Here is a 54,564-nt window from a genome sequence, read left to right as displayed (position 1 = left end):
ACGTGCGCGTCCTCGACGTGCACGGACCGTTCGACGACGAGCAGTCCCCGCTCGGCCGCGCCGCCGAGCAGGCGACCGATGCCGTGAAGCAGGCGGCGGAGTCGACCGGCGAGGCCGTCAAGCAGGCCGCCGAGACCACCGCGGACGCCACCAAGCGCGCCGCGACGGCCACGGCGGACGCGACGAAGCAGGCAGCGTCGGCCACGGCGGACGCGACGAAGCAGGCTGCCGACGCCACCGCCGACACCACCAAGCGTGCCGTCGACGCCGCCGCAGAGACGGGCGAGCGTCTGCGTGACGCCGCCTCGGAGTCGCTCGCCCGGGCATCCGAGCAGGCCGCCGACGCGGCATCGTCCGCGAAGGACGCCGCCGAGCAGGCCCGCGACGTCGTCGTCGACGCGGCCGGCACGACCCGCGACCGGGCCTCCGACGCTGCCGATGCCGCGGCGGACGCGGCCGACGACGCAGCCGTCGCCGCCGATGCGGCAGCGGATGCCGCCGCGGCTCCCCGTCACCGGGACCAGCCGTGACCACCGCCTGGTCCGGAGGGCGCCGGTCCCGCGACCGGCGTCCCCGACCCCGCGGCGTCTGGATCGCCGGCGGCATCGGGGTCTTCCTCGTGCTCGCGGTCGCGGTCGGCGGCTTCCTGCCGCTGGTCGGGTTCCTCGGCGGGGTCACCGCAACGACCGCCGGCCTCGTACCGTTCCCGTTCGTCCGCGTCACCCTGATCGCCGTCCTCGGCGCGGTCGTGGTGCTCGCCCTGCTCCTGCTCGCCCTGACCCGTCGGCACACCGCGACCGCGACGACCGCCGTCGTGCTCGCCGTCCTGGTGAGCGTGGCCGTCACCCTGGTCCCCGTCGTCCTGGTCGCCGTCGGCTCCGCCGACCGCGCCGGCGACGTCTGGCCGATCGTCACCGAGCTCTGGACCCGCTTCACCGGCTGACGTCGTGCACACGGTCCCGGCCTGGAGGCCCGCCCCACCCGACCCGGTCGGCCCACCCGGGTGGTCCCGGAGTCCACTGCCCGTCCGCTAGCCTCGCGACGTGAAGCGTCTCTCCCCCGGCCAGCGCTGGGTCATCGGTCTCGGCGCGTTCGCGCTCGTCTGTCTCGTCGTCGGCGTCATCGGGCTGGTGGTCGGGGTCACGAACCGGTACGGGTGCCTCTCCGACTCCGAGGTCTGGCCGCAGTCCCGCTGCCTCGGCGACGACTCCGGGATCTACTGGGGCAGCGCCCTCGGCATCATCGGGCTGCTGCACCTCGGCCTGACCGGCCTGGCCGGTGCACTCGTCTGGACGTCGACCCCGACGGTCGCTCCGCGTCCCGTCGAGCGTCCGACGCCGCGCCCCGGCGAGACGCACCGGGTCTTCTCGTACGGCACGCTCCAGCAGCCGCTCGTGCAGGAGTCGCTGTTCGGCGACCACGTCCCCACCACCCCGGACTCCCTGCCCGGCTGGCGGCTCGACTGGGTGACGATCACCGACCCGGACGTCGTCCGGACGAGCGGCTCCGACCGGCACCCGATCCTCCGCCGCGGCTCCGCCGGCGACGTCGTCGAGGGTGTGGCCCTGACGCTCGGGTACGAGTGGCAGCTCCGCGCGGTCGACGGCTACGAGGTCGCCGACTACCAGCGCATCCGGGTCACGCTGGCCTCGGGCTCGACGGCCTGGGTCTACGTGGCGGCCGACGAGGCCTGAGCCGCGGCGCGCAGCCGTTCGAGCCCCTCGTCGATCGACACCGACGGGGTCCACCGCAGGTCGCTCCGGGTCCGCCGCTGGTCGAACCAGTGCGCCGTCGAGAGCTGTTCGGCCAGGAACCGGGTCATCGGCGGTTCGTCCTCGCCCGGTCGGACGCGCCAGACGGCCTCGACCACGGAGCCCGCGGCCCGCGCGACCGCTGCCGGCACGTGCCACTGCGGCGGTCGGACGCCCGACGCCGTGCAGATGCCGGCGAGCAGGTCGGCGACCGGTCGGGGCTCACCGTTCGTGACGACGTAGGCGTTGCCGTGGACGCCGTCGTCCGTGACGTGCTCGAGCGCCGCGACCATGGCCGTCGCGGCGTTGTCGATGTAGAGCGTGTCGATGAGCGCCGCGCCGGAGTCGAGCAGCGGGAGCCGTCCGGCTCGAGCCCGCTCGACGATCCGGCCGACGAGCTGCGTGTCGCCCGGACCCCACACCAGGTGCGGCCGGACCGCTACGACGGCGAAGTCCGGGGCGTCGGCGTCGAGTGCCAGCAGCTCCGCCGCGGCCTTGGTGCGGGCGTAGTCGCCTCGGGCACGGGACGGCTCCGCCGGACCGGCGTCGGCCCCGACGAGCGACGAACCGGTGTGCGCGACCGACGGCGACGACACGAAGACGAAGCGCCCGACGCCGGCTGCACGGGCGGCCGCCAGCAGTGAGCGGGTGCCCTCGATGTTGACCCGGGCGAAGTCGGCCGGGTCCCCGGCGAGTGACACCTTCGCCGCCAGGTGCACGACGGCCTCGACCCCGTCGACCGCGCGGGCGATCGCGGCGTCGTCGGTCATCGTCCCGGCGAGGTCCTGCACCCCGGGCACTCCCGAAGGACGGCGCTGGAACGTCCGGACCTCGTGCCCGGCGTCCCGCACGGCTGCGGCGGTGGCCTGCCCGAGGAACCCGCTGGCCCCGGTGACCAGGACCTTCACGGGCGGACCATCCGTCCGCCGTCTCGAACCGTGGCGGGTCGGCGATTCGTGCTCACCGACACCTCACGCCCCCGACGGCCCGTGAGGTGTCGGTGACCGCGTGAGAACGCGCCGAACGCGCCGGTCACGGGCGGACCATCCGTCCGCCGGACAGCACCGAGCCGGCCCAGCGGGACAGCCGGGTGCGGTCGACCTTGGAGTTGTGGCGGATGTCGGTCGGCAGCACGGGCACGACGAGCACCGCGGCGAGGGGCACCCCGGCGGCGGCACGGACCGCGGCTGCGAGCTGCGGCGACGCAAGCCCCGGCCGGCGCACGGCAGGGTCGGTCTCGACGACGGCCACCACCTGCTGCGTGCCGACCGGACCGATGCCCGCGACCCCGGCACGTCCGACACCGTCGACGGCCTCGATCCGCTGCTCCGGCCCCACCGGCGTGACGACCCCGTCTGGAGTCACCAGCACGTGCTGCAGTCGGCCCTCGACCCAGATCCGTCCCGCGGCGTCCAGGTGCCCGACGTCCCCGGTGCGGTGCCCGCGCGGGTCGTCGATGCCGAGGCGCGAGACCCGGTCGGTGCGCCAGAGCCGGTCGTAGTGGTCGCGCACGTGGGGTGCCGCGACGACGATCTCTCCGGTGATCCCGGGCTCGTCCGTCAGGGCTCCGGTCGAGCGCCCGGAACCGTCGAGCGGCGCGATGCGGACGCGGACGTTCGCTGCCGGCACCCCGACGCAGATCCCCTCGTCGTCGGACCGGCCGGCGGCACGGACCCCGTCGAGGTCGACGTCGGTCATGAGCAGCCCCTCGGTCATGCCGTAGGGGGTGTGGGCGCTGGCGTTCGGCATCAGCTCGGTCGCCGCGGTCAGCAGCGCAGCCGAGACGGGAGCCCCGGCCGACAGGAACAGCCGCACGCCCTTCAGCGCCTGGCGGTCGGCGTCGGTGAGCTCCGACGCGGTCGCGACGACGTTCGCCAGGGCCGCGGGCGACAGGAACACCACGGTGGCGTCGGCCGCGGCGACCGAGGCCGCGACCGCCTTCGCCGTCAGGGTGCGCGGCGCGGTGACGTCCATGTCGGGCGCGACCGACCGGGCGCCGAGGGCCGGGCCGAGCAGCGCGAACGGCGCGAACCCGGCGACGAGGCCGGTGCCGACCCCGACGTCGTACTGGGTGGCCAGGGCGTCCCGGACGGCGCTGAGCTGCCCGTGCGTGTACACGACGCCCTTCGCCGGCCCGGTCGACCCCGAGGTGAAGAGCACGGCGGCGGGAGCGTCCGACGACGGGGCCGCCGGCAGCGCGGTGCCGTGGGCGAGACGGCGGGCACCACGTCGGGCGACGTCGACGAGCGTGTGCTCCACCCGCAGTGCCTTCCGTGCCGGTGCGGGCAGCGAGAGCGTCGCGATGCGTCGCCCCGGCCAGCCGAGGGCACGCGCGGCACCGAGCCCGGGCAGCGCGCCGATGATCCAGTCGGGTCGGGCTCCGCGGACCGCGCGGGTCAGGCCGCCGAGTCCGAGACCGGCGTCCGCGACGACGACGACCGCGCCGATCCGCACGCAGGCGTACAGGACAGCGGTCAGGTCGGCACCGGGGGTCACCAGGAGCGAGACACGGTCGCCGCTGCGGACGCCCAGGTCGTCGAGGCCTGCGGCGATCTCGTCCACCCGTCGGGCGAGCAGCCGCCACGTGATCGTGCGGGGGCCACCGGCTGCGGCCATCTCGACCAGCGCGGGTTCGTCACTGGCACGCAGTTCGTCGAGCCGTGCCCAGAGCGGCGGGGTCGCCGGTGCGGGCTGGCCCGGGTCCACGGCGTCGGACTGGAGGCCCGCGGGGGCCTGCGCAGGACCGCGGCCGTCCGGCAGGCGGTCACCGAGCCAGTCGAACACCGCGCCCGCCACGTCGGCGTCATCAGGCAGCAGATGCCCGGCGCCCTCGAACCGGTGGACGTCGGCGTGCGGCACACGTTCGGTCAGGTCGTCCAGGTAGCGCTCGAGGAACACCGGGTCGCGCGGACCCCAGAGCAGGAGCACCGGCACGTCGAGCGCGGCGACCCCGGCGGCGATGCGGTCGAGTTCGGGTGCGCTCCGGTGCCGGGCGTCGACGGGGATGTCCGCGACGAAGCCGCCGATGCCACCGCGACGGGCGGCACCGCGGTAGGGCGCCCGGTAGCCGTCGGCCGTGGCACGGTCGAGCTTCGGGTGCGCGATGGCCAGGGTGGTCTCGAGGAATGCCGGGGTCACGACCGTGGCGCGGCCGAGCATCCCCGGACCGAGGGCGAGCCGCAGCGGTGCCGGGATCGGGGCGTCGTCGGGCTGGTGCACGGCGGTGTTGCACGTCATCGCGGCGGCCAGGACGTCCGGGTGGTCGACCGCCCAACCGAGCGACACCACCCCACCCCAGTCGTGGCCGAGGGTGACGACCGGTCCGGTCAGCCCGAGTTCGTCGGTCAGGGCACCGAGGTCCGCGACGCGCTGCGCCAGTCCCCGCTCGACGCCGGTGCGCTCCGAGAAGCCCATGTCGAGCTGGTCGACGGCGACCACGCGCCAGGCCGGGCCGCCGGCCCGGGCGACCTCGAGCGAGGTGCGGAGCACCGACCGCCACAGGTACGACCAGGTCGGGTTGCCGTGCACGCAGAGGATCGTGCCGACCGGTTCCACGCCGAGCGCGGCCAGGGACCCGGCCGTGTCGAGGAGGTGCCACGTGCGCGCGGCGCGATCCGTTCCTCCCGGCCGCTCTGCAGACCACGCGGGGACCGTGACCAGACGCGACCACGCCGGGTCGAGGCCGGGCAGGGAGGGCGGCTGCGTCGCCGGAGCCGTGCTCGCGGCGACGCGGGGCAGCCGGGACCTCACCAGTGGAGTTCCATCATCGCCGTGTTGATGCCGGAACCGACGCCCCCCAGGAACACGCGGTCACCGCGACGGATACCACCGGATGCGACCTCGTCGGCCAGGGTGATCGGGATCGACGCGGGGCCGACGTTGCCGAACCGCTGGTACGTGGTGGGGACCTTGTCGCGCGGGATGCCGATCGCCTCGACGAAGGCGTTGGTGTGCACGTCGGAGACCTGGTGCAGCACGTAGCGGTCCATGTCGGCCCAGTCGAAGTGGGCGCGGGCCTCGGTCCAGGCGGCGACGACGAGCTCCATGCCGCCCTTGAGCAGCATCTTCGCGTCCGTGAACATGCCGTCGACGCTGCCCACGCACAGGTCGTACCACTGGGTCGCCGCGCGGGTGACGCCGCCGACGATCCGGTGTCCTTCGGGGTGCAGGTCCGCCGGGCCGAGCACGGCCGCCGCGGCACCGGACCCGAGGGTCAGGCTGGCGAACTCGCTCATGAAGTCCTTGCGGTTCCGGCCGCCCTGGTTCAGACGGTCGATGGTGTTGAGCTGCACCTGGTCGGCGTCCTCGCCGTCGACGACGAGCGCGTACTTGATCTGCCCGGAGTCGATCATGCCCGCGGCGACGCTCATGGCGTTGACGAACCCCAGGCAGGCGTTCGCGATGTCGAAGTTGATGGCGGACGACGGCAGCCCGAGACCGTGGTGCAGGCGGACGGCCACCGACGGCTCGAGGTGCGGGCGCGTCACCGAGGTGTTGATGAGCAGCCCGATCTCGTCCGGACGGACCCCAGCTTCGGCCATGGCACGGCGGCCGGCGTCGATCGCAGCGTCCTGGAAGGTCTGCCCCTCGCCCCAGTTGCGACGCTCGATGACCCCGGCGACGCGCTCGAGCAGCCCCATCGGCAGACGGAGTCGACGGAGGACCCCGCGGAGCTTGGCCTCGATGTCGGCCGAGGTCGTCACACGCTCCGCCGTGGTGGTCGCCACGGAGAGCAGTGAGACGTTCCGGTGCTTCGCCGTGGCGTTGCCGGGCTGCTCCGGTTCACTGCTCGATGCCTGGTCGACCGGCCGTTCCGTCATGATCGTCACCGACACATACTTCCGCATCTGGCCTGTGTGCGCGATCCGGATGCGCTGGACGGCTCCGGATCAGACGTCCTTCGGCAGCTTCCGCACCTTCGCGCGCCGCTTGCGGCGCTCCGGGATCATCGACCGCATTTCCTCGAGCTTGCCGAAGCAGAGCAGTCGGTCGCCCGGTTCGAGGGCGACGCCGCTGCGCGGGTTCGGGATGACGTTCGAGCCGCGGTGCAGGGTGAGGACCGTGATGTCGCGGTCCCAGAGCCCGGACTCCTTGATCGTCTTGCCGACCAGGTCGGCGTTCGTGTGCACGAGGAGCTCGGCGACGCCGTAGCCCGTCGAGACGGACAGCCGCTGGCGGACGTCGATCTCGGGGAACGCGACCTGGTTCGCGATGAAGTCGACGATCGCACCGGCGATGTCGAGGCCGGTGGCGCGCTCGACGCCCTCGAGCCCCGGTGAGGAGTTGACCTCCATGACGAGCGGCCCGTCGTTGCCCTCGAGCATGTCGACGCCGGCCACCTTGAGGCCCATGATCTGCGCCGAGCGCACGGCCACCGCCTCGTACTCGGGCGAGAGCGTGACCTTCTCGACGGTGCCGCCGCGGTGCACGTTGGAACGGAACTCGTCACCCGACGCGGTCCGGCGCATCGCCGCCACGACCCGGTCACCGACGACGAGGGCCCGGATGTCACGGCCGCGGCTCTCGGCGATGAACCGCTGGATCAGGACGTTCTGCTTCGTGGAGTGGAGGGTCTCGACGATCGACTCGGCCACCTTCGCCTCGGGTGCCAGGATCACGCCGATGCCCTGCGTGCCCTCGAGGAGCTTGATGACGACGGGCGCGCCACCGACCCGTTCGATCGCCCCGCGCACGTCGTTGCGGCCGGCCACGAAGGTCGTCGCCGGCATGCCGATGTCGTGCCGCGACAGGATCTGGTTGGCCCGCAGCTTGTCGCGCGAGTTCGTGATGCCGTTCGCCGTGTTCGGCGTGTAGACGTCCATCTGCTCGAACTGCCGCACGACGGCGGTGCCGTAGTACGTGATCGAGTTGCCGATGCGCGGCAGCACGGCGTCGTAGTCGCTCAGCAGCTTGCCGCGGTAGAGCAGGTCAGGATCGTCGCCGGACAGGTCGATCGCGAAGCGCAGGGTGTTGAGCACCTTGACCTCGTGACCGCGGTCGAGTGCCGCTGCGCGGAGGCGCTGGGTCGAGTACGCCTGGGGCGCGCGCGACAGGATGGCGAGTTTCATCGAGGGGTTCTCCGCTGGGTCGGATCGACGGCGACGCTCCATCAAAGCATGCGGACGTGGCCACGGAGCATGCGACAGGATGGGCACATGGCCCGAGCTCCGAAGTCCTCCGACAGCGGGCTCGTCGTCGCCGGGTGGCGGGAGTGGGCGGGACTGCCGGACCTCGGCGTGCCGTGGATCAAGGTGAAGCTCGACACCGGCGCCCGGAGCTCCGCGTTGCACGCCTTCGACCTCGAGGAACTGCCCGGCGAGCGGGTCCGGTTCTCGCTGCACCCCTGGCAGGACACCGATGCCGACGCCTCCACCATCGAGTGCGACGTGCACGACCGGCGCATCGTCCGCAGCTCGACCGGGCACACCCAGGAGCGCATCGTCGTCCGCACGCGGATCGCGTTGGCCGGGCAGGTCGTCGAGTCCGAGGTCACCTTGAGCAACCGTGACCAGATGGGGTTCCGGATGCTCGTCGGTCGCGAGGCACTCCGGCAGGGCTTCCTCGTCGATCCTGCACGGTCCTTCATGGCCGGGCGGGCTCCGAAGGAGATCCGGCGCCGCAACCGCGGTCGCGTCTGAGCGCGCCTGAGCGCTCCTGGTCACGCGGCACGGGCCGTTGCGGTGATCGGTCGACGGCCTGGAGGCGCGGTGCGGGGCCGCCACGGGCCTCCCGTCCGCCTCGACGCGCGTCTCGGGCGCGGGTCGGGTCAGCGGCCCAGGTGGCGGCCGAGGAAGGCGAGCTGCTGGGGCGCCAGGCGGCGCCAGTAGCCGTGCGTGTGGGCGCCGGGTTCGAAGCCCCCGGCCGGAGGCGTGTCGAAGCCGTCGACGTAGGCGTGCACCGCCGGCGCGAACCCGTCGCCGTTGCCGCAGTCGACGCGGACGGCAACCCCGTCGAGGGCGCGCTGCCGCCCGAGGACGGTGTTCGCGCGGAAGTCCGCGTCGTCGTCGAAGGCGCCGCGGGCGGTGTCGGCGGCCGACTTCCAGAGCGCGGGGCTGATGGCCGAGACGGCCCGGACGCGCGAGGCGCCGAGGACTCCACCGAGCCGGAGGGCCCCGAAGCCACCCATCGAGTAGCCGGTCAGGGCGAGGCGGTCCGTGTCGAAGCCGCGGCGGGCGATCAGGGGCAGGAACTCGTCGACGACCATCGCGGCGGGGTCGTCGCCGTCGGCACGCCGGTGCCAGTAGCGGTTGCCGCCGTCGATCGAGGCGATCGCGAACGGGGCTCCGCCGTCGGCGACGTGCGCTGCGAGGAACCGGTCGTAGCCCAGGCTCCGCCCGAAGAACGAGGTGTGGTCGTCGCCGTAGCCGTGCAGGGCGACCGCCACCGGCAAGGGGGTGTCGGACGCCGGTGCCGCGATCGTCCAGCCGACGGTGCGGCCCTTCCGCGCTGCCGACACGAAGGTGCCGGAGACGGTGGGGACGGGCTCGACGTCGGGGACCGTGCCGTCGGCGCCGTCCAGACCGAGGACCCGGTACAGGGTCGAGCGCCCGGGCAGCAGGCCGAGGTTGATCCCCTCGGCCACGGCTCCCGCGGCGACGACGCCCGTGCCACCGATCAGCAGGGAACGGCGGGTGATCGTGGCAGCACGCGATCGGGTCATGTGGTGGGCGCCGTTCCGTCTGGGGTGTGTTCCCGGATGAGGGACGCGGCGACGGACCGTGCCGTCGTCGTGTCGAGCGCGGGGTCGCGCAACCGCATCGCAAGGTAACCGGAGACGATGAGCAGCAGCTGGTCGGCGAGGACCTCGGCACGGGGGCCGACCACCGGCACCGCCTGTGCCACGAGCCGCCGGCGCAAGGTGGTGGTCTCGAGGTCCAGGACCTGCCGGACCTCGGCGGGGGCGTCGGCGTACTCGGCGGCGGTGCCGAGGAAGGCGCACCAACGGGAGCCCGTGGGCGTCGAGCGGTAGTCGTCGAGGGCGTCGAACACCGCCAGGAGTCGGCCCAGGTCGTCCCGTTCGGCGGCGACCGCACGGTCCCAGGTGGCGATCCAGTCCTCGTGGCGACGGGTGAGGGCCGCGGCGACCAGGGACTCCTTGCTCGCGTAGCCGCGGTACAGGGTGGCCGTCGAGACCCCGGCCCGTTCGAGGACGGCGTCGATCGGGGTGGCGGCGATGCCCTGTGAGAAGAAGAGCTCCTCGGCGGCGTCGAGCAGCCGTTGCTCGGTCCCTGGGCGCATCACCATGAGAGCACCCTAGGCTCTGAAAAGTGAAACGATCGTTTTCGTTACGACAGCGACTGCTCCTGGTGAGCGGACTCGGCCTGATCGCCGCCACCTACGGCCTGGTGCGGCTGGCCTACGGGCTGCTCCTGCCCGACGTGCAGCGCAACCTGGGGCTCCGGGCAGACGCCGCCGGGTGGGTCTCGTCGGGTGCCTCAGCGCTGTACTGCGTCGGTGCGGTGGCCGGTTTCCTCCTCGCCGCACGGATGCCCCGCGTGCTCGTCTCGGTCGCGACCCTGGTGGCGGGGGCCGGTGCCATCGCCATGGCGACGGCCGGCGGGTCGCTGGCGTTCGGTGTCAGCGCCGTGCTCGCGTCGGCGGGTGCCGGACTCGCGTCCCCCGCCCTCGTCCGGATCGTCGCCGAGCAGGTGCCGTCAGCGCTGCTGGGCCGCGCGCAGGCGATCGTCAACGCCGGCACCGGCCCCGGGCTCGTGGGCGCCGGGGTGCTCGCACTCGTGCTGCTGCCCGACTGGCGGACGGCCTGGGCGGTGTCCGGGGTGTTCGCCCTGGCGGTCGGAGTGCTGCTGCTCGTGGTGTCCCGCGGCGGGACTGCTGCGTCCCGGGCGCCACTGCCCGGCGCTCCGTGGTTCGCGGCGCACCGAGGGGTCCTCGTGCTGGCGCTGCTGTTCGGGGCCGGGTCCGCCGTCGTCTGGACCTACGGACGTTCGGCGCTGGTGGAGGCCGGTGCGTCGGTCGTCGTCTCGGTGTCGGCCTGGATCGCGCTCGGGATCGGCGGAGCCGCCGTCGTGGTCTCCGCTCGTTGGACGAACGGACTGCGCGCCCGGACGCTCTGGGCGGTCACGGCGGGTTCGGTCGCCGTGGCCGTCGTGGTGCTGGGGGCTTTGCCGCAAGCGACGGTCGCGGCACTGCTGGCGTGCGCCGTGTTCGGCTGGGGCTACACGGCGGCGACCGGGGCGCTGATCGCGTGGACGACCGAGATCGATGCCGAGCGGTCGTCGGCGGGAACGTCGATGCTCTTCGTCGCACTCGTGCTCGGGCAGGCCGTCGGTGCGGCGGGTGCCGGGGCGCTCGTCGGTGCGATCGGGTTCGTCGCGACGTTCGTGGTCGGGGCGGGCGTGACCGCGGCGAGCGCCGTCCCCGCGGTGGTCCGTCGGCCCGGTGGGGTCCGTGCCGTCAGAGCAGCGGGCGGAGCTCGATCTTCCGGTTGCACGCCTGCGACGCCTGGTGCGCCACCCGGGCCGCCGTCTCGGCGTCCGGGAGGTCCATGACCCAGAACCCGGCGACGTACTCGTCGGTGCTCGTCGCGGGCCTGGTCGTGGCGTGCCCGGGCGTTGTGTCGGTCGCGCCCTCGCGGGCGTCGACCACGGTGGCGTCGGCCGGTGCGGAGACCCCGGCGGCGAACACGATCGCGTCGGCCATCCGTTGGTTGAAGGCATCGACCGCCGCGGCTTCGGCGTCGGTCGCGGAGTACGTGTTGCCGACGGCGGCGGCCTGGCCGTCGTCGATGACGTTGACGAGGAACTGCATGGCGTCTCCCCTGCTCGTTGGCGGGAGGCTACTCCTGCCGTGCATCGACGTACGCGTTCGCCGCGAAGCTGCTGTTCCCCTGGGACATCCGCAGAAGCGGTCCTGTGACGTTTACCATCTGTGAACATGAACACTCCCACTCGAGAAGCTGCAGTCGGGACTCGGCTCAGGCAAGGGCGCGGCTGGCAGACACCGGTGTTCCTCTGCAGTGCTGCCGTGGTCGCGTGCTTCGTGTTCGTGGCCGAGGGGCTGGACGGCCCGCGACTCCCCGTCCTCGCGGTCGCCGCGGTCGTCGTCATCGTGCTCTGGCTCGTCGCGAGCACGCGGCGGGTCATCCCCCGCGGAGGCAACCGACTGATGACCGTCGCCTGGATCGCAACAGGTGTCCTCTACGTCCTCGCCGTCGCTCCGCTCGATGCCGCGCTGCTCCGAGGACTCGACGGGTCGACGTCGGTGCTGGGATGGGGAGTGACCTCGCTCGTCGTCGCCGCGCCACTCGTCGTGGCGGCGGTGCAGGCTCGGCCGAGGCGTCGATGACGAGCGGCTCCCACCCTCGGCACGAACTCGACGACCGGATCCACTCGCCGGTGCGGTTCTCACTGCTCGCGCTGCTCAGGACGGTGGACGAAGCGGAGTTCGGTGTCATCCGGGACGCACTCGAGGTCAGCGACTCAACGCTGTCCCAAGCAGCGGCGACTCTGGCAGAGGCGGGTTTCCTCCGCGTCCGCAGACTCCGCGTGGGGCGGAGCACGAGGAGCTGGCTCGCCCTCACCGACGCAGGACGAGATGCGTTCGAGCGGCACTTCGCCGTCATCCGGGCGATCGCCGAGCCCGCCGGGTGACCGCCGCACCGTGAAGCGAGCGAACGCCGAGCAGTCCAGCGTGGTGGCGACATCGCACTGGGATTCCGCTAGCGTTTCGCGAGTGGGGACGACGGCGGAGTGGTCGCGACTGCCGGTGGGGCGGCACGAGTACCGGCAGGACACGGTGCTCGCAGTTGTGCTGGCCGGTGGGCTCGCCGTCACGACGTTCCTGTACGGGTCGGCCGGTACGTACGGTGACGACCAGGCCGAGTGGTGGGTCTCGGCACTGATGATCGTCGCGAACGCGGCCCCGATCGCGTTCCGCCGACGGTTCCCGATGTCGGTGGCCCTGGTGTCGGCGGTGGCGTTCGCCGCGACGCAGCTGCTCCAGGTGCCCGAGGTCTTCCTCGTCAACTTCACGCTCTTCATCGCGCTGTACACGGTGGGCGCGTGGTGCTCCGACCGGGTGCGGGCCGAAGCGGTGCGCTGGGTCGTCATCGGTGGCATGTTCGCGTGGCTGTTCGTCGCGATCTCGTTCGGGTGGGCGTCGCCGAACGCGCTGCCGAACGACACGGACTCCCCCGTGGCGCCCTACGTCGCGATCTCGCTGCTCAACATCGTCATCAACGTGATCTACTTCGGCGCCGCCTGGTACGCCGGCAACCGCGCCTGGGTCTCCGCCGTCGCACGGCACCAGCTCGCCGAACGCACCGCCGAACTCGCCGCCGAGCGGGAGCGGTCCGCGGCCCAGGCCGTCACGATCGAGCGGGTCCGGATCGCCCGCGAGCTGCACGACGTGGTCGCCCACCACGTCTCGCTGATGGGGGTGCAGGCGGGTGCTGCACGGCGCGTGATCGACCGCGACCCCGCGCAGGCCACCGCCTCGCTCGGGGTGGTCGAGGAGAGCGCCCGCACCGCGGTGGAGGAACTCCGGCGGATGCTCGGCACCCTGCGCTCGGACGACGACGCGTCCGGCCTCGGGGCGGCCGGTGGTGACGGCCCGAGCACCGAGGGCATCACGCGGATCGCCGAACTGGCCGAGTCCGCCCGGGTGGCGGGCCACCCCGCCGAGTACGTCGTCGTGGGTGACGAGCGCCCGGTGCCGCCGACGGTGGCCGCGGTGGCGTACCGGATCGTGCAGGAAGCGGTGACGAACATCCTGAAGCACGCCGGACCGACCGCCCGCGCCGACGTCCGGCTGCGGTACCTGGACGACGGCGTCGAGGTCGAGGTCGCGGACGATGGACTCGGTGCCCGTGCAGCCCGGAGCACCTCCGGAAGCGGGCTCGGGCACGTCGGGATGCGGGAGCGCGTCGACGCCGTGGACGGACGGATCGAGATCGGGCCACGCGCCCGAGGAGGCTACCTGGTGCGGGCATGGCTGCCGACGACGTGAACGCGACGACCGACCTGACGATCGTGCTGGCCGACGACCAGGAGCTCGTCCGCGCCGGGTTCCGCGTGATCCTGGAGTCCGAGCCCGGGTTCCGTGTGGTCGGCGAGGCCGCGGACGGCGCCGGGGCGGTCGAGGCCGTGCAGCAGCTCCGTCCGGACGTGGTCTGCCTCGACGTGCAGATGCCGGGCGTCGACGGGCTCGAGGCCGCGCGACGGATCGCGGCGCTGCCGGACCCGCCGGCGGTGCTCATCCTCACGACGTTCGACAGCGACGACGCGCTGTTCCAGGCGCTCGAGGCGGGAGCGAGCGGGTTCCTGCTGAAGAACGCCTCCCCCGAGCGGCTGATCGACGCCGTGCGGACCGTCGCCGCCGGGGACGCACTGCTCGCGCCGGACGTCACGCGGCGGGTGATCAGCCGGGCGACGGCGTCGGCTGCGGTGCATCCCTCGGCGACCACCACGACCGCGACACCTTCGACGACGGGCGACGATGCACTCGCCGTGGCCGGGCTCACCGAGCGGGAGACCGAGGTGCTGCGGCTCCTCGCCCGGGGCCTGAGCAACGCGGAGATCGCCGGCGAGCTCTACGTCGGGGACGCCACCGTGAAGACCCACGTGTCGAACGTGCTGCAGAAACTCGGACTGCGCGACCGGATCCAGGCCGTCGTCTGGGCGTTCGAGCACGGCGTCGCCGGCTGACCGAGCCGGGCCGAACCCGCACGAGCCGAACAAGCCCGCACGGTGCCGAGTTCGCAGACATGGCCGCACCGTGCGCCTTCGTTCAACCTGTGCAGCGTTGACCGCACCGTGCCCCGCCACCACAACGCACCGTGCAACCAAACCCGCACCAGCCCAACAAGCGCGCACCGTGCCCACCACCGCACCCCACGCCCGCACCGTGCGCCTTCGTTCAACCCGTGCGGCCCTGACCGCACCGTGCGCCGCCAGAACGACGCACCGAGCAACCGAACCCGCACGAGCCGAACAAGCGCGCACCGACCCGAACAAGCCCGCACCCGGCCCACCGGGCCGACGCGCGCTCCTCCCCCACGCGGTGGAGCCGACCACCCACCCAAGTCCCGCCTGGCGGCGGAGGCGGGGCGTGCCTCCCGGCCAATAGCGTCGGACGCAGCGACGACCAGCGTCGCGACGAAGGGGAACGACATGCTCACCATCGAAGGGGTGACCAAGCACTTCGGCGACCGCCGGGTGCTCGACGACGTGGGGTTCACGGTCGGCAGCGGCCGCCTCACCGGCTTCGTCGGCGGCAACGGTGCCGGCAAGACCACCACCATGCGCATCATGCTCGGCGTGCTCCAGGCCGACGCGGGCACGGTCTCGATCGACGGCACCGCGGTCCGTCCCGCCGACCGCCGCCGCTTCGGCTACATGCCCGAGGAACGCGGCCTGTACCCGAAGATGCCGGTGGCCGAGCAGATCACCTACCTGGCCCGGCTGCACGGCGTCGACAAGCGCGCCGCGACGACCCGCACCGGCGAGCTGCTCGAACGCCTCGAACTCACCGCACACGCCGGCGACCCCGTCGAGAAGCTCTCGCTCGGCAACCAGCAGCGCGTGCAGATCGCGGCGGCGCTGGCACACGACCCCGAGGTGCTCGTGCTCGACGAGCCGTTCTCGGGCCTCGACCCGATGGCCGTCGACACCGTGCTCGGTGTCCTGCGCGAGACCGCGGCCCGGGGCGTCCCGGTGCTGTTCTCGAGCCACCAGCTCGACGTGGTCGAGCGGCTCTGCGACGACGTCGTCGTCATCGCCGGTGGCACGATCCGCGCCGCCGGTCCGCAGGAGGAACTCCGCAAGCAGGCGGGCCCCGCCGCGTGGGAGCTGCTGGTCGACGGGGACGTCGCCTGGCTCCGCGACGAGCCGGGTGTGGCCGTGCGGGAGTTCGACGGCGGGTACGCGGTCTTCGAGGCCGACGCCGCCACCGCCCAGCGCGTCCTGCAGCGTGCCGTCCAGCACGGCGCCGTCGGGTCGTTCTCGCCGCGGGTGCCGCGGCTCAGCGAGGTCTTCCGGGAGGTCGTCCGATGAACAACTCCTTCGTGCAGGCCGTGCGGCTCGTCTCCGCACGTGAGATCCAGGCACGCATCCGCAGCAAGGCCTTCGTGGTCTCGGCGCTCATCCTGATCGGCATGGTCGTCGCGTCGATCGTCGTCGGCGGGATCGTGAGCAAGGCCACCGCCGACGACACCACCCCGGTCGCGGTCGTCGACGGCGTCTCGCTGCCGACCACCAGTGGGCTGGACGTCACGAAGTCGGCATCGGTCGACGACGCCGAACGGCTCGTGACCGAGGGCGACGTCGACGCGGCGATCGTGCCGTCGGACGACCCGCTCGGCTACAAGGTCGTCGGGCTCGACGAGGCCCCGTCCGAGGTCGTCTCGGCGTTGAGCGTCACCCCGCGCATCGAGTTGCTCGACCCGGATGCACTGCCGGGTGGCCTCGTCTACCTCATCGCCATCGCGTTCGGCGTCGTGTACTTCGCGTCGGCGGTGACGTTCGGCCAGTCGATCGCGCAGAGCGTCGTCGAGGAGAAGTCGACGCGGGTGGTCGAGATCCTGATGTCCGCGATCCCGGCCAGGGCGCTGCTCGCCGGCAAGGTCCTCGGCAACAGCATCATGGCCTTCGCGCAGATCGTCGCGGTGGCCGTCGCCGCCATCGTCACGTTGGCGGTGACCGGCCAGGACAACATGTTCGCGATGCTCGGCCCGAGCATCCTGTGGTTCATCGGCTTCTTCGCGATCGGGCTCGTGCTCCTGGCGTCGCTGTTCGCCGCGGCGGCCGTGCTGGTGTCACGCCAGGAGGACGTCGGCAGCGTCACCACCCCGGTGATGATGCTCGTGATGATCCCGTACTTCCTGATCATCGTCGCGTACGACAACCCGACGATCCTCGGCATCATGTCGTACGTGCCGTTCAGCGCTCCGATCGGCATGCCCATGCGGATCTTCCTGGGGACCGCCGAGTGGTGGGAGCCGATCCTGTCGCTCGTCATCGTCGCCGCTTCGGTGGTCGCGGTCGTGGTCATCGGTGCCCGCGTCTACGAGAACGCACTGCTCCGCACCGGCAGTCGCGTGAAGCTGTCCGAGGCGCTGCGCGGCTGACGCCGCCAGCCCTGGCAGACCCGGCAAGCCCGGCAGGCCCGGCGGGCCCGGCGGGTTCGGACTGGAGGCCCGCCCCAGGTGAGCAGATCTGCTCACGTGGGGCGGGCCTCCAGTCCGTTGCCCGGCGCCGGTCAGGCGGTCAGGGTCGCGAAGGCGGACCGGTGCCAGACCAGCGGGTTGTGCGCGAAGTCGGACATGAGTCCGAGCACCCGGAGCACCACGATGTCGTGGTCGCCGGCCGGGTAGGTGTGCTCGACCGAGCACTCCAGCCAGATCGGGGCCCCCTGCAGGAACACCGCACCCGTCTCGGCGACCGTCGTGTCGACACCGACGAAGCGGATCGACTTGTCACGCGAGGCGAGCTGCCGGGTGACCTGCGCGTGCCCCTCACCGAGGATCGAGACACCGATCGTGCCGGCGTCCCGGAGCACCGGCCACGTGGTCGACGTGTGCTGCACCGCGAACATCACGAGCGGCGGGTCCTGCGAGACGCCGACCGTGAACGAGGACGCCACGAGCACGGTCGGTTCGCCGTCCACGACGGCGGAGAGCGCGGCGACGCCGCACGGGAACCCGGAGAACGCCTGCTTGAGCGCGGACAGGTCCGGGGCCTCGGTGGAGTAGGGGCTGATCATGACGCGGTTCCTTCCTGGTGGACGGCGGCCGCGCCGAGGACGACGTCCTGCCAGCGGGCGAGCCACACGTCGGTCGATGCGGGGTCCGAGTACTGCTTGTCGTTGAGGTACAGGGCGGGTGCGACGACGGTCGCGCCGAGTTCGACCAGCACCGGTTTGAGGAAGACCTCGGGGGCGAGGGCATGGGCCGGGCCGGCGCCGAGCATGAGCGGCACCGCGACGACGCCGGCGAGTCCGTCGCCGGTGCCGAACTGGTCGAGGAACAGCTTGAGCACGCCGGTGTAGGTCGCCTTGAACGTCGGCGACGCGACGACGACGAGGTCCGAACCGGCGACGGTCCGGACGGCGTCCGACACGGCGGCGTCACCCCAGCCGAGCAGGCCGGCACCGAGGTCGATGACGTCGACGACGTGGTCGGGGGCGCGGCCGGTGAGCCGTTCGAGCACGACCGTCGCGGCGTCGAGCGTCCGTGAGGCCGGCTTGGGGTTGCCGGCGACGACGGTGGTGATCATCGGGGTGCTCCTGTCGGTGGGCGGGTGGTGGGTGCGGGGGTGTTCGTGGAGCGTGTGGTTCGTGCAGCGGGTCGTTGGTGCAGTCCACCGCTCGTTCGTTTCGCCGCCGTGCCGCGTCCGTATCGGGTGGGTTACGCCAGCTGGCCCTGCCCCGTGGCACCCGAATGTCCCGGTCAGCGGGGCTGCGCGTCCGGGTCTCCCGGCCATTCCGCCAGGCACGGTCCTCGCTGACCGCACCGAATTGTGAGAGCGCCGTTTCCGGAAGTCGCCTCGGATGGGTCCGGCGTGTTTCGCCCCGCCGTCGCCGGCCCGTCACCGCCCGGATCCGCCCCTCCTCGCGGTTCGGTGGCGCAGTCGTCCACCCCGGATCGACGGGGCGGACGCCCCTCGGCGTCGGGCGCCGCAGGTGGCCTAACACCAGCGAAACAAACGCCTAACAGGACCGTTACCGGGCGACCGCCTGCCGGTGCCCCGCGGCCGTTACATTCGCATCAGCCCCACTGCAGCGGCCGGCGTCACCGGCGATCCGACCCCCGCCGCCGCCTGGTCCGGCTCCCTGCACGTCCTGCCCCGCTCCGCGGGGCCTTCGTCGTACCCGCCGCAGCTCCCCCGTCCCCGCTCCGGCTCCCCGTCCCCGCACCTTCCCTGCTCCACCCGTCCAGGAGGTCCCCGACCGATGTCGTCCCCCGCACCGTCCCGAACGCGTCCGTCGCGTCCCGCGCTCCTCGCCGCCGCACTCGCCGGCGTGCTGTTGCTGTCCGCCTGCTCCGCCACCTCGACCGCGTCGACGAGTTCCGGTGACGACACCGCCGGTGTCGAGCACGCCACGAGCCAGATCAAGGCCGCCAGCGTCGACCCCGAGTTCACCTTCGAGGGCGCTCGCTTCGACATGTCGGGCATCGCCGGCAAGACGATCTTCAACATCCCGAACTCGTCCGCCGTCCCCTTCATCACCGCGGTCGACGAGGCCGGCGAGAAGGTCGCCGAGCAGTACGGCGCGAAGTGGATCGAGTACACGAACCAGGGCACGCCCACCGAGCACTCCGCCGGCATCGACCAGGCGATCAGCCGCGGAGCCGACATCATCGTGTTGGCGCAGGGCGTCAACGGCGAACTGATCGTCCCGGCACTGAAGCGTGCGAAGGCAGCGGGGATCCCCGTGCTGATCAGTCACACCTACCAGACCGGGCAGGCGCTGCCGGACCAGCTGCAGGACCTCGTCGCCGCGCAGGTGACCGCCCCGTTCCACGAAGCCGCGAAGCTCAACGCCGACTGGGCCACCAAGGAGACCAAGGGCCAGGGCGACGTCCTCATCATCACGTCGTCCGAGGTGCCGCCGTCCGACGGCATCGTCAAGGCGATGCAGGACGAGTTCGAGGCGCAGTGCGACGGCTGCAAGGTGAAGGTGACGAACGTCCCCGTCGCCGACTGGGCGACGAAGATCTCGTCGACCGTGCAGTCCGCCGTGCAGTCCGACCCGAACCTCGACTACGTCCTGCCGGTCTACGACTCGATGACGCTGTACGTCGAGGCCGGCGTGACCGCCGCCGGCAAGACCGGCCAGGTCTTCACCTCCTCGTACAACGGCACCCCCGCGGTGCTGAAGATCCTGCAGGAGGGCAGCGTCCTCACGATGGACATCGGCGAGAACATGGAGTGGCTCGCCTACGCGACGCTCGACCAGGCCGGCCGTGTCCTGACCGGCACGCCGATCATCGAGGACGGTGACGAGAAGACCCCGCTGAAGGTCTTCACGAAGGACAACGTCGACGAGACCGGCACGCCGCCGGCGCCGAGCAAGGGCTACGGCGACGCGTACAAGACCGGGTACGAAGCGATCTGGGGCGCGGCCGAGTGACCGCCACCCGGGAGGCGCGGCTCGGCTCCGCGACGTCGGCTGCGGTCGTCGGGTCCGGTGCGGACACCGCATCCGGTGCGGACACCGCGTCCGTCGCGGACACCGCGCCGGTCCTGCGGATCAGCGGGCTCACGAAGCGCTTCGGCGGGCTGACCGCGCTCGACGACGTCGACCTCGAGGTCCTGCCGGGTCAGGTGCACGCACTGCTCGGCGAGAACGGCTCCGGCAAGTCGACCCTCATCAAGATCCTGTCCGGCACGTACGCGCCGGAACCGGGCGCGACGATCGAGGTCCGGGGCGCCCGGCTGCCCCTGCCGGTGCCTCCCGGGTACTTCCGTCGCGTCGGGATCAGCTTCGTCCACCAGGACCTCGCACTCGTGCCGTCGCTCGGCGTGACCGAGAACCTGCGGCTCGCGACCGTGGTGGCCGGGCGCGGACCCTTCGTCCGCTGGGGCGCCGAGCACCGTGCCGCGGCCGAGCTGTTCGCGCGGTACGGGGTGGACATCGACCCACGAGCACGGATCGACGAACTCACCGACACCCAGAAGGCCCTCGTCGCGATCCTGCGGGCCGTCGCCGAGCTGGGCGACGACCGGGCGCTCATCGTGCTCGACGAGCCGACGGTCTTCCTGCCGAAGGAGGACGCCGACCTGCTGTTCCGCGTCGTGAAGGACCTCGTCGCGGACGGCCGCACCTCGGCACTGCTGGTGTCGCACGACATGTCCGAGGTCCTCCAGCACGCCGACCGGGTCACCGTCCTGCGGGCCGGCCGGGTCCAGGCGCACCGGGACACCGCCACGACGACGGCGGACGAGCTCGTCTCCCTCATCGTCGGACGCGGACTGGACGGTCCCGCCGCCAGGACTCCGCGCCCGGCGACCACCGGCGACGCCGTCGTGACGGTGCGGGACCTCCGGGTCGGTGTCGTCGACGGTCTGTCCTTCGACGTCGCGGACGGCGAGGTCGTCGGCATCACCGGGCTCGCCGGTTCCGGTGTCGAGGACGTGCTGCCCGGCCTGTACGGCGCACGGCCCGCGACCGGCTCGCTCGCCGTGCGGCGCGACGGGGCGACGCCCGCGCCGGTCGACCTGGCACGGGTGACGCCCGGCTCCTCGATCGCCCGCGGCGTCGTGTACGTCCCCGCGGACCGCAAGCGCGAGGGCGGGGCGCTCACCCTGTCGGTCGAGCAGAACGTCACGCTCCCCGTCCTCGGGAAGCTCCGCGGGCTGCTCGGCCTGTCGCCCGCGCGGGAACGCGCCCACGTCGCGGGACTCGTCCGTGACTACGACGTCCGGCCCGCCGACCCGGCCGCCCTGTTCGGGACACTGTCCGGCGGCAACCAGCAGAAGGCCGTCCTGGCCAAGTGGATGCAGGACGACCCGAGGCTCGTGCTGCTGCAGGAACCGACCCAGGGCATCGACGTCGGGGCCCGCGCCGCGATCTTCTCGATGCTCCGCCGGAGTGCGGAGCAGGGCGTCACGATCGTCTGCGCCTCCACCGACTACGACCAGCTCGCGCAGGTGTGCGACCGCGTCGTCGTCCTCGCCCACGGCCGCGTGCACGACGTGCTGACCGACGACCGCATCGACCGCGACGTCATCGCGGCTGCCGTCGTGGCGAGCCTCGTCGACGACGACGCCCCGGCGTCCCCCGCCGTGCCCTCCTCCCCCGATGCCTCCTCCGCAGTCAAGGAGAACGCCTGATGTCCACCACCGCCGACCCGGTCCTCGAGACCTCGATCGTCCGTCCGACCCGCCCGCGCTTCTCGTGGGGGCACACCGAGCGGTACGCGCTGCTCGGTGCCTGGCTCGTCATCGTCATCGCGTTCAGCATCGCGCTGCCCGACACGTACCCGACCCTCGGCAACCTGCAGAACATCCTCGGATCACAGTCGGTGCTGCTCATCCTGGCGCTCGGGTTCCTGTTCCCGCTCACCGCGGGCGAGTTCGACCTCTCCGGCGCCTCGACGATGTCGCTCTCCGCCATGACCATCGCCGTGCTCAACGCGAAGATGGACATCCCGCTCGTGCCCGCGATCGCCGCCGGCCTGGTCATCGGCGTCGTCGTGGGTCTGGTCAACGGCCTGCTCACCGTCGGGTTCCGCATCGACTCGTTCATCGTCACCCTCGGCACGTCGACGTTCATGATCGGGATCATCCAGTGGATGAGCGCGTCGTCGTCGGTGACGGGCATCGACCCGGCGCTCGTGCAGGCCACCGTCGGGTGGCGCGGCCTGGCCGGGCTGCCGCTCGCGTTCGTCTACGGCCTGATCGCCACCGTCGTCGTCCTGGTCGTGCTGAGCGCCACCCCGGTCGGCCGGCGGCTCCTGTTCGTCGGGACCGGCCGGACCGTCGCCGAACTCTCCGGGCTGAACGTGCGACGGCTGCGGGTCGGCGCGTTCGTCGGCGCCGGGCTCACCGCCGCGGTCGCCGGGGTCGTCTACGCCGGCACCCTCGGCGGCGCCGACCCGTCGAGCGGACAGTCGTTCCTGCTCCCCGCGTTCGCCGCCTGCTACCTCGGCGCGACCGCGATCGTCCCGGGGCGCTTCAACGCGATCGGCACCTTCATCGCCGTGTACTTCCTGTTCTCCGGAGTCGTCGGCCTGCAGATGCTCGGCGCCGACAACTTCGTGCAGCAGCTGTTCTACGGCGGCGCCCTCATCGTCGCCGTCGCCGTGTCGCAGACCATCCGGCGGCACTCCGTCGCGACCGCCGCCAAGGCCGCCGCGAAGCGTTCCTGACCCCGCTCCCCCGTTCGTCCCTCCCTCGACACCCACCACAGAAAGCGAGTCCCCCATGGACATCGGAGTCTTCATCCCGATCGGCAGCAACGGCTGGCTCATCTCCACCACGTCGCCCCAGTACAAGCCGTCGTTCGACCTGAACCTCGAGATCGTGCAGAAGGCCGAGGCGTACGGCTTCGACTTCGCCCTCTCGATGATCAAGCTGCGCGGCTTCGGCGGCCCGAGCGGCTTCTGGGACGAGAACCTCGAGTCCTTCACCCTGATGGCCGGTCTCGCTGCCCGCACCGAGCGGATCCGCCTGTTCGCGACGACCGCCGTCCTGACCATCCCGCCGGCGATCGCGGCACGCATGGCGGCGACCGTCGACTCGATCTCGCACGGCCGCTTCGGGCTGAACCTGGTCGCCGGGTGGCAGAAGGCGGAGTACGACCAGATGGGCCTCTGGCCGGGCGACGAGGTGCACTTCAAGCGCCGCTACGCCTACCAGACCGAGTACATGCAGGTGATGAAGGAGCTGTGGGAGACCGGCCGGAGCGACTTCCACGGCGAGTACTTCCAGATGGACGACTGCCGGATGCTCCCGCGGCCGACGTCGCACATCCCGATCGTCTCGGCCGGCCAGTCGTCGCAGGGCATGGCGTTCGCCGCGGAGTACTCGGACTACAACTTCTCGATGGGCGTCGGCGTGAACACCCCGACCGCCTACGCCGAGCAGAACCAGGCCCTGCTCGAGGCCCGCGAGAAGACCGGCCGCGACGTCGGCTCCTACGTGCTCTTCATGGTCATCGCCGACGAGACCGACGAGGCCGCCCAGGCGAAGTGGGAGCGGTACAGCGACGGGGTCGACGTCGAGGCGATCGCCTGGATGACCGGCCAGGCGCTCACCGACGCCGAGGGCGAGGAGGGCAACACGGCCAAGCGGATCTCGCTGCCCGAGGGCGCCGTGAACATGAACATGGGCACGCTCGTCGGCTCCTACGAGCACGTCGCGGCGATGCTCGACGAAGCCGCGGCGGTCGAGGGCACGAAGGGCATCATGCTGGTGTTCGACGACTTCCTGCAGGGGATGGACGACTTCGGCACCCGCATCCAGCCGCTGATGCGCACCCGCGAGGGCGTCGCTTCCGCTGCTCCGAGCGCGGTCACCGCATGAGCGCCGCAGCGAGCCGTCCGGTCATCGAGGTCGCGGTCGTCCAGGCCGGCGAGGTCCCCGCCGACCACGACGTCGCCCTCGACGAGCTCATCGCCCTGTTCGAGGAAGCCGCCGTCGGCGCCGACCTCGTCGTCTTCCCCGAGCTCTGCACCACGCCCTACTTCTGCGGTGTGGTCAACGACAGCCGGAAGTCCTGGGCACAGCCCGTCCCCGGTCCGGCGACCGCCCGCTTCGCGAGTGCGGCGAAGCGTCTGGGCACCGCCGTCGCCTTCGGTCTCTACGAGGACGCGGGCGATGCGCAGTACAACAGCGCGGTGCTCATCGACGCCGACGGCACGCTCGTGCAGGGCACCGACGTGCACGGCGACCGTGTGGCGTCGTACCGCAAGACCTCGATCCCGACGAACGCGATCTCCGACGTCGACGAGAAGCACTACTTCGACGCCGGGTCCGGACCGGTCGTGTTCGACGCGCTCGGCACCCGATTCGGCATGCTCATCTGCTACGACCGGAGCTTCCCGGAGTACTGGCTCGCGTCACGGGCCGCCGGCGCCGAGGTGATGCTCGTGCTCGTGTCCTCGATGGGCTTCCGCGAGACCCTGTTCACCCAGGAGCTGCAGGTCCGCGCGCTCGAGACCCAGACGTGGGTCCTCGCCCCGAACCGCGGCGGCGAAGAGACCGTCGACGGCAAGACCGTCAGCTACTTCGGTCGGTCCTCGGTCGTCTCACCACGGGGTGACCTGGTCGTCTCGGCCCCCGCCCACCAGGCGGGGCCGATCATCCGGGCCACCATCGACATCGGCGAGGTCGCGGCAGCGCGACGGGACTTCCCGCTCGGACGTGACCGGCAGCCCGGGGTGTTCCGGTACCTCGCCGACGCCCACGCAGCGGCGGCGGTCCCCGCGTGACGGACGTCGCCGCCCTGGTCCGCGGCACCATCGCACCGCAGCTCGACCGCGCGCTGGCCGCGAGCCGCGCGAACCCGTTGCCCGCCGCCCCGTCGGCGCTGCCCGCGGAACCGGCCCACAGCGCGCAGCTGTTCGGCCGGCTCCTCGACGCAGCGGTCGACGGGGCCCCGGCGCCGACCGCTGCCGGTCCGGACGACGACCTGGCGGCGTCCCGGGCAGCCGCCGACCCCGCCGCCGCCTCGGTCGTCGAACTCCTCGCCGCGTACCGGTCCGGCACCACGACCCCGTCCGAGGTCCTGGCCGCACTCGCCCCGCACTGGACGAGCGACGACGTCTGGTCCGACGCCGTCCTGCGCCTGGTGCACGGGGCCGAGGAAGCCGCCGCCGAGTCCACCCGCCGCTGGGCGGACGACGACGCCCGGCCGCTCGAGGGGATCCCGTTCGCCGTGAAGGACATCATCGACGTCGCGGGGACGATCGTCACGAGCGGCTCGCTCCAGACCGGTGACCGTGTGGCCCCGGCCGACGCCACCGTCGTGGCCCGGCTCCGCTCCGCCGGCGCGATCCCGGTGTTCACGGCGGCCACCACCGAGTTCGCCTGCGGCGGGCCGCACAACGCCCGGTACGGCGCCGTGCGGAACCCCTGGGACCCCGAGCGCTGGACGGGTGGCTCCTCGACGGGGTCGGGTTCCGCACTCGCCGCCCGGATCGTCCCGCTCGCGCTCGGGTCGGACACCGGCGGGTCGATCCGCGTGCCGTCCGCCCTCTGCGGGACCACCGGGATCAAGCCGACGTACGGGCTCGTGCCGCGCACCGGGGTCGCGAGCCTGTCGTGGACCCTCGACCACGTCGGACCGATGGCACGCTCCGCGGAGGACCTCGCGCTCGTCCTGCGGGTCATCGCCGGCTCCGACGGCCAGGACCCGACGACGTTCCCCACCGTCCCGCTCATCGAGGCCGCGCCGGAACGGGTCGAGGGGCTCCGGATCGGGGTCCCGCTCGGCTGGTTCACCGAACGCGTCGACCGTGCGGTGCTCGAGGCACACGCCGCGGCGGTCGAGCGGTTCCGCGAGCTCGGTGCGACCCTCGTACCGATCGAGTTCGACGACCTGGAGTCGATCGACTCGGAGTGCTGGACGGTGTTCTACGGTGAGCTCGCCGCGAACCAGGAGGCCAACGCCGGCACGGCCGACCTGTTCGACGCCGGGACCCGCGCCCGGTTCGACGTGTCGTTCCTGCCGACCGCTGCCGACTACCTCCGGGCACTCCGCCGTCGCCCGCTCGTGCAAGCCGCGATGGTCACCCGGATGGACGAGGCCGGCGTCGACGTGGTGCTCACTCCCGGGATCGGTGCCACCGCCCCGCGGCTCGACGACCTGACGATGTCGGTCGACGGCGAGCGCTTCAACCTGCACGACGTCATCCCCCGGAACACCCGGCTGTTCGACTACGTGGGGTTCCCCGCGCTGATGATGCCGGCGGGCACCGCGCCGGACGGTCTGCCCGTCGGCGTGCAGCTCGTCGCGCGGCCGTGGGACGACCGCCTCGTGCTGTCCGCAGCGGCCGCCTTCCAGCGGATCACGACGCACCACCGCGCGGTGCCGTCGTCGTCCGCCGTGCGAGGGCCGAGCGATCGGTAGCCGCCCCGTCGACGACGGCGCCGCCCGACGACGCGCCTGGCAGGTGCTCTGCGCGTCGAGCCTCAGCGTCGTCCTCGTCTTCATCTCCTCGAGCGCACTCCTCATCGCGCTCCCCGACGTCAGCCGTGACCTCGACGCCAGCGCCGTGCAGTCCAGCTGGGTGCTCCTCAGCTACATGCTCACCACGACCACCCTCATCCTGGTCTTCGGGCGCATCGCCGACCTGGTCGGTCGCCGCCGCCTCTACATCGCCGGGATCCTCGTCTTCCTGCTCGCCTCACTCGCGTGCGGCTTCGCCCCGGACGCGGCGGTGCTGCTCGGCGCCCGACTCGTGCAGGGCGTGGGCGCGGCGGCGATCGTCACCAACACGACCGCGCTGCTCACCGATGTCTTCCCGGAGTCGATCCTGTCGCTCGGCCTCGGTCTGAACGCCACCGTCGCCGCGGTGGGGCAGGTCATCGGTCCGGTCGTGGGGGGCCTGGTCGCCGAGTCGTTCGGCTGGCGCTGGATCTTCCTCGCCGGCGTGCCGATCTCACTGGCCGGACTCGTCTGGTCGCTCCGGTTGATCCCGCACAGCACGCGTCCCCGTTCCGGCGAGCGCCTCGACGTGCCGGGGTCGGTCCTGTCCGTCGCCGCCGTCGGACTGCTCGTCGGTGCGGTCTCGACCGGCGGCTCGGTCGGTTGGTCGGCCGTCCCCGTCGTCGCGATGACCGCCGGCGCGGTCGTGCTCGGCGGTGTGTTCGTGTGGACCCAACGCCGGGTCGCGCACCCCCTGGTCGACCCGGCGATCTTCCGCGACCGCACCACCATCACCCTGTTCTCCGCCGCCGGGCTGTGCGCCCTGTCCAGCTACGCACTGGTCCTGCTGGCTTCCCTGTCGTTCCAGGCGGTCGACGGCAAGGACGCCGTCGACGCCGCCCTCTGGGTGCTGCCCACGCCGATCGGCACGACGGTCGCGGCGGTGAGCGCCGGGTTCCTCGCCCGCCGGGTCGCCGCGCGGACGCTGTCGACCATCGGCATGCTCCTCATCGCGCTCGGCGCCGCGGTGCTCGCGGTGTCCCTCGCCGACGGCGACGCCTACGCCGTCACCGCCACCGGCCTCGGCGCGGTCGGGGTCGGCACCGGCGTGTTCATGACGCCGAGCACGTCGGCGCTGATGACCCGCGTCCCGGAGCACCGCCGCGGCATCGCGAACGCGATCCGTTCGGCCCTGCAGAACGCCGGTTTCCTGTTCTCGACGGCGCTCGGCCTCGCGATCGCGACGGGCGGCCTGTCCGCGGCCCAGGCGGCTGCGGCCTACGACGGCAGCCTGCTCAGCCTGCCGTCCGGCGACGTCCAGGTGTTCGTCGACGGCGTCCGCGCCGCGGCGCTGACGTTCGCCGGCTGCGCGGCCCTGGGGGCGCTCATCGTCGCGTTCGGTCCGTTCGGGCCTCCCGACCGGGAGGCGCCACTCCGGCCCGACAGGTCGGGTCCCCTCCCCGAGCCGGGGGCGTCCACGTGACCGTCCCCACCCTGGCAACGACCACCCACGACGGAAGCAGGACGCCATGACCGACGACCACCAGGACTACGCGGCAGCCGGCTTCACCGGCACGCTCCGCCCAGGACGACGCGCTGCGCTCGTCGTGGTCGATCCGGTCCGCGCCTACGTCGACCCCGACTGCGGGCTCTACGCCGGCGTCGAGGAACCCGTCGAGCGGATGCGGGAGCTCACCGCCGCTGCCCGCGCCGCCGGGGTGCACGTGGCGATCACGACGATGGCGCTCTCCGCCGACGGGTCCAACGCCGGCGTGTTCTTCCGCAAGGTGCCGGCACTCGCCGCGTACCTGCCCGGCGCGTCGACCGGAGCGTTCGTCGACGGGCTCGAACCGCTCGACGGCGACACCCTGGTGCCCAAGCAGTACCCGAGCGCGTTCTTCGGCACGTCGCTGGCCGCCGACCTCGTCGCCCGCGGCGTCGACACGCTCTTCATCGCGGGGCTGTCGACGAGCGGGTGCATCCGCGCGACGGCCACGGACGCCATGCAGCACGGGTTCGTGCCGATCGTCGTGCGCGAAGCCGTCGGCGACCGGTTGCCGAGCGTGCACGAGGCCAACCTGTTCGACATCGCCGCCAAGATCGGCGAGGTCTGGCCCATGGACCAGGTCCTCGAGCACTGGGACGCGGCATGAGCACCACGACGCGCATCGAGGCGCCGGTCCGGGGCCGGCCGCGGAGCGCTGCCGTCGGCGAGTCCGTGTACACCGCGTGCGTCGAGATCCTGGCCGAGGGCGACCCCCGCGCGTTCACGATCCGGGCCGTCGCCGACGCGGCCGGCGTGGGTGCGGCGACGATCTACCGGCGGTGGTCGAGCAAGGAGGTCCTGCTCACCGAGACCGTGATCCGGCTGATGGAGGAGCACATCCCGACGGTGCAGGACGCCCCGATCGCCGAGGGCGTCCTGGGGCTCACCCGGGGATGGGTGCACGCCCTCGTCGCAACGCCGGTCGGTCGGGCGCTCCCGCTCATCGTGGAGACCGCGTCGCACGAGCCGCGGGTCGCCGAGGCCGTCGCCGAGTGGCACCTGGACCGGCGGCTGCGGGTGAACGCGATGCTGCAGCGGGCGATGGACGCGGGCGACCTGCGACCGGACGTCGACCTCGGCATCGCCGTGGACCTGCTCGGCGGGCCGACGTTCTACCGACGCGTGTTCGTCTCGCTCGACATCCAGGCGCCCGACTACCCGGTGCGGCTGGCCCGGGAGTTCCTGCGGTGGGCCGGTTGGACCGGCGACCTGTCGACGGTGGGGGTGACCTCGTGACCGGGACCGTGCCGGAGGGGTTCGCCCCGTCCGCTGCCTGGACCGACATGGGGGTCGGGACGACACCGTCGGCACCGGGTCACTGGATCGGGTTCAACCGACGATCCGACGCGGCCCGCCAGGTGTCCGACCTGATCCGGGCCGACATCGTCGCGGGGCGGTTCACCGGGCCGCTGCCGTACGAGTGGGAGTTGCTCGACCTGTACGGCACGACGCGGAACGTCCTGCGGGCTGCCCTCGCGTTGCTCAAGGAACAACGGCTGCTCACCCGTGCGCCGCGATCGGGCACGTTCGGTGTGCGGCCCGTCGCCTCGGTGAGTCTGGCCCGGACGTCCGACGAGGTCACGATCTACGGCGAGACGGCCGGCGGCAGCGTGTTCGAGTCGCCCCGGCTCAGCATCGTGCACCTGTGCGTGCAGCAGGTGACCGCGCCGGAGACGGTCCGGCGCAACCTGCAGATGACCGGCAGCAGCGCCTTCTTCGTCGAGAGCCTCATCTCGTTCGACGGCGAACCGAGCCGGGTCCGGACGAGCTGGGTCCCGCACGAGCGCTTCCCCGACCTGGTCGCCGAACCGCTCACCGAGTACGTGCCGGACGTGCTCGTCAGGAAGGCCGGTGCGCGGCCGGAGGCACGACGGTTGCTCCTGAGCACCGTGAACGCCGACCAGTGGACGGCCGACCTGCTCGACATCGATCCCGGCCAGGCGATCTTCCACATCGAACGGCTGATGTGCCTGGCCGACGGGACACCCGTCGAGTACGGGTTCTCGCGGTACCGCGGCGACCGGGCGGTGATCGACTCCCGGATCACGTGAGGCACGGGCGGTGATCGTCAGTCCGTGCGCACCGAGAAGACGTCGCCCGGCTGGCAGCCGAGCACCTCGCACAGTCGGGTGAGGGTGGAGAACCGGATCGCGCGGGCCCGGTTGTTCTTGAGCACCGAGAGGTTGACGACGGTCACGCCGACGCGGTCGGCGAGCTCGGTCAGGGTCATCCCCCGCTCGGCCAGCAGGTCGTCGAGGTGGCAGACGACCGCGTGGCCGTCCTCCTGTTCCGGGGGCATCAGACCAGCCCGGCCTGGTCCCGCACCATCCGCTGCGAGGCGGTGAGCGCGAACCGGAAGCAGACGACGACGAGCAGGCCGAGGTACACGGGCAGGAACTGGTGGTCGACCACCGGCGTGGGCAGGTACCCGTCCCATCCGAGCCCGGACACGGCCCAGTTCCACCCCATCCGGCGGACGAACGACGGCAGGAACCCGGCGGCCAGCACCGCACCGGCGAGCCAGTCGAGGATCCGGGTGGTCGAGCGGTCGAAGAGCCCGCCGCGTGAGATCTTCCAGGCCACCGCCGCGACCAGGGCGATGAGGGCGCTGACGAGCAGGACCTCCAGCGCGTCGCCGACGCGGATGTACCCGATCGCACCACCCGGCACGTCGGCGATCGGCGCCCGGAGCACGAGCTGGTCGGACGTCACCGTCGCACCGCCCGGAGGCTGCGGGACGGCACTGGTCTCGCGGATCCGGACCGGCACCGCCACCGTGCCCGAGGCGATCGAGTGGACGAGCAGGTCGACGTACCGCCACACCACGATCGCGATGCCGATCGCACACGAGACGACGTAGGCCAGGTAGGAGTTCCGCCCGCGGGGCGGTTCGTAGACGGGCGTGGTCATGGCTGCTTCCCCTGTCGATCATCGATACCATTGAATTTCGATGCAACGATAAACGATAGGTCCGGTGCCGGCAACCCCTACAGCAGCCCGAAGGCCGCCTGCATGCCCAGGCTCGTCCCCGCCACCAGGACCCAGAGCGCGATGCCGAGCAGCATCGGCCGGAACCCGGCTCGGCGGAGCGCGGCGAAGTCCGTCGAGCAGCCGATCGCGGCGAGCGCCACCGTGATGAGGAACGAGGCGGCCGTCGCGAACCCCGGCGCCACGGACGCGGGCAGGACGCCGACCGTCCGGAGCAGCACCACCACGAGGAACCCGATCAGGAACCACGGCACCAACCGGAACACACGGAACCCGCGACCCGGCCCCGAGGCGGGGGTGAGCTGCTCGCGGGAGGCGCGGCGGGCCTCCAGTCCGGCCAGCCCGATGACGATCGGGATGATCATCAGGGTGCGCACCAGCTTCACGACGACCGCGGTGTCGGTCGCCTGGCGGCCGTAGACCGTCGCGGTGGCGACGACGGACGACGTGTCGTTCACGGCGGTGCCCGCGAAGACGCCGAAGGCGTGCTGGCTGAGGCCCAGGGCGTGCCCGAGCAGCGGGAAGGCGAAGACGGCCGCGATGTTGCAGAGGAAGATCGTCGACATCGCGTAGGCGACGTCCGCACTGACCGCACCGATGACGGGTGTCACGGCGGCGATCGCCGAGGCGCCGCAGATGCCGGTCCCGACGCCGATCAGGGTGCGGAGTGCGCCCGAGACCCGGAGCAGCCGGCCGATCCCCCACGCGGCCACCAGGCAGACGACGAGCGTCGCGAGCATCACCGGCAGGGTCTCACCGCCGATGCGCAGGACCTCGCCGATGGACAGCTGCGCGCCGAGCAGGACCACGGCGAACTGCAGGACCCGGCTGGACGAGAACTTCACCCCTGGAGCCAGCGCGGCGAGTGTGCCACCGGTGCGGCGTCGGACGAGCCACCCCACGACGGCACCGATCAGGACGGCGGGGACGGGACCGCCGACCACCGGGACGACCCGGCCGACGAGGGTGGCGACGATGCCGATCGCCACGGCGAGGGCGACACCGGGTGCGGCGGCACGGACGGACTGCATGGGAACAGCATGTCGCGCCCGCGGACGATCGGTGGCCGCGACGGGCAGGATGGCACGGTGGAGTACTCGGGGGAACGGTGGGTGCAGCGGCTGCGCGACGGGGAGATGCCGAAGCGGTGGCCGTTCTTGCTCGGCTTGGCGATCGTGACCGTGGCCGGTGGCGTCGGGGTCGTGTTCTCGATCACGCACCTCGATGCCTTCCTGCACTCGGATGCACGCCGTCCGTTCGCCGTGCCGCTGTTCTCGGTGGTCCTGCTCGTGCTCGGCCCCGTCGCAGCCGTCCTCTCGCGGATGCGCGGCCGGAGTGACCGACGGATCCTCGCGAGCATCCGTCGGCACGGTACGGCGCCGCGCTTCCACCTGCCGGTCGTGCGGAGGGGCGAGTACACCCTCGACGACTTCCCCGAGCCGAAACCCGAGATGTGGACGGTCGACGCCGCTGGGCTGCACGCGTGGTCGCCGGAGCGGGAGACTCCGGTGTTCGACCTGGCGTGGAGTGCGGTCCACTCGCTCGAACTCGCCTCGGCAGAGGTCCGCGGGCAGCGGGTGGACACCGGCATCTGGATCATCACCGAGGACGTCGGGCGCTTCACCCTGCAGCCGCGGCCAGCGATCGGACGGCCCTTCGGTGCCAGCGCGACGAAGATCCACATCGTGATGCAGGTGCTCCGGTCGCTGCGCCGGGAACTCGGGTCCCAGCAGGACGCCGGGCGTCCTGGTCGGACACGGACCGAGCGATGACCCCGGCGGACGAGCCCTGGGTGCAACGGCTGCGCGACGGGGACATGCCGAAGCGGGGGCCGGTGCTGCTCGCGGCGGTCGTCACCACGGCGGTGGGGCTCGCCGCGCTCGTCGCCGAGTTCGCGTTCCCGGACTTCCTGCGCGGCATCGACAGCGCCCGGACACAGGGGTCGTTCGTGCTGTGGCCGATCGTGGTCACGGGGATCGGAGTGCTGCTGGCCGTGTCGACGCTGTCCGCCGGGCGAGGCGACCGCCGAACGCTCGCGCGCATCGGAGCGGGCCGGGCACCCCGGTTCCACCTGCCCGTGCTGACGTCCGGCCTGCGCACCTCCGACGACTTCCCGAAGCCCCGCCCCGAGGTCTGGACCGTCGACGAGTTCGGCCTGCACGCGTGGGCACCGTCACGGGACGCGCCGGTGTTCGACCTGCCGTGGGCGCGCATCCGACGGTTCTCCATCGCGACGAGGGAGTCCCGCGGTCAGCGTGCCGACTTCGGCGTCTGGATCACCACGACCGACGGTGACGACGTGGTCGTGCAGCCCCGGTCTGCCCTCGGACGTGGGTTCGAGGCCGGACCGGACAAGCTCGACACCCTCGTTCGTGTCCTCCGCACACTGCAGCGGGAGCTCGGCCCGGCCTCGGCGCCAACCGACCGTCACTGAGCGGGCGGGGTGTCCCCCGTCATCTCGACGCGGCCGGTCTCGTCGTTCCAGGTGAAGGTGGCCGTGGTGCGGCCGGAGGGCGCTGCGTTCGGCTCGCCGGCCTTGGCGAACCGGTAGGTCACCGTGACGGCCGAGTCGCTCTGTCGTTCGACGGTCGGCTCGAAGGCGTACTGCTGGGCAGTGGCCGTGCCGAGGTACCGGCCTTCGTGGAACAGCAGGATCGCGTACGGGGATCCTGCCGTGCCGTACTCGGGTGCGACCACGGACCAGGACAGCGGCGCGCAGGCGTCGTAGCCGGAGTAGTCGGCGTTCGCGGCGTCCCACTTCGCATCCTCGAGTCCGGCGGGCAGCGGCAGGGCCGCGATGCCATCGGCCGCAGCCGCGGCACCGCTCGACGGGCCACACGTCGGGGTGGGGGTGGGCGTCGGGGTCGGCGTCGGCGTGCTCGCGGGGTCGGAGGGCGGGGCAGTGACGGTCTCGGTCACGGTCGGGGTCGCCGCACCGCCGTCCGCTCCGTCCGCGCTGGAACACCCCGTCAGCAGCGCGGCCAGGGTCGCGGTGGTCAGGATCAGGGCGGCTCTCGTCAGGCGCATGCCTCCACGCTGCCTGCGCGGCCGAGCGGTCGCCCGCATCGTTACCGGGCCGTGTCCCGCCCGCCGCTCCGAAAGCATGCCTGTTCGAGCGCCGCGAGCCCGGCTCCCGCCCGCGGCCTGCGGCCTGCGACACTGCTCCCATGCGGGGGAAGCAGCAGGACACGATCGAGGTCGCCGATGACCGGATCGACGGCCCACACGGACCGGTCCCCGTCCGGCGGTACCGACCGTTGAACCAGAGCGCCAGCGTGGGACCCCCGACCCTGGTCTGGGTGCACGGCGGTGGGTTCTTCCGGGGCGACCTCGACCTGCCGGAGTCCGACGCCGTCGCACGGGCACTCGCCGAGCGCGGGCTGTCGGTCGTGACCGTCGACTACCGCCTCGGACCGCTGCCCGGGCTGCCCTGGCTCGGCCGGGGTGGAGCGCGAGGGCGACGACGGGCACCGCACGCGCGGGACGAGATCGTCGCCGTGCTCCGCCATCTGCACGACGAGGCACCGTCCGCCGGCCTGCTGCTCGGTGGGGCGAGCGCCGGTGCGTGCCTGGCGGCCTCCGCGGTCGCGACCGCCCCGCCGCTGGTCGGCCTCGTGCTGACCTACGGGTTCTTCCACGCCCGACTCCCGCGTGACCCGGCGGTCCGGCGACTCGTCCGAGGCCACCGGCGGCTCACGCACGCGCCGCTGCTGCTCGACCTGAGCAACCGGGCCTACGCGGGCGGCCACCCCACTGCTGTCTACCCGGCGTCCGCCGACCTCGACGGGTTCCCCCGCACCCTGCTCATCGACGCCGAGCGGGACGTGATGCGCGCCTCGGGCGAGCGCTTCGCGGACGAGCTCGCGGCCGCGGACGTCGAGATCGAACGACACGTCCTGCCGGACAGCCGTCACGCGTTCCTCAACCGACCCGGCACGCGGGACTTCGACGACACGATCGAACGCATCGTGGACTGGGCCGGCCGGACCCCCATCCGCTGAACGCTCATCCACCTGCGAACGGCGGACATCCGGGGACGGCACGCCCGCGGCGGACGTACTCTGGAAACGGAAGCAACGGCGGTTCCGAATCCCCTTCGCCACGCTCCCTGCCGTGGCGTCTCACCACCGTGACGAAGAGTTCCATCGTGACCGAACACCTCATCGAGTACGTCGCCCGCGACCGCACGGGCATCACCGCCGTCGTGACACCGACCGGTGTCATCGACGTGGACACCGTGATCCAGCACATCCGCGCCGGCCACGCGGGGTACTACGTTGCTGCCGACTCGTGGAAGCGCACGCCGGTCCGGAGCATGTCCTTCATCGGCGGGACCTACCTGTTCGCGAACTGGGACGGGTCGAAGCGGAACATGCTGCACGACCTGGCGTTCCGCTCACCGACCCGCTCGATCGAGACGCCCCACGAGCCGGAGTCGCGGTTCTCGCGGTTGCTCGACGCCCTGTTCGGCAGGCGCTCACCGCAGCTCTGACCCCCGGCAACCCGCCCGTGACACCATGGCAGGGCCACGAGAGGCGCCAGCAGAAGGGGGAGGACATGCTCGCACGAGAGGTGGCGGACAAGCGGTTCCGGCCGACGAAGTTCCGCGAGGGGTACGACCAGAGCGAGGTCGACGCGTTCCTCGACCGGATCCAGACCACCCTGGCCGGGTACGAGCAGCGACGCCCGGTCGACCCGCTCACACCGGAGCAGGTCGCAGCGGTCCGGTTCCAGCCGACGAAGTTCCGCGAGGGGTACGACCAGGGGCAGGTCGACGACTTCCTCGACGAGGTCGTCGTCGCACTGCGACAGCACGGCGCCCGCTGAAGCGGCCACGTGCGGTGCAGGTGACCGCCTGGAGGCGCGGCGTGCGTCGCGGACGCGGGTCGCGCCTCCAGGCGGTCGCGTCGGTCAGCGGACCGACTTGATGGGCAGGATCGCCAGGGCGCCGAGGATGACGGCGACGCCGGCACCCCAGAGCATGAGCGTGTAGTTCTGGCCGCCACCGATGCCGAGCAGGAACAGACCGACGGCGGGGGCGAGTGACTGCGGCAGGGCGTTCGCGATGTTGATGACGCCGAGGTCCTTGCCGGGGCGCTCCGGGTCGGGCAGCACGTCGACGACCAGGGCGGTGTCGATGGCGGCGTAGATGCCGAAGGCGAAACCGAGGACGATCTCGGCGAAGTAGAACCCGCCGACGCTGTCGACGTGGGCCAGGATCACCAGGCCGACGGCGGTCATGGCCGTCGAACCCCAGACGAAGACCTTGCGACGCTGGATCCGGTCGGACACCCAGCCGGAGACGGCCGCACTGACGAGCAGGGCGATCGTGTACAGGAGCACGCCGAACGCGACGACCCCGACCGCTTCGCCCTGCGGGAGCCCGATGCGGTCCTGCATGTAGAGGAGTCGGTACGTCGTGAACATGAACGTGCCGAAGGTGATGAGGAATCGGCCCCACCAGGCGAGCCCGAAGTCGCGGTGCTTGATCGGGTTCGTCCAGAACGAGCTGATCAGGTTGATCCAGCTGAAGGGCTTGACCGGCGTCGTCGGCAGGTCGTCACGGGCGACGAACGAGTACACGAGGACCGCGACGATCGCCAGGACGCCCGGTGCGATGAACAGGACCGGCAGGTTCCCGACCAGGTACACGGCCAGGTAGAGCCCGGCCAGGATCGCGATGTTCTGCGCCAGGGCGATGACGCTCGAGGCCTTGCCGCGCTGGAACTCCGGCACGTTGTCGGCGAAGCTCGCCGTCAGCGTGGACAGGACGGCGTTGGCGGAGACCTGCGCCAGCACCCAGGCCAGGGTGAGCTGCAGCACGTCGGGCGAGAACGCGAGCCAGGCGAGGGAACCGACGAAGACGACGACACCGCCGACCATCCAGGGGCGGCGACGGCCCCACCGCGTGCGGGTGCGGTCGGAGAGCGCGCCGAACAGGGGGTTGGCGAACAGGGCGCCGAGCGCTCCGAACGGCAGGACCGAACCGACGACGGTCTCGGGGCTCGTCGGGTTCAACTCCGTCGCCTTGATCGACATGCTCACGAAGACCGGCGTGAGCAGGGCGACGAACAGGCCGAACTGGGCGAAGCTGAGGCCCCAGAGGTAGCCGCGGCCCACCCGGACGGTGCTGACGGACTGCGTGATGCCCTCGACCGAGAACGCTCGGGACGCCGCGGCGTCGGTGGCGGTGGCGCCGGCGGCTGCGGTGACCGCTGGGGACGCGGTCCCGGCGATGCCCCGCGTGGGTTCTTCCTTCGACGTCGGTGTCGACATGACTCCTCCTTGAGTCACAGGGGGCTTCGGTGCCCGCTGAATCCCTAGTGCTGCTAGGTGATCGGGACTGTAGCACCGGAAACCTCGTGTCGGAAGGTTTTGCGCTCTTTGTTTCGTCGGGGCGGACGGATGCGTGCGGGGGCGGACGGATGCGTGCGGACGCGTGCCGACGCAGAACGACACCGCCGTTGTCGGGGGACAACGACGGTGTCGTTCTGCATCGACCCGCAGGCCGGAAAGGAGCCGCTAGTGCTCGCCGTCCTCTTCCGGGTTGAAGTGCGAGTCGTCGCCCGTGTGCCCCGCGGCCAGGCCGTCGGGGTTGTTCGGGATGGTGTTGTCGTCGCCGAGGCCGCCCGGCTTCTCGGTGCCCTCCGAGTCGTTCTTCGGGGCGTCGTGCGTGTTGTCACTGTCGGTCATGAGCTGCTCCAGTGCAGAGATCGATCCGGCGGCACTGCCGCCGGTGGTACTGAGGACTCGGACAGTACGTGGCGCACCTCGGAAACCGCCGTCCGACCGGGGGAAGCGGATGACAGGGACCGGGGTGATCGGTAGATTGTTCAACAACCCGCGACGACAGGGAGCACCCGTAACGACGATCGACCTGAACAGCGACCTGGGCGAGGGCTTCGGCGCCTGGGCCATGGGCGACGACGCCGCGATGCTCGACGTCGTCTCGAGCGCCAACGTCGCCTGCGGGTTCCACGCCGGCGACCCGACGATCATGCTCGCCACCGCCCGCGCCGCCGCCGAGCGTGGTGTGGCGATCGGCGCGCACGTGGCCTACCGCGACCTGATCGGCTTCGGCCGCCGACCCGTGCACGTCACCCCCGACGAGCTGTACGCCGACGTCGTGCACCAGCTCGGCGCGATGGCCGCCACCGCGCACGTCGCGGGCACGGCCGTCACCTACGTCAAGCCGCACGGCGCCCTGTACAACACGGCCTGCGCCGACCCGGTGCAGGCCGAGGCCGCCGTCCGCGCCGTGACCGAGGTCGACCCGTCCCTCGCCGTGCTGGCGCTGCCCGGGTCGGAACTGCTGCTGGCAGCCGAGCGGCACGGGCTCCGCGCGGTGAGCGAGTCCTTCGCCGACCGCGCCTACGAACCCGACGGCTCGCTGGTGTCGCGGAAGCAGCCAGGGTCGGTGCTGCACGACCCGGACGAGGTCGCGGCCCGGGTGCTCCGCATGGTCACCGACGGTGTCGCGACCGCCGTCGACGGGTCCGAGATCGCCGTGCGTGCCGACTCGGTCTGCGTGCACGGCGACTCCCCCGACGCGGTGGCGATGGCTCGCGCCATCCGAACACTGCTGACCGAGCACGGCGTGACGATCGCGCCCTTCGCGCCGTGACTGGCCCGGAGGTCCGCTCCGCTGGCGGCACCGCACTCCTCGCCACGTTCGGGTCCCTCGCCGACGTCGTCGCCTTCCGCGCCGGACTCGCACAGGCCACCCTGCCGGGGCTGACCGAGGTCGTCTCCGGTGCCCGGACACTGCTGCTCCGGTTCGACCCGACCGCGACGGACGCCGGGCGGCTCCGCACGGAACTCACGCAGGTCGTCCCGGTCAGTGCTGCGCTCGAAGCGCACGACTCCGAGCCGCTCGTCATCCCCGTCACCTACGACGGCGAGGACCTCGACACCGTCACCGAGCTGACCGGCATGCGGCGGGACGAGCTCGTGGCGTGGCACACCGGGCAGCTCTGGACGAGCGCGTTCTGCGGCTTCGCCCCCGGCTTCAGCTACCTCACCGGCAGCGATCGACCGCTCGACCTGCCCCGCCGCAGCACCGCCCGCACGGCCGTCCCGAGCGGGGCCGTGGCGTTGGCCGGCGAGTTCAGCGCCGTCTACCCGCGGACATCGCCCGGCGGCTGGCAGCTCATCGGCCGCACCGAGGTCCCGATGTGGTCCCTCGAGCGCACGCCTCCGGCGCTCGCGCCCGCCGGCACACTCGTCCGCTTCGTCGTGGCGGGTGCGGCATGACCGCGCTGACCGTCGTGCAGGTCGGCTACGGCGCGACCACGCAGGACCTCGGGCGCCCGGGCTTCAGCGACATGGGCCTCGGCGCGGCCGGAGCCGCCGACCGTGGCTCCGCGGCACTCGCCAACCGGCTGGTCGGCAACCGTCCCGACGCGGCCGTCCTGGAGGCCCTGCTCGGCTCCGTCACGCTCCGCGCCGACGCGTACGTGGTCGCGGCCACCACCGGCGCGGCCTGCCCCGTCGAGGTCGAGCGGGCAGACGGATCGGTCCGCGGTGCCGCCTCGCACGAGGTGCTGCTGCTGGCCCCGGGCGACACGCTCCGGATCGGCACCGCGACCGTGGGCCTGCGCGCCTACGTCGCGGTCCTCGGGGGCTTCGCGGTCGACCCGGTGCTCGGCAGTCGCTCGTGGGACTCCCTCGCGCGCCTCGGACCGCCGCCGCTGTCGGCCGGTGACGTCCTGCCCGTCGGTGACGCCCGGGTGTCGTGGCCGATCGTCGACGCGGTGCCGCAGTCCGAGCCGCGGTGGCCCGACGAGCCGGTCGTGCTTGACGTGGTGCCCGGACCGCGCGACGACTGGTTCACCCCGGAGTGGCGTGCGACCCTGACGGGTCAGGACTTCTCCGTCAGTGCGGACAGCGACCGTGTGGGGGTCCGCACCACGGCCGAGACACCGCTCGCCCGCTCCGTGGCACGCGAGCTGCCGAGCGAGGGCGTCGAGACCGGGTCACTGCAGGTGCCACCCGAGGGCTTCCCCGTGCTGTTCCTCGCCGACCACCCGGTCACCGGCGGCTACCCGGTCGTCGCCGTCCTGACACCGTCGTCGATCGACCTCGCTGCGCAGCTCCGTCCGGGCGATCCGCTCCGGTTCCGCATCCTCGACTGACCGACCCGGAACAAGCGCAGGGGGTCAGGGGTTGGCTTGGACACCGCTGACGAAAGGTTCCCCATGTCGATGACCGTCCTGCTCGAGGTCCAGTTCCAGAGCGACGCCCCCGAAGACGCACTCCAGGGTGCGATCCGCGAGACGCTCGAACAGACCGCGTCGTTCCACGGCCTGGAGTCGCTCGAGGTCCTGGTCGACGACGAGGACCCGGCACGCATGGTCGTCGTCGAGTCGTGGACGACCGCCGAGGACCACGACACCTACGTGGCCTGGCGCGCGACGCCGGAGGGTGCTCCGGCGATGGCACCGTTCCTCGCCGCGACTCCGGTCACCCGCACCTTCGCGCGGACCCTCCCGCTCGACTGAGCGCACGCCGACGCCGAAGCTGACGCCGGCGTCAGCGCCGACACCGGTGCCGCGGCACGACGACGGCGCGATCGCTCAGATCGTGTCGTCGTCGGTGTCGAGCGGCACCGGCCGGTCGTCGTCGGGGAGCAGTTCGTCGTCCGCGTCGTCGACCACCGGCAGGTCGTCGGGGTCGAGCACGGTCGGCTCCGGCTCGTAGTCGGTCTCCTGCGCCTCGCGGAAGTCGTCGAGGGTCTCGTCGTCCTTCGGATCGCTCATGGCCCCGAAGGTACCTCCGGATCCTCGACGTGTCCGCAGACGATCAGCGCTCCCGTCGAACGATCAGCGGGCGGCGTGCTCCCGGGCCTCCATGGCGTCCCAGGCGAAGCTCGCCAGCCAGTGGGTGGAGTAGTACTCCTCGCCCACGCTCGCGGCGAGCCCCGAGGCCAGCAGCCGGTCGGCCGCATCGTCGAGCAGGTCGGCGATGCCGGTGCCGGAGTCGTCCGGGCCGCCGGCGCGGAGTGCGTCCGCGATGCGCCGGGCCGAGCCTGCCCGCGACAGGTCGAGCCCGAACAGGTGCACCTGCTGCGGGTCGTTCTCGTCGCGCACCACCGTCGACCGCAGGATCGCGTCACCCGGCTGCACCGCGGCGAAGAAGCCGCGCGCCCACGTGGCGAACTCAGGGGCGGGCAGCACCGCCCGCATCAGGTCGGCTTCGGCGAGGCCCGCGGACAGGAAGTCGTGTCCGCTCCGCTCCCAGGCGAACGGCCACCCTGCGTCCGCGCCGAACCAGTCCTTCGCAGCCCCCTCCACCGCTGCCGCCAGGGCCGGACGGTCGAGCGACCGGGCTGCCTCGAGCACGAGCAGCAGTCCGAACGCCGAGTTCGAGTGCACGCCGTGCCGAACGGGGTGCACGGCGCCGTCGATCCACCGGACGACCAGGTCTTCGAGGACGTCGACGACGGGTGCGAACCCCGGTGCCAGTGCCCGGACGGCGGGCGCCTCGGATGCCGAGACCTCTGCGGCGAGCCGGGCGAGCCAGGCCCAGCCGTAGGGGCGCTCGTAGTGCGGTGTCTCACGCAGGTAGGCGGCCTCGGTCGCGAGGTGATCCGTCGTGAGGTGCGCCTGCAGGATCGAGGTGAGCCGGGCCTCCAGGTCGGTGGGCAGGCCGTGCGCGACCAGGCGTGCCGCGAGCCAGTGCATGTGCACGGACGAGTGCCAGTCGTACGACGTGGCGAAGGCGGGGTGGAGCTCGACGGGCAGGGCCCGGTCGTCCGGTCCGGACGTCGCGTGGTGCGCGGCGTAGGGGTACTCGCGGGTCGTGTTGTCCGCGGCGACGGCCGCGAAGCGGTCGGCCCAGGCGGCCCGGGTCAGGTCGATCGGGGCGGCATCAGAATGCGACAAGGTACATGACTCCCATGTTGACGACGAGCAGGATGGCGGCGGTCGGGATCTGCGCCTTGATCGGGCCGTACTTGTCCCGCATCTCGAGCAGGGCGGCCGGCACCAGGTTGAAGTTCGCGGCCATCGGGGTGACGAGCGTTCCGCAGAAGCCGGCGAGCATGCCGATCGCGAAGATCGCGGCGGGGTTGCCGTCGAAGCCCTGCACCAGGACGGGCCAGCCGATCGCGGCCGTCATGATCGGGAACGCGGCGAACGCGTTGCCCATGATGATCGTGAACAGGGCCATGCCGAGGCAGTAGATGACCACGGCGGCGAGCAGCGAGCCGTCGGGCAGGACCGACTTGATGATCGTGCCGACGGCGTCACCGACGCCCGCCTGGGTGAAGACGATGCCGAGCGTCGAGAGCATCTGCGGCAGCAGCGCCGCCCAGCCGATCGCCTGCAGCAGGCGACCGCCCTCGCGGATCGGGGTGGCGATCCTCGGCGGGCGCAGGACGAACACCGCCACGACCACGGCGAGCACCGAACCGATGCCCAGGCCGGTCAGGGTCGCACTGCCCTCGGCGAGGAGCGGTTCGCCACCGAACGAGACGAGCGGCCCGAGCGTCGCGACCAGCACGGCGACCACCGGCACCACGAGGGCCGGGATGAAGAGCCGGTTGCCGTACTTCGTCGCGAACGCGGCGCGCTCGTCCGGGCTGGTGGTGGCGAGCACACTCGTGCTGCCGCTGCCGGCGTCCGTGATCTTCTGCGTCACGCCGGTGGGTTCGGCGGGGCCGGTCTCGGCACCCGTGCCCGCGCCGGGGATGCTCGCGACCCGGGTGCGGCTCGTCGTGCCGGTGAAGCCGAGCCCCGCGAGCGCGACCATCACGAGGACGGCGATCCCGAGCGTCCAGGCCGGCACGGTGCCGGCGGCGACGAAGGTGCCGTAGAAGAACGACAGCCCGAGGATGCCCCAGAACGCCGCGTTGCCCAGGCGCTTCGCGTGCGCGCTGTCGGTGACGATCAGGACGGCGACGGCGATGAAGAACGCGCCGATGAGCCAGTAGAGCCACTCGCTGGTGATCACGCTGCTGCCCCCAGGGTCGGGGCGTCGGCACGGGCGTCCGCCGCCATCTTGTCGAGTCGGCGGTCGAACAGCAGCAGGCGTCCGCCGTGCACGATGAGTGCCGCGATGCCCGTCGGGATCGCCCACAGGGCCAGGTCGATCGGTTCGAGCGACAGCCCGTAGGTCGAGTCGACGAACGTCGTGATGAGCAGGATCGAGCCGACGGCGACGAAGACGTCCTCGCCGAAGAACACGCCGACGGTGTCGGACGACGCCGAGTAGCCCTTGATCTTCTCGCGCATGCGGTCGTCGATCCGCCCGTACTTCTTGGTCGCCGCACCCTCGGCCATCGGGTAGACCAGCGGGCGCACGGTCTGCGCCGGGCCACCGATGCTCGTCAGGCCGACCGCCGCGGTGACCTGCCGGATCACCAGGTACCCGGCGAGCAGACGACCGGTCGTGAGCTTGTCGAGCTTCGCGATCAGGCGCTTCGCCTGGTCCTGCAGGCCGTAGCGCTCGATCAGACCGATGACGGGCAGGACGAGCGCGAAGGTCGTGACGGACCGGCTCGAGGCGAACCCGTTGCCGAACGCGTCGAGGATGCCGACGGGACCGATCCCGCCGATGGCCGCGGTCACGATGCCCGCGACCGTGACGACGAGGAGCGCATTGATGCGCAATGCGAAGCCGACGATGACGACGGCGACGCCGATGAGGACGAACATGCGGGACAGTCTGGACCGCATTGTTCAACAATCGCAAGAGCCGGTTCTGCTCTGTAACACGCCCTTCACAAACGCCACCCGTGCCAGGATCGGTGCCATGACCCGAACCGTCGGCGGCGCTGACTCCACGGCCACGCGGTTGCGCACCATGATCGCGTCGGGTGGGTTCTCCCCCGGGGCGCAGCTGTCCGAGGAGCGGTTGAGCGACCAGCTCGGGGTCTCGCGGAACACCCTGCGCGAGGCCTTCCGGCTGCTCGCCCGCGACCGTCTGGTCGAGCACGTGTTCAACCGCGGGGTGTTCGTCCGCCGGCTCTCCGCCGCCGACGTCACCGATCTCTACGCGGCTCGGCGGGTGCTCGAGGAGGCAGCCGTGCGCGCTTGCACCCCCGACGCACCGGCACTCGCCGAGGCCGCCGCAGCGGTCGCCGACGCCCGGGCAGCAGCGTCCGCGGGCGACTGGGGTGCGGTCGGCACGGCCGACATCCGCTTCCACGCCGAGCTCGTGCGCGCGGTGCCGAGCGAGCGGATCCACGCCCTGATGGACGGTTTGCTCGCCGAGATGCGGCTCGCCTTCCTGACCACCGCGGACCCGGCCTCGTTCCACGCCGACTTCGTCGAACGCAACGACGCGATCGTGTCCGCGTTGCGCGGTGGCGACCAGGACGCCGCCTCGGCGCTGCTCGCCGACTACCTCGACGACGCGGAGCGGACGCTGCGGGTCGCCGCCGGCGCAGCCGACTGAGGGACGGCCAGGAGGCCCGGTGCGGCTCCGCCCCGCACGCGCAGTCCGAGCGCGCTCACGCTGGCGCCCGCGGATCGCTCGGTCAGGACTTCCCGCCGAGCAGGGCCGTGACCGCGTCGGCCACGACCTGGCGACGCCGCGGCGGCGTCACGGCCTGCACCAGCGGCTCGTACTCCGGAGTGGTCGCGCTCCAGAACGCCGCGGTGTGCAGGACGAGCCCGAGGAGCACCGCCGGACGGAACGCCCGCGGCAGGACCCCGGCGCGCTGGGCGTGCTCGACCTCGGCCACCGCGTCGGCGTAGCTCGTCGCGACGGACTCGAGCGGGACGTCGGCACGCTCCAGCCGGTGCCAGGTCGCGAGCCGCTGAGCCCAGGGGCGACGGACGTACGAGTCGTGCACCCGGCCGGCCCAGGCGGCCAGGTCGGCGGTGTCGAGCGGGGCGTCGGCGAACGTCTCGGTCACAGTGTCCGCGACGAGGGCGTCGAACAGCCCCTCCTTGCTGCCGAAGTAGTGGAAGACCTGCGCCTTGTTGCTCGACGCTGCGGCACCGATCCGTTCGACCCTGCCGGCGGCCAGTCCGACCGCGGCGAACTCGTCCCGCGCGGCGAGCAGGAGCCGGGCACGCATCGCGTCAGCGGCTGGGGGCGTGAATCGGGCCATGGCGACCACCGTACCGATCACGCAGCCCGCAGCGCTGGAGTGCACCGCAGCAGCTTCAGGCCCGCTGTCTCCGCACAGCGCTCCAGAGGACCAGCGTGAGCGTCAACAGGACGCCGGCGACCACCGCCCCCTGGACGAGGTCGGCGAAGCCGCGCTGCAGACCATCACCCGTGACGAGGATCGCGACGACCAACGCCGCCGTCACCGCGAGCACGATCAACCGGGCTCGCAAGCTTCCGTCGGAGCGACTCACGGCGGCGTGGATCGCCACGAACGGGATCGGGAAGAGCGCGGCGAAGGCAGCCGAGCCGTCGAAGAAGAGGAGGCCGACGAGCAGCCCTGCCCCGAGACCGGTCGACAGCGCCACCCAGTCCGACGTGGAGATCCCGGCCCGCACGGTGCCTCTGGGCCGATGCCGTCCCAGTAAGAGCGGCAGGGCCCAGACGGCGCCACCGACGAGCAGGAACGCCCCCGGATTCCACGACGCCTCGTTCGGAGCGCTCAGCATCGAGGCCCCGAGCGCCATGCTGGCGAACGGGATCGCCCGGGCCCCGCTCTGCCCCACGCGCCCAACCGTCCGCCGCTGATGTTCCACATCTCGACTCTACTGACCCAGCCCTCGTTCCGCCGAAATACAAATTGCTTGTTCTACGTGCTGGAAGATCAGTAGCGTGAGGTCCTCGGCACAGGCCGGGACTGACATGAGGAGATGACGTTGTCCCGCAATTTCATTGGACGATCTTCGGTAGCGCTCGGAGCGTGCTTGCTCTTCGTGGCAGCTCTTGCCTCGCCAGCAACGGCGGCACCGAACGTCGCGGAGTCAGTCGCCGACGTGGACGTGCACGAACAGGCACGGAAACTCGCTGACCTTTCGCACGCCTACGACTCGAATCAGGCCGGCGGGGGCAACACGGTCAACGGAGGGTTCGCGACGTCACCAGTTGCGTCCTTCCGCTGGAGCTACCGAGGCGTGACGATCGTCGTACCAGCGGGATGCTTCCTCAACATGTCCGTTCGAGGTTCGGGGCTGCGGGTCACGGGGTCGACGACCGCGGTCGAGTGCTACGGCCTCGCTGCGGTCATCCCGGGGATGTTCTGCAACTGGAGCGGCGTCTACCGCTTCAAGGACGTCAACGGGCGGCAGTACGCGCAGGAGACGACGTCGGTGCGTTCAGGCTGCGGACAAGCCGTCTTCAACATCCCCAGCGTCAAGAAGCACACGTTGCGTCCGGGGAGCATGTGCGTCGACTTCCGGAACAACGGCGAAGTACGTGGCCGAACGTGTATGGCGATCTACCGTTGACCGTTCCGGAGCGAGCAACGCCGGCTCGTCTCCGCCGCGTGCTCAGCAGGGTGCTCGCAGCGTGCGCGGTCTTGCTCGGCGTCGCTTGTGTCGTGCTCGTCGTCAATGGATGGCCGCTCTCGGTCGCAACGGGAGCAGCTGGCCTGAGTGCCTCGGGCTTTGCTGGCATGGTGCACCCGAAGAGCAGGGCAGCACCGGTTGCGTTCCTGGTCTGCGTCGCAGCGATCGGCGCCGCGCTCGTCCTCAACCAGGTCTTCGCGCAGTCCGACCGCACGACGACAGTTCCGACCGCCCATGCATCCGGAGACCCGTGGGTGCGTGTCCGTCCGACGCCTCCGGCGTATGTCGGACAGTGGACGCAAAGAGGTCGCGACACCGGACCGCGCCATGGCCGCACGAACCGTGCGCGCAGCAGTCGGATCCCCGCGCGAGCACCACGACGACGCACGATTCCACCGCAGATGGGCAACTTTGCGTCCCCCGAACTTCCCTAGGCTCGAGACGATCCGGTAACGCGCACCACTCGTCCGCAGATCCGCGGCCGACCCCGATGACGGGAGGTTCGACATGTCCCAGTTCGCCCAGAATATCTCGCAGGACGCCATCGTCGGAGAGCCCGAGGTCGTCGAGGACCACCTGTCCGTGCGCGAGGTCGCCGCCCACCCCGCCTGGCTCCGGCTCAAGCGTGCAGTCGTCGCCCTGCAGGCCCTGCAGACGCGGGACGGCTCCGTCCCCGAACCGTCCGACCACACCGCTGCCGCCCACCACGTCGCGGTGATCGTGCCGGCCGTCGCCGAGCTGGCGCCGCACTTCCCGCACGACGCCGCGTTCCTGCAGGTGCTGCAGCTCGACTTCGCACGATGGCAGGAGCAGGGCTTCGGGGTCCCCGACTTCCTCGATTCCCTCACCGCGTTCCAGCCGCAGCGGCACCGCGTCGACGGACTCGGCCACCTGGTCGTGTTCCCGATGGTCACCCAGAACGGCAGCACCTCGCGCTTCGTCGAGGCGGTCTTGGTCGAGGTCATCTGGCCGGAGTTCATCGCCGAGCTCGAGGCCGGCGACCACGGCAACGCGTTGTTCGTCGCGCTGCGCTTCGTCGACTTCACCCCGGGCTACGACACGAACTCGGCGGTGCTGTTCCCCGAGACCGTCGCGATGCGCTCGATCCCCGCCTTCACGTGGGGCGCGATCTTCCAGGACCGCGAGGCCGCCCGCTACCGCCGGGTCGTCCGTGCCGCCGCCGACGTCACCAAGCTCGAGCTGCCGGCCGAGGCCGCTGCGATGCTCGACGACCAGCAGCTGACCGAGCGGGTCTTCGTGATGTGGGACATCATCCACGACCGCTCGCACATGCGTGGGGACCTGCCCTTCGACCCGTTCATGATCAAGCAGCGGATGCCGTTCTTCCTCTACTCACTCGAGGAGCTCCGCTGCGACCTGACCGCGTTCCGCGAATCCGTGCGTCTGGAACGCGAGCTGTCCGCCGGACCCGACACGGGCCTCCAGGACGCGCAGCGCGCCATCCGCGACCACGCGCGCCTGGTGCAGTACGCGGTCGTCTTCGACCGCATCTTCCGCTTCGCGATCACCGGCAGCCGCGTCCGCAACTACGACGGACTCGGCGGCCAGCTGCTGTTCGCCTGGATGCACCAGCACGGCGTCCTGCACTGGACGGACACGCAGCTGACGATCGACTGGCGCGAGGTGCCGGACGTGATCATCGCCCTGAGTGACGAGATCAACGAGCTCTACCGGCGCTCGATCGACCGGCCGAAGTCGGCGCACTGGATCGCCGCGTACGAGATGCTGACCCGCACGCTCACGCCGCACCCGGCGTCGAAGTGGGCGCGTGGTCTACCCGACGAGACGCTCGCCGGACCGCCGCGCGGCTACACCGACGCGGTGCTCGACGACGAGTTCCCGCTGTCGATGTTCTACGAGGCCCTCGACAAGAAGATGGCGACCGTCATCGCGTCCACGGCCGGCATCACCGGCACTACCGACGCGGAGCTCGTCGGCGAGGCCGCCGCGTGACCGACCGCTCGGTGGCCGGTCGCCTGGTGCTGATCGCCGGTGCGACCAGTGCCAGCGGCGCAGCCGTCGCCCGCGCACTCACCGCCGCCGGTGCGGCCGTCGTCGCGGTCGGCACCAGACCCGACGCCCTGGAGGCCCTGCGCGCGTCCGTCCCGGGCGTCACGACGCGCACGTGCGACCTGTCGGACCTCGGTGCGGTCACCGCGTTGGCCGACGACGTCCACGCGGACGCCGGCCGCGTCGACGGACTGGTCCACCTGGTCGGCGGGTGGCGCGGCGGTGGCAGCATCGTCGGCCAGTCCGACGCGGACTGGGACTTCTTCGACCGCGCCTTCCGGACCCTGCGGAACACGACCCGGGTCTTCCACGACGACCTGGTGGCGTCCTCTGCCGGACGGCTCGCGTTCGTGTCGTCCACCGCGGTCGACTCCCCCACCGCCGGCGCCGCGAACTACGCGGCGGCGAAGGCCGCGTCCGACGCCTGGGTCCGGGCCGTCGCGCAGGGGTTCCGGAAGGAGGCACCGGAGACCGCCGCGGCCGCCGTGTTCGTCGTCGGTGCGCTGTCCGGCCTCGAGGAACGGCTCGGCACCGAGGTCGTCCGACTCTGGGACACCCCACCGGCCGACCTCAACGGTGCCCGCATCCCGCTCACGGCGCCTGATCCCTCGAACCTAGGATGAACGCGTGACCCTCCGACTGCACGACCTGGACCTGCGGGGCTTCGCCTCGGACAACTACGCCGGCGTCCACCCCGAGATCCTCGCCGCCATCGCCGCGGCCAACGACGGCCACCAGATCGCCTACGGCGAGGACGTCTACACCGCACGTCTCAACGAGGTGATCCGCGAGCACTTCGGGTCGCAGGCAGAGGCGTTCCCGGTGTTCAACGGCACCGGCGCGAACGTCGTCGGGCTGCAGTCGATGCTGCCGCGGTGGGGAGCGGTCGTGTGCACCGCGACCGCGCACATCCACACCGACGAAGCCGGTGCGCCCGAGCGCGTCGCCGGCATCAAGCTCCTGCCGGTCGAGGCACCCGACGGCAAGCTGACGCCCGAGCTCATCGACCGCGAGGCCTGGGGCTGGGGCGACGAGCACCGTGCCCAGCCGCTCGTCGTGTCGATCACCCAGACCACCGAGCTCGGCACCGCCTACACGGTGGACGAGGTCCGGACGATCGCCGACCACGTCCACTCGCTCGGCATGAAGCTGCACATGGACGGCGCCCGCATCTCCAACGCCGCGGCGTCCCTCGGGGTGCCCCTGCGCGACTTCACCACCGACGCCGGTGTCGACGTGCTGAGCTTCGGCGGGACGAAGAACGGCATGCTCTACGGCGAGGCGATCGTCGTGCTGAACCCCTCGGCGTCCGAGGGGTTGCACTACCTGCGCAAGATGAACATGCAGCTCTCGTCGAAGATGCGGTTCGTCTCCGCCCAGCTCATCGCCCTGCTCAGCGACGACCTGTACCTGCGCTCCGCCGGGCACGCGAACGCGATGGCCGCCCGACTGCGCGGTGCGCTGGAGGCCGGCATCGCCGACGGCAGCATCCGGGGTGTCGGCTTCAGCCAGCAGACCCAGGCGAACGGCGTCTTCGCGACCCTGCCCGCCGGGGTGGCCGACCGGCTGCGGAAGCACTTCCGGTTCTACGACTGGGACGCCAGCCGCAACGAGGTGCGGTGGATGTGCGCGTACGACACCTCGGAGCAGGACATCGACGACTTCGTCGCGGCGCTGACGCGGGAGCTCGACGCCGCCTGAGCCGGCACCGTCCGGTCCGGCGCGCACCGGTCGGGCGCGCGCCGAGTCGGCACCGGCGGTCGGTTCACCCGAACGGGATGACCCGCACGACGATCGCCACCACGAGCATCGCCATCGCGACCACGGCGGCCCGCCACAGCACCTTCCGGTGGTGGTCACCGAGGTTCACGTTGGCCAGGGACACCAGCAGCAGGATCGCGGGGACCAGCGGGCTCTGCATGTGCACCGGCTGCCCGACGACCGAGGCCCGCGCCATCTCGGCCGGTGTGATCCCGTACGCCGAAGCGCTCTCGGACAACACCGGCAGGATCCCGAAGTAGAACGCGTCGTTGCTCATGAAGAACGTCAGCGGCATGCTCAGCACACCGGTGATGCCCGCCAGGTACGGGCCCATCGAGTCCGGGATCACCGCGACGAGCCAGTCGGCCATCGCCGCGACCATCCCGGTGCCGTCGAGCACCCCGATCAGCACCCCGGCGGCGAACACCATCGACACGACACCGACGATGCTCGGGGCGTGCGCGACGATCTGCGCGGTCTGCTGCTTGAGCTGCGGGAAGTTCACGAGCAGGGCGATCGCCGTGCCGATCATGAACACGAAGTGCAGCGGCAGGAGCCCCAGCACGAGCGCCACCATCACCGCGACGGTCAGCGCCAGGTTGAACCAGATCCGCTTCGGCCGCAGGGTCGGACGGTTCGGGTCGAGCATCGTCTCGGCCATGGTGCCGGTCCCCGTGCCACCCTCGTCCCCCGAAGCCGCGCCGTCCACGCCATCGCCGTCCGCACGTCGACCGTCGGCCTTCCCGCCGCGCAGTCCGAGCGCGACCGTGGGGCTCGTGAACATCCCGCCGCCGGTCCCGCCCACCGCCGCGAGCACCCGTGAACCGGCCCGGGCGTTCGCCCGCTCCGGCACCCGCGCACCCCGCGAGGCCTCGGTGAACTCGATCAGCCCGAGGCGCTTCCGCTCCCGCAGGCCCATCGTCCACGCGAACGTGAAGCACAGCAGCAGCCCCACCACGAGCGACGGCACGAGGGGCACGAAGATGTCCGTCGGGTCGATCTTCAGCGCGGCGGCGGCACGGGCGGTGGGACCGCCCCACGGCACGATGTTGAGCGTTCCGTTCGTCAGACCCGCCACGCACGTCATCACGACCGGGCTCATGCCGAGCTTCAGGTAGATCGGTAGCATCGCCGCCGTGACCACGATGAACGTCGTCGAGCCGTCCCCGTCGAGCGACACCGCACCGGCCAGCAGAGCCGTGCCGAGCACGATCTTCGCCGGGTCGTTGCCGGTCACCCGCAGGATGAACCGGACGAGTGGGTCGAACAGGCCGACGTCGATCATCAGCCCGAAGTACATGATCGCGAACATCAGGAGCGCGGCCGTCGGTGCCAGCGTGCCGATCGCCTCGGTCACCATGTCGCCGAGCCCCAGACCCGCCCCCGCGAACAATCCGAACACGGTCGGCACGATGATCAGCGCGAGCATGGGCGACATGCGCTTGGTCATGATCAGGACCATGAAGGTCAGGACCATCGCGTACCCGAGGATGACGAGCATCAGGACTCCTTCGTCCGTGTCTGGCAGTCCGGGCACGCTACGACCCGGCCTGGAGGCGCGGCGCGCTTCTGCACATTGGCGCACCATCGCGCGTTGACCGCTTTCTGCGCATTGTGCGCAGGCACGTCGGCTCACCCTCCGTACGCTGGGGTCGTGACCGACGACCGTTCACGGCGCCCCAGGCTCCGCTTCGCCACCGAGGTGCTCGTGCTGCAGCTCGCCGTGGTGGTCGCCGTCGTCGCCCTGACCAGTGCCGTGTTCGTCCGGATCGAGGTCACTCGGCTGGAGCGCGCTGCCGAGGGGACCGCACTCGCGATCGCACAGAGCGTCGCCGCGCAGTCCGACGTCCGGTCCGCGGTCGCCCGGCTCAGCGTCGACGGCACCGACCTCGACCCCGCGGCCCTCGCCGACGGGCCCGTCCAGCGAGCGGCACTCGCTGCCCAGCGCCGGACCGGGGCACTCTTCGTCGTTGTCACCGACGACCGGGGCATCCGGCTGGCCCACCCCGACACCGACAGGATCGGCGAGATGGTGAGCACCTCCCCCGACGCCGCACTCGCGGGCCGCGAGACCGTGTCCTGGGCGCGCGGCACGCTCGGTGAGTCGGCGCGGGCGAAGGTGCCCGTCTCCGCGCCCGCAGCCGGCGGGGCGGAGACGAGCCGGGCCTCCCGGCAGTCCGCCGTCGTCGGCGAGGTGAGCGTCGGGTTCAACCGGGCACGCGTCTACGACACCCTGGTCGAGGACAGCATGCCGGTGATCGGTGCCGGGCTGGCGGCGGTCCTGCTCGCGGTGATCGCCTCGGTGCTGATCCGACGCAGGCTGGTGCGGCTGACGCTCGGGCTGCAGCCGGAGGAGCTCGTGACGCTCGTGCAGAACCAGCAGGCCGTGCTCGGCGGCGTCGGTGAGGGCGTCATCGCGATCGGCCCGTCGGGGGTCGTCACCGTCTGCAACCCCGAAGCCGTCCGACTGCTCGGGATGGCCGATCCGGTCGGCCGTCCGGTGTCCTCCCTCGACCTGCCCGCGCCGCTCGGGTCGATGCTGGACGTGACCACCGCGGCTCCGGCGAGCGCCACGATCGTCGCCGGGCACCGGGTGCTGCTCGTCGACGTCCGCACGGTGTTCCGCGACGGACGCGACCTGGGCCGGGTCGCCGTCCTGCGCGACCGCACCGACGTCGAGGCCCTGACCCGGCGACTCGACGCCGTCGGGGCGATGAGCACGGCGCTCCGCGCGCAGCGCCACGAGTTCGCGAACCGGCTGCACGCGATCTCCGGGCTGCTCGACATCGGCGAGACCGCCCGGGCGCGCGCGTACCTGGCGGACGTGCAGGAGCGCGGGCCGCTGCGCTACCCGGTGCAGCACGCCGACCGGCTGACCGAGCCGTACCTGCAGGCGTTCCTCGGGGCGAAGGGCGTCGAGGCCGCCGAGCGTGGGGTGCTGCTGCGGATCGGAGCGGAGACGCTCGTGCGGGGGACGATCACCGAACCGGGCGACGTGACGACCGTGCTCGGCAACCTGGTCGACAACGCGGTCTCGGCGGCCCTCGACGGGGACGAGCGGTCGCGGGACGGCCGTTCCCCGTGGGTGGAGGTCGAGGTGCTCGACGACGGCACGACGCTGCACCTGTCGGTGATGGACTCCGGGCCGGGGGTGCCGGACGATACCGCGGACTCGCTGTTCGTGCGCGGGCCGGCGGCGGCTCCTGCGTCGGAGGACGTCTCGCAGGTGCACGGGCTCGGGATCGGGCTGCCGTTGTCGCGGGAGATCGCCCGACGGCACGGTGGCGACGTGTGGCTCGCCTCCCCCGGCGGTGACGACCACGGCGCGGTCTTCTGCGCCCGACTGGAAGGAGTGGTGTCGTGAGTTCCGTCTTCACCGTGTTGGTGGTCGACGATGACTTCCACGTCGCCGACCTGCACCGGCGGCAGGTCGACGAGGTACCGGGGTTCCGGGCGCTCGAACCCGTCGGGACCCTCGCGGCCGCCCGCTCCGCGCTGTCGAGCGGGACCGTGGACCTGGTGCTCGTCGACGTGTACCTGCCCGACGGCAGCGGGCTCGACCTGCTGCGGTCGATCGACACCGACGCCTTCGTGCTGAGTGCCGCCTCGGACTCCGGCACCGTTCGCCGGGCGATGCGGAGCGGGGCACTCGCCTACCTGATCAAGCCCTTCGCAGCCGGGGTGCTGGCCGAGCGGCTGCAGGCGTACGCGCGCTCGCGGAACGTGCTCGACGAACGCTCGACCCTCGATCAAGAGGCCGTCGAGCGGGCGTTCCGGATCCTGCACGCCGGCGACAGCGGTGGGGCGTCGCCGTCCCGGGCGGCCACGGCGGCGCTGGTGCTCGAGCAGCTCGTCGCCGGTGAGGAACGATCTGCCGCCGAGGTGGCTGCGGCGATCGGGGTCTCGCGGGCGACGGCGCAGCGGTACCTGGCGCAGCTCACGGCGGACGGGACCGTGGCGATGCAGTTGCGGTACGGGGCTGCGGGGCGGCCGGAGCACCGGTACGTGCGGCGGTGACGGGCCCTGCTGCCCTTGCGTATTTCACCGGATACCGGCAGGTTTGGTCTGACGCGCTCCGATCTCAGCCACACGCGAGCGTGATGACCGCCCCAGAAGGAGATCACGTGATCGCGATCGAGATGGCAGCCGCCGTCCTGACCATCGTCTTCGTCGTCCTGCCGGCGCGGGGCACCATCGGCAGGAACGGGCTCGTGGGCATCCGTACCCGGGCGACCATGCGCAGCGACGAGAGCTGGATCATCGGCCACCGAGCAGCGATCGTCCCGACGAGCATCGCCGGCGGCGCGACGGTGGCAGTGAGCCTGGTCTACATCGCACTCGGACGCGCCGACGACATCCCCGCGTTCGTCGCGTGCGCCGCGATCCTCGTCGGCGGAGCCCTCTGGGGCGTGGTGGCCGCAGGACGCGCGACCAGGTGACGGCGAACGCGGGGGCACGGGCGTGGTTCAGCGCCGACGCCGTCGAGCTGCTCGAGATGGTCGGCCTGTACCTC

General features: G+C 71.9%; 59 protein-coding genes and 2 pseudogenes (1 of these 61 running past the window's edge). 39 read left to right on the top strand and 22 right to left on the bottom strand.

Annotation, left to right across the window (positions count from 1 at the left end; genetic code table 11):
• The 3 genes from HP445_RS05015 to HP445_RS19115 all read left to right on the top strand — a co-directional run.
• Nucleotides 1-530: the 3' portion of an Asp23/Gls24 family envelope stress response protein gene (locus HP445_RS05015; RefSeq protein WP_164941192.1), read on the top strand. 370 nt of this gene lie to the left of the window's left edge; only the last 530 of its 900 coding nucleotides appear in the window; its start codon lies off the left edge, out of view; it ends in the stop codon at nucleotides 528-530.
• Entirely contained in the window at nucleotides 527-943 is a 417-nt protein-coding gene (locus tag HP445_RS05010) for an MFS transporter permease (RefSeq protein ID WP_128780755.1), read from the top strand. Before HP445_RS05015 ends, HP445_RS05010 begins: the two co-directional genes overlap by 4 nt.
• A 100-nt stretch (nucleotides 944-1,043) precedes the next feature.
• Nucleotides 1,044-1,694, top strand: a complete 651-nt coding sequence (locus tag HP445_RS19115) for a gamma-glutamylcyclotransferase family protein (RefSeq protein WP_241660418.1) — start codon at nucleotides 1,044-1,046, stop codon at nucleotides 1,692-1,694.
• Here the strand turns inward: HP445_RS19115 and HP445_RS05000 are convergent.
• From HP445_RS05000 to HP445_RS04985, 4 genes are all read right to left on the bottom strand, one after another.
• A complete protein-coding gene (locus tag HP445_RS05000) occupies nucleotides 1,670-2,659 on the bottom strand; it encodes an NAD-dependent epimerase/dehydratase family protein (protein ID WP_128780754.1) in 990 nt (329 codons plus the stop codon). The genes HP445_RS19115 and HP445_RS05000 overlap by 25 nt on opposite strands.
• Before the next feature lie 124 nt (nucleotides 2,660-2,783).
• Nucleotides 2,784-5,501: an alpha/beta fold hydrolase gene (locus HP445_RS04995; RefSeq protein ID WP_241660417.1), complete on the bottom strand. Its 2,718-nt coding sequence runs from the start codon at nucleotides 5,499-5,501 to the stop codon at nucleotides 2,784-2,786.
• Nucleotides 5,498-6,571: a 3-oxoacyl-ACP synthase III gene (locus HP445_RS04990; protein WP_042537701.1), complete on the bottom strand. Its 1,074-nt coding sequence runs from the start codon at nucleotides 6,569-6,571 to the stop codon at nucleotides 5,498-5,500. Before HP445_RS04990 ends, HP445_RS04995 begins: the two co-directional genes overlap by 4 nt.
• A 69-nt stretch (nucleotides 6,572-6,640) precedes the next feature.
• Nucleotides 6,641-7,819 (bottom strand): RimK family alpha-L-glutamate ligase, encoded by a 1,179-nt coding sequence (locus HP445_RS04985; RefSeq protein WP_110861118.1) that lies wholly within the window; start codon nucleotides 7,817-7,819, stop codon nucleotides 6,641-6,643.
• 87 nt (nucleotides 7,820-7,906) lie between these two features.
• Here HP445_RS04985 and HP445_RS04980 point away from each other — a divergent pair, with 87 nt between their 5' ends.
• Nucleotides 7,907-8,389, top strand: a complete 483-nt coding sequence (locus tag HP445_RS04980; RefSeq protein ID WP_128780753.1) for an ATP-dependent zinc protease family protein — start codon at nucleotides 7,907-7,909, stop codon at nucleotides 8,387-8,389.
• Nucleotides 8,390-8,517: 128 nt separating this feature from the next.
• On the opposite strand, the gene HP445_RS04975 is transcribed toward HP445_RS04980, so the two are convergent.
• A complete protein-coding gene (locus HP445_RS04975) occupies nucleotides 8,518-9,411 on the bottom strand; it encodes an alpha/beta hydrolase (RefSeq protein ID WP_128780752.1) in 894 nt (297 codons plus the stop codon).
• The gene (locus HP445_RS04970; protein ID WP_128780751.1) at nucleotides 9,408-9,995 is read right to left on the bottom strand and encodes a TetR/AcrR family transcriptional regulator; all 588 of its coding nucleotides are present in this window, start codon (nucleotides 9,993-9,995) and stop codon (nucleotides 9,408-9,410) included. Before HP445_RS04970 ends, HP445_RS04975 begins: the two co-directional genes overlap by 4 nt.
• 23 nt (nucleotides 9,996-10,018) lie before the next feature.
• On the opposite strand from HP445_RS04970, the gene HP445_RS04965 reads away from it, so the two are divergent.
• Complete coding sequence (locus tag HP445_RS04965; RefSeq protein ID WP_128780750.1) at nucleotides 10,019-11,260, top strand: MFS transporter; 1,242 nt, start codon at nucleotides 10,019-10,021, stop codon at nucleotides 11,258-11,260.
• Here the strand turns inward: HP445_RS04965 and HP445_RS04960 are convergent.
• Nucleotides 11,166-11,519: a YciI family protein gene (locus tag HP445_RS04960; protein WP_128780749.1), complete on the bottom strand. Its 354-nt coding sequence runs from the start codon at nucleotides 11,517-11,519 to the stop codon at nucleotides 11,166-11,168. The genes HP445_RS04965 and HP445_RS04960 overlap by 95 nt on opposite strands.
• Before the next feature lie 126 nt (nucleotides 11,520-11,645).
• Here HP445_RS04960 and HP445_RS04955 point away from each other — a divergent pair, with 126 nt between their 5' ends.
• The 6 genes from HP445_RS04955 (at nucleotide 11,646) to HP445_RS04930 (ending at nucleotide 16,836) form a co-directional block, all read left to right on the top strand.
• On the top strand, nucleotides 11,646-12,056 hold the full coding sequence (locus HP445_RS04955; RefSeq protein WP_128780748.1) for a hypothetical protein: 411 nt from the start codon (nucleotides 11,646-11,648) through the stop codon (nucleotides 12,054-12,056).
• Nucleotides 12,053-12,361: a transcriptional regulator gene (locus HP445_RS04950; protein WP_128780747.1), complete on the top strand. Its 309-nt coding sequence runs from the start codon at nucleotides 12,053-12,055 to the stop codon at nucleotides 12,359-12,361. Before HP445_RS04955 ends, HP445_RS04950 begins: the two co-directional genes overlap by 4 nt.
• Before the next feature lie 82 nt (nucleotides 12,362-12,443).
• Nucleotides 12,444-13,718, top strand: coding sequence for a sensor histidine kinase (locus HP445_RS18865; protein WP_128780746.1), 1,275 nt, complete (start codon nucleotides 12,444-12,446; stop codon nucleotides 13,716-13,718).
• On the top strand, nucleotides 13,700-14,416 hold the full coding sequence (locus HP445_RS04940) for a response regulator (RefSeq protein WP_128780745.1): 717 nt from the start codon (nucleotides 13,700-13,702) through the stop codon (nucleotides 14,414-14,416). The genes HP445_RS18865 and HP445_RS04940 overlap by 19 nt, the downstream gene beginning before the upstream one ends.
• A 465-nt stretch (nucleotides 14,417-14,881) precedes the next feature.
• On the top strand, nucleotides 14,882-15,763 hold the full coding sequence (locus HP445_RS04935; protein WP_128780744.1) for an ABC transporter ATP-binding protein: 882 nt from the start codon (nucleotides 14,882-14,884) through the stop codon (nucleotides 15,761-15,763).
• Nucleotides 15,760-16,836 (top strand): ABC transporter permease, encoded by a 1,077-nt coding sequence (locus HP445_RS04930; RefSeq protein ID WP_128780743.1) that lies wholly within the window; start codon nucleotides 15,760-15,762, stop codon nucleotides 16,834-16,836. Before HP445_RS04935 ends, HP445_RS04930 begins: the two co-directional genes overlap by 4 nt.
• 131 nt (nucleotides 16,837-16,967) lie before the next feature.
• Here HP445_RS04930 and HP445_RS04925 read toward each other — a convergent pair whose 3' ends face one another.
• Together HP445_RS04925 and HP445_RS04920 are read right to left on the bottom strand one after the other, a co-directional pair.
• A complete protein-coding gene (locus HP445_RS04925; protein ID WP_071405947.1) occupies nucleotides 16,968-17,471 on the bottom strand; it encodes a flavin reductase family protein in 504 nt (167 codons plus the stop codon).
• Complete coding sequence (locus HP445_RS04920; protein WP_071405946.1) at nucleotides 17,468-17,983, bottom strand: NADPH-dependent FMN reductase; 516 nt, start codon at nucleotides 17,981-17,983, stop codon at nucleotides 17,468-17,470. Before HP445_RS04920 ends, HP445_RS04925 begins: the two co-directional genes overlap by 4 nt.
• A gap of 676 nt (nucleotides 17,984-18,659) precedes the next feature.
• Here HP445_RS04920 and HP445_RS04915 point away from each other — a divergent pair.
• From HP445_RS04915 to HP445_RS04870, 10 genes are read left to right on the top strand one after another with little or no spacing between them, the layout of a single operon-like run.
• On the top strand, nucleotides 18,660-19,841 hold the full coding sequence (locus tag HP445_RS04915; RefSeq protein ID WP_128780742.1) for a sugar ABC transporter substrate-binding protein: 1,182 nt from the start codon (nucleotides 18,660-18,662) through the stop codon (nucleotides 19,839-19,841).
• Nucleotides 19,838-21,544, top strand: coding sequence for a sugar ABC transporter ATP-binding protein (locus HP445_RS04910; RefSeq protein WP_128780741.1), 1,707 nt, complete (start codon nucleotides 19,838-19,840; stop codon nucleotides 21,542-21,544). Before HP445_RS04915 ends, HP445_RS04910 begins: the two co-directional genes overlap by 4 nt.
• On the top strand, nucleotides 21,544-22,581 hold the full coding sequence (locus HP445_RS04905) for an ABC transporter permease (protein WP_111030591.1): 1,038 nt from the start codon (nucleotides 21,544-21,546) through the stop codon (nucleotides 22,579-22,581). Before HP445_RS04910 ends, HP445_RS04905 begins: the two co-directional genes overlap by 1 nt.
• 55 nt (nucleotides 22,582-22,636) lie before the next feature.
• Complete coding sequence (gene rutA, locus HP445_RS04900; protein WP_111093614.1) at nucleotides 22,637-23,737, top strand: pyrimidine utilization protein A; 1,101 nt, start codon at nucleotides 22,637-22,639, stop codon at nucleotides 23,735-23,737.
• The gene (locus HP445_RS04895) at nucleotides 23,734-24,645 is read left to right on the top strand and encodes a carbon-nitrogen hydrolase family protein (RefSeq protein ID WP_128780740.1); all 912 of its coding nucleotides are present in this window, start codon (nucleotides 23,734-23,736) and stop codon (nucleotides 24,643-24,645) included. The genes rutA and HP445_RS04895 overlap by 4 nt, the downstream gene beginning before the upstream one ends.
• Nucleotides 24,642-26,285, top strand: coding sequence for an amidase (locus HP445_RS04890; protein WP_128780739.1), 1,644 nt, complete (start codon nucleotides 24,642-24,644; stop codon nucleotides 26,283-26,285). The genes HP445_RS04895 and HP445_RS04890 overlap by 4 nt, the downstream gene beginning before the upstream one ends.
• A 43-nt stretch (nucleotides 26,286-26,328) precedes the next feature.
• Nucleotides 26,329-27,786: an MFS transporter gene (locus tag HP445_RS04885; protein WP_164941191.1), complete on the top strand. Its 1,458-nt coding sequence runs from the start codon at nucleotides 26,329-26,331 to the stop codon at nucleotides 27,784-27,786.
• A 46-nt stretch (nucleotides 27,787-27,832) separates the two neighbouring features.
• On the top strand, nucleotides 27,833-28,456 hold the full coding sequence (locus HP445_RS04880) for an isochorismatase family protein (RefSeq protein ID WP_111047322.1): 624 nt from the start codon (nucleotides 27,833-27,835) through the stop codon (nucleotides 28,454-28,456).
• Nucleotides 28,453-29,085: a TetR/AcrR family transcriptional regulator gene (locus tag HP445_RS04875; protein WP_111032736.1), complete on the top strand. Its 633-nt coding sequence runs from the start codon at nucleotides 28,453-28,455 to the stop codon at nucleotides 29,083-29,085. The genes HP445_RS04880 and HP445_RS04875 overlap by 4 nt, the downstream gene beginning before the upstream one ends.
• Entirely contained in the window at nucleotides 29,082-29,900 is an 819-nt protein-coding gene (locus HP445_RS04870) for a GntR family transcriptional regulator (RefSeq protein WP_071405936.1), read from the top strand. Before HP445_RS04875 ends, HP445_RS04870 begins: the two co-directional genes overlap by 4 nt.
• Nucleotides 29,901-29,917: 17 nt before the next feature.
• Here the strand turns inward: HP445_RS04870 and HP445_RS04865 are convergent, their stop codons facing one another.
• The 3 genes from HP445_RS04865 to HP445_RS04855 all read right to left on the bottom strand — a co-directional run bounded on the left by HP445_RS04865 (nucleotide 29,918) and on the right by HP445_RS04855 (nucleotide 31,868).
• Nucleotides 29,918-30,148 (bottom strand): helix-turn-helix domain-containing protein, encoded by a 231-nt coding sequence (locus HP445_RS04865; RefSeq protein ID WP_071245067.1) that lies wholly within the window; start codon nucleotides 30,146-30,148, stop codon nucleotides 29,918-29,920.
• Complete coding sequence (locus tag HP445_RS04860) at nucleotides 30,148-30,759, bottom strand: hypothetical protein (protein ID WP_128780737.1); 612 nt, start codon at nucleotides 30,757-30,759, stop codon at nucleotides 30,148-30,150. The genes HP445_RS04865 and HP445_RS04860 overlap by 1 nt, the downstream gene beginning before the upstream one ends.
• Nucleotides 30,760-30,836: 77 nt before the next feature.
• Nucleotides 30,837-31,868 (bottom strand): YeiH family protein, encoded by a 1,032-nt coding sequence (locus HP445_RS04855; protein ID WP_111032734.1) that lies wholly within the window; start codon nucleotides 31,866-31,868, stop codon nucleotides 30,837-30,839.
• A 9-nt stretch (nucleotides 31,869-31,877) separates the two neighbouring features.
• On the opposite strand from HP445_RS04855, the gene HP445_RS04850 reads away from it, so the two are divergent.
• Nucleotides 31,878-32,609, top strand: coding sequence for a hypothetical protein (locus tag HP445_RS04850; RefSeq protein ID WP_128780736.1), 732 nt, complete (start codon nucleotides 31,878-31,880; stop codon nucleotides 32,607-32,609).
• Nucleotides 32,606-33,271, top strand: a complete 666-nt coding sequence (locus HP445_RS04845; protein ID WP_128780735.1) for a hypothetical protein — start codon at nucleotides 32,606-32,608, stop codon at nucleotides 33,269-33,271. The genes HP445_RS04850 and HP445_RS04845 overlap by 4 nt, the downstream gene beginning before the upstream one ends.
• Here HP445_RS04845 and HP445_RS04840 read toward each other — a convergent pair.
• Nucleotides 33,265-33,864, bottom strand: a complete 600-nt coding sequence (locus HP445_RS04840; protein WP_164941190.1) for an LppP/LprE family lipoprotein — start codon at nucleotides 33,862-33,864, stop codon at nucleotides 33,265-33,267. The two genes, HP445_RS04845 and HP445_RS04840, sit on opposite strands and share 7 nt — an antisense overlap.
• Nucleotides 33,865-34,004: 140 nt before the next feature.
• Between HP445_RS04840 and HP445_RS04835 the strand changes: the two genes are divergently transcribed.
• The 4 genes and pseudogenes from HP445_RS04835 to HP445_RS18515 all read left to right on the top strand — a co-directional run.
• The gene (locus HP445_RS04835) at nucleotides 34,005-34,838 is read left to right on the top strand and encodes an alpha/beta hydrolase (protein ID WP_128780733.1); all 834 of its coding nucleotides are present in this window, start codon (nucleotides 34,005-34,007) and stop codon (nucleotides 34,836-34,838) included.
• Between the two features lie 146 nt (nucleotides 34,839-34,984).
• Nucleotides 34,985-35,329 (top strand): hypothetical protein, encoded by a 345-nt coding sequence (locus HP445_RS04830; RefSeq protein WP_128780732.1) that lies wholly within the window; start codon nucleotides 34,985-34,987, stop codon nucleotides 35,327-35,329.
• A 65-nt stretch (nucleotides 35,330-35,394) separates the two neighbouring features.
• Nucleotides 35,395-35,487 (top strand): annotated as a pseudogene (locus HP445_RS18520) (DivIVA domain-containing protein); the annotation flags it as partial.
• Nucleotides 35,488-35,499: 12 nt separating this feature from the next.
• A pseudogene (locus tag HP445_RS18515) lies at nucleotides 35,500-35,649 on the top strand (DivIVA domain-containing protein); the annotation flags it as partial.
• A 99-nt stretch (nucleotides 35,650-35,748) separates the two neighbouring features.
• Here HP445_RS18515 and HP445_RS04820 read toward each other — a convergent pair.
• A complete protein-coding gene (locus tag HP445_RS04820) occupies nucleotides 35,749-37,113 on the bottom strand; it encodes an MFS transporter (protein ID WP_128780731.1) in 1,365 nt (454 codons plus the stop codon).
• 246 nt (nucleotides 37,114-37,359) lie between these two features.
• Nucleotides 37,360-37,530, bottom strand: a complete 171-nt coding sequence (locus HP445_RS04815; protein ID WP_164941189.1) for a hypothetical protein — start codon at nucleotides 37,528-37,530, stop codon at nucleotides 37,360-37,362.
• A gap of 124 nt (nucleotides 37,531-37,654) precedes the next feature.
• On the opposite strand from HP445_RS04815, the gene HP445_RS04810 reads away from it, so the two are divergent.
• The 4 genes from HP445_RS04810 to HP445_RS04795 all read left to right on the top strand — a co-directional run bounded on the left by HP445_RS04810 (nucleotide 37,655) and on the right by HP445_RS04795 (nucleotide 40,337).
• Entirely contained in the window at nucleotides 37,655-38,461 is an 807-nt protein-coding gene (locus HP445_RS04810) for a LamB/YcsF family protein (RefSeq protein ID WP_259555852.1), read from the top strand.
• Nucleotides 38,458-39,090, top strand: a complete 633-nt coding sequence (locus HP445_RS04805) for a 5-oxoprolinase subunit B family protein (protein WP_128780730.1) — start codon at nucleotides 38,458-38,460, stop codon at nucleotides 39,088-39,090. The genes HP445_RS04810 and HP445_RS04805 overlap by 4 nt, the downstream gene beginning before the upstream one ends.
• Nucleotides 39,087-39,971, top strand: coding sequence for a 5-oxoprolinase subunit C family protein (locus HP445_RS04800; protein WP_128780729.1), 885 nt, complete (start codon nucleotides 39,087-39,089; stop codon nucleotides 39,969-39,971). Before HP445_RS04805 ends, HP445_RS04800 begins: the two co-directional genes overlap by 4 nt.
• A 63-nt stretch (nucleotides 39,972-40,034) precedes the next feature.
• Complete coding sequence (locus tag HP445_RS04795; protein WP_111024724.1) at nucleotides 40,035-40,337, top strand: putative quinol monooxygenase; 303 nt, start codon at nucleotides 40,035-40,037, stop codon at nucleotides 40,335-40,337.
• Nucleotides 40,338-40,412: 75 nt separating this feature from the next.
• On the opposite strand, the gene HP445_RS04790 is transcribed toward HP445_RS04795, so the two are convergent.
• From HP445_RS04790 to HP445_RS04775, 4 genes are all read right to left on the bottom strand, one after another.
• On the bottom strand, nucleotides 40,413-40,595 hold the full coding sequence (locus HP445_RS04790) for a hypothetical protein (protein ID WP_027465973.1): 183 nt from the start codon (nucleotides 40,593-40,595) through the stop codon (nucleotides 40,413-40,415).
• A 63-nt stretch (nucleotides 40,596-40,658) separates the two neighbouring features.
• A complete protein-coding gene (locus HP445_RS04785) occupies nucleotides 40,659-41,720 on the bottom strand; it encodes a DUF2891 family protein (RefSeq protein WP_217499716.1) in 1,062 nt (353 codons plus the stop codon).
• Entirely contained in the window at nucleotides 41,707-42,789 is a 1,083-nt protein-coding gene (locus HP445_RS04780; protein WP_128780728.1) for a DUF979 domain-containing protein, read from the bottom strand. The genes HP445_RS04785 and HP445_RS04780 overlap by 14 nt, the downstream gene beginning before the upstream one ends.
• Nucleotides 42,786-43,493, bottom strand: coding sequence for a DUF969 domain-containing protein (locus tag HP445_RS04775; protein WP_027465970.1), 708 nt, complete (start codon nucleotides 43,491-43,493; stop codon nucleotides 42,786-42,788). The genes HP445_RS04780 and HP445_RS04775 overlap by 4 nt, the downstream gene beginning before the upstream one ends.
• A gap of 97 nt (nucleotides 43,494-43,590) precedes the next feature.
• Here HP445_RS04775 and HP445_RS04770 point away from each other — a divergent pair, with 97 nt between their 5' ends.
• Nucleotides 43,591-44,235, top strand: a complete 645-nt coding sequence (locus HP445_RS04770; protein WP_111024726.1) for a GntR family transcriptional regulator — start codon at nucleotides 43,591-43,593, stop codon at nucleotides 44,233-44,235.
• An 82-nt stretch (nucleotides 44,236-44,317) separates the two neighbouring features.
• Here the strand turns inward: HP445_RS04770 and HP445_RS04765 are convergent, their stop codons facing one another.
• A complete protein-coding gene (locus HP445_RS04765; RefSeq protein ID WP_128780727.1) occupies nucleotides 44,318-44,896 on the bottom strand; it encodes a TetR/AcrR family transcriptional regulator in 579 nt (192 codons plus the stop codon).
• A 55-nt stretch (nucleotides 44,897-44,951) separates the two neighbouring features.
• Complete coding sequence (locus tag HP445_RS04760) at nucleotides 44,952-45,461, bottom strand: hypothetical protein (RefSeq protein WP_128780726.1); 510 nt, start codon at nucleotides 45,459-45,461, stop codon at nucleotides 44,952-44,954.
• Nucleotides 45,462-45,659: 198 nt separating this feature from the next.
• On the opposite strand from HP445_RS04760, the gene HP445_RS04755 reads away from it, so the two are divergent.
• The 4 genes from HP445_RS04755 (at nucleotide 45,660) to HP445_RS04740 (ending at nucleotide 49,991) form a co-directional block, all read left to right on the top strand.
• Entirely contained in the window at nucleotides 45,660-46,199 is a 540-nt protein-coding gene (locus tag HP445_RS04755) for a hypothetical protein (protein WP_128780725.1), read from the top strand.
• 567 nt (nucleotides 46,200-46,766) lie between these two features.
• On the top strand, nucleotides 46,767-48,233 hold the full coding sequence (locus tag HP445_RS04750; RefSeq protein WP_128780724.1) for a DUF6421 family protein: 1,467 nt from the start codon (nucleotides 46,767-46,769) through the stop codon (nucleotides 48,231-48,233).
• Nucleotides 48,230-48,913, top strand: coding sequence for an SDR family NAD(P)-dependent oxidoreductase (locus HP445_RS04745; RefSeq protein WP_241660416.1), 684 nt, complete (start codon nucleotides 48,230-48,232; stop codon nucleotides 48,911-48,913). Before HP445_RS04750 ends, HP445_RS04745 begins: the two co-directional genes overlap by 4 nt.
• 4 nt (nucleotides 48,914-48,917) lie before the next feature.
• Nucleotides 48,918-49,991: a threonine aldolase family protein gene (locus HP445_RS04740; protein WP_071245082.1), complete on the top strand. Its 1,074-nt coding sequence runs from the start codon at nucleotides 48,918-48,920 to the stop codon at nucleotides 49,989-49,991.
• Nucleotides 49,992-50,055: 64 nt separating this feature from the next.
• Here HP445_RS04740 and HP445_RS04735 read toward each other — a convergent pair whose 3' ends face one another.
• A complete protein-coding gene (locus HP445_RS04735; RefSeq protein WP_128780723.1) occupies nucleotides 50,056-51,552 on the bottom strand; it encodes a CitMHS family transporter in 1,497 nt (498 codons plus the stop codon).
• Between the two features lie 153 nt (nucleotides 51,553-51,705).
• Here HP445_RS04735 and HP445_RS04730 point away from each other — a divergent pair, with 153 nt between their 5' ends.
• The 3 genes from HP445_RS04730 (at nucleotide 51,706) to HP445_RS18510 (ending at nucleotide 54,490) form a co-directional block, all read left to right on the top strand.
• Nucleotides 51,706-53,415, top strand: a complete 1,710-nt coding sequence (locus tag HP445_RS04730; RefSeq protein WP_128780722.1) for a sensor histidine kinase — start codon at nucleotides 51,706-51,708, stop codon at nucleotides 53,413-53,415.
• Complete coding sequence (locus HP445_RS04725; protein WP_128780721.1) at nucleotides 53,412-54,068, top strand: response regulator; 657 nt, start codon at nucleotides 53,412-53,414, stop codon at nucleotides 54,066-54,068. The genes HP445_RS04730 and HP445_RS04725 overlap by 4 nt, the downstream gene beginning before the upstream one ends.
• 107 nt (nucleotides 54,069-54,175) lie before the next feature.
• A complete protein-coding gene (locus HP445_RS18510) occupies nucleotides 54,176-54,490 on the top strand; it encodes an SdpI family protein (protein WP_164941188.1) in 315 nt (104 codons plus the stop codon).
• The last annotated feature ends 74 nt before the right edge of the window (nucleotides 54,491-54,564 follow it).

Origin of the sequence: Curtobacterium flaccumfaciens (genome assembly GCF_013359815.1) — a bacterium.
GTDB classification, from domain to species: Bacteria; Actinomycetota; Actinomycetes; order Actinomycetales; family Microbacteriaceae; genus Curtobacterium; species Curtobacterium flaccumfaciens.
The sequence above is the reverse complement of the archived record's forward strand: the minus strand, read 5'-3'. Positions and strand labels throughout refer to the sequence as shown.

Coding starts and splice junctions, on each gene's coding strand:
- HP445_RS04925 (WP_071405947.1), bottom strand. CDS start 17,471: ATGATCAGCCCCTACTCCACCGAGGCCCCGGACCTGTCCGCGCTCAAG.
- HP445_RS04990 (WP_042537701.1), bottom strand. CDS start 6,571: ATGACGGAACGGCCGGTCGACCAGGCATCGAGCAGTGAACCGGAGCAG.
- HP445_RS04970 (WP_128780751.1), bottom strand. CDS start 9,995: ATGGTGATGCGCCCAGGGACCGAGCAACGGCTGCTCGACGCCGCCGAG.
- HP445_RS04815 (WP_164941189.1), bottom strand. CDS start 37,530: ATGACCGACAGTGACAACACGCACGACGCCCCGAAGAACGACTCGGAG.
- HP445_RS04980 (WP_128780753.1), top strand. CDS start 7,907: ATGGCCCGAGCTCCGAAGTCCTCCGACAGCGGGCTCGTCGTCGCCGGG.
- HP445_RS04845 (WP_128780735.1), top strand. CDS start 32,606: ATGACCCCGGCGGACGAGCCCTGGGTGCAACGGCTGCGCGACGGGGAC.
- HP445_RS04775 (WP_027465970.1), bottom strand. CDS start 43,493: ATGTTCGTCCTCATCGGCGTCGCCGTCGTCATCGTCGGCTTCGCATTG.
- HP445_RS04920 (WP_071405946.1), bottom strand. CDS start 17,983: ATGATCACCACCGTCGTCGCCGGCAACCCCAAGCCGGCCTCACGGACG.
- rutA (WP_111093614.1), top strand. CDS start 22,637: ATGGACATCGGAGTCTTCATCCCGATCGGCAGCAACGGCTGGCTCATC.
- HP445_RS04865 (WP_071245067.1), bottom strand. CDS start 30,148: ATGCCCCCGGAACAGGAGGACGGCCACGCGGTCGTCTGCCACCTCGAC.
- HP445_RS04840 (WP_164941190.1), bottom strand. CDS start 33,864: ATGCGCCTGACGAGAGCCGCCCTGATCCTGACCACCGCGACCCTGGCC.
- HP445_RS04850 (WP_128780736.1), top strand. CDS start 31,878: ATGTCGCGCCCGCGGACGATCGGTGGCCGCGACGGGCAGGATGGCACG.
- HP445_RS04880 (WP_111047322.1), top strand. CDS start 27,833: ATGACCGACGACCACCAGGACTACGCGGCAGCCGGCTTCACCGGCACG.
- HP445_RS04935 (WP_128780744.1), top strand. CDS start 14,882: ATGCTCACCATCGAAGGGGTGACCAAGCACTTCGGCGACCGCCGGGTG.
- HP445_RS04820 (WP_128780731.1), bottom strand. CDS start 37,113: ATGTCGACACCGACGTCGAAGGAAGAACCCACGCGGGGCATCGCCGGG.
- HP445_RS04790 (WP_027465973.1), bottom strand. CDS start 40,595: ATGAGCGATCCGAAGGACGACGAGACCCTCGACGACTTCCGCGAGGCG.
- HP445_RS04930 (WP_128780743.1), top strand. CDS start 15,760: ATGAACAACTCCTTCGTGCAGGCCGTGCGGCTCGTCTCCGCACGTGAG.
- HP445_RS04985 (WP_110861118.1), bottom strand. CDS start 7,819: ATGAAACTCGCCATCCTGTCGCGCGCGCCCCAGGCGTACTCGACCCAG.
- HP445_RS04895 (WP_128780740.1), top strand. CDS start 23,734: ATGAGCGCCGCAGCGAGCCGTCCGGTCATCGAGGTCGCGGTCGTCCAG.
- HP445_RS04735 (WP_128780723.1), bottom strand. CDS start 51,552: ATGCTCGTCATCCTCGGGTACGCGATGGTCCTGACCTTCATGGTCCTG.
- HP445_RS04960 (WP_128780749.1), bottom strand. CDS start 11,519: ATGCAGTTCCTCGTCAACGTCATCGACGACGGCCAGGCCGCCGCCGTC.
- HP445_RS04795 (WP_111024724.1), top strand. CDS start 40,035: ATGTCGATGACCGTCCTGCTCGAGGTCCAGTTCCAGAGCGACGCCCCC.
- HP445_RS04855 (WP_111032734.1), bottom strand. CDS start 31,868: ATGCAGTCCGTCCGTGCCGCCGCACCCGGTGTCGCCCTCGCCGTGGCG.
- HP445_RS04800 (WP_128780729.1), top strand. CDS start 39,087: ATGACCGCGCTGACCGTCGTGCAGGTCGGCTACGGCGCGACCACGCAG.
- HP445_RS04765 (WP_128780727.1), bottom strand. CDS start 44,896: ATGGCCCGATTCACGCCCCCAGCCGCTGACGCGATGCGTGCCCGGCTC.
- HP445_RS04950 (WP_128780747.1), top strand. CDS start 12,053: ATGACGAGCGGCTCCCACCCTCGGCACGAACTCGACGACCGGATCCAC.
- HP445_RS04770 (WP_111024726.1), top strand. CDS start 43,591: ATGACCCGAACCGTCGGCGGCGCTGACTCCACGGCCACGCGGTTGCGC.
- HP445_RS04860 (WP_128780737.1), bottom strand. CDS start 30,759: ATGACCACGCCCGTCTACGAACCGCCCCGCGGGCGGAACTCCTACCTG.
- HP445_RS04940 (WP_128780745.1), top strand. CDS start 13,700: ATGGCTGCCGACGACGTGAACGCGACGACCGACCTGACGATCGTGCTG.
- HP445_RS04750 (WP_128780724.1), top strand. CDS start 46,767: ATGTCCCAGTTCGCCCAGAATATCTCGCAGGACGCCATCGTCGGAGAG.
- HP445_RS04835 (WP_128780733.1), top strand. CDS start 34,005: ATGCGGGGGAAGCAGCAGGACACGATCGAGGTCGCCGATGACCGGATC.
- HP445_RS04955 (WP_128780748.1), top strand. CDS start 11,646: ATGAACACTCCCACTCGAGAAGCTGCAGTCGGGACTCGGCTCAGGCAA.
- HP445_RS04875 (WP_111032736.1), top strand. CDS start 28,453: ATGAGCACCACGACGCGCATCGAGGCGCCGGTCCGGGGCCGGCCGCGG.
- HP445_RS04905 (WP_111030591.1), top strand. CDS start 21,544: ATGTCCACCACCGCCGACCCGGTCCTCGAGACCTCGATCGTCCGTCCG.
- HP445_RS04975 (WP_128780752.1), bottom strand. CDS start 9,411: ATGACCCGATCGCGTGCTGCCACGATCACCCGCCGTTCCCTGCTGATC.
- HP445_RS04915 (WP_128780742.1), top strand. CDS start 18,660: ATGTCGTCCCCCGCACCGTCCCGAACGCGTCCGTCGCGTCCCGCGCTC.